The organism is Trichococcus alkaliphilus, assembly GCF_003008695.1.
Lineage (GTDB): Bacteria > Bacillota > Bacilli > Lactobacillales > Aerococcaceae > Trichococcus > Trichococcus alkaliphilus.
This window is the reverse complement of sequence record NZ_PXZT01000003.1, coordinates 175,977-233,647: the sequence shown is the minus strand read 5'-3', so window position 1 is coordinate 233,647 and position 57,671 is coordinate 175,977. Positions and strand designations below refer to the sequence as shown.

The 57,671-nt window shown below is 46.7% G+C and carries 56 protein-coding genes (2 of these 56 cut by a window edge); 50 read left to right on the top strand and 6 right to left on the bottom strand.

Features of this window, described 5'->3' with window-relative positions; all coding sequences use genetic code 11:
• On the top strand, positions 1-919 hold the 3' portion of the coding sequence (locus C7R73_RS04285; RefSeq protein ID WP_106449289.1) for a class I SAM-dependent rRNA methyltransferase. 266 nt of this gene lie to the left of the window's left edge; only the last 919 of its 1,185 coding nucleotides appear in the window; its start codon lies beyond the left edge, outside the window; the stop codon is at positions 917-919.
• Between the two features lie 88 nt (positions 920-1,007).
• Here the strand turns inward: C7R73_RS04285 and C7R73_RS04280 are convergent, their stop codons facing one another.
• Positions 1,008-2,273 (bottom strand): BaiN/RdsA family NAD(P)/FAD-dependent oxidoreductase, encoded by a 1,266-nt coding sequence (locus tag C7R73_RS04280; RefSeq protein ID WP_106449288.1) that lies wholly within the window; start codon positions 2,271-2,273, stop codon positions 1,008-1,010.
• A gap of 356 nt (positions 2,274-2,629) precedes the next feature.
• Between C7R73_RS04280 and C7R73_RS04275 the strand changes: the two genes are divergently transcribed.
• The 3 genes from C7R73_RS04275 (at position 2,630) to C7R73_RS04265 (ending at position 7,931) form a co-directional block, all read left to right on the top strand.
• Complete coding sequence (locus tag C7R73_RS04275) at positions 2,630-3,157, top strand: nitroreductase family protein (RefSeq protein ID WP_106449287.1); 528 nt, start codon at positions 2,630-2,632, stop codon at positions 3,155-3,157.
• Between the two features lie 232 nt (positions 3,158-3,389).
• Positions 3,390-4,091, top strand: coding sequence for an ABC transporter ATP-binding protein (locus C7R73_RS04270; RefSeq protein ID WP_086629329.1), 702 nt, complete (start codon positions 3,390-3,392; stop codon positions 4,089-4,091).
• A gap of 15 nt (positions 4,092-4,106) precedes the next feature.
• On the top strand, positions 4,107-7,931 hold the full coding sequence (locus tag C7R73_RS04265; RefSeq protein WP_106449286.1) for an ABC transporter permease: 3,825 nt from the start codon (positions 4,107-4,109) through the stop codon (positions 7,929-7,931).
• Between the two features lie 62 nt (positions 7,932-7,993).
• On the opposite strand, the gene C7R73_RS04260 is transcribed toward C7R73_RS04265, so the two are convergent.
• A complete protein-coding gene (locus tag C7R73_RS04260) occupies positions 7,994-8,500 on the bottom strand; it encodes an FUSC family protein (RefSeq protein WP_106449285.1) in 507 nt (168 codons plus the stop codon).
• Positions 8,501-8,904: 404 nt separating this feature from the next.
• Here C7R73_RS04260 and C7R73_RS04255 point away from each other — a divergent pair, with 404 nt between their 5' ends.
• From C7R73_RS04255 to C7R73_RS04205, 11 genes are all read left to right on the top strand, one after another.
• Entirely contained in the window at positions 8,905-10,050 is a 1,146-nt protein-coding gene (locus C7R73_RS04255) for an ABC transporter substrate-binding protein (protein ID WP_106449284.1), read from the top strand.
• A 224-nt stretch (positions 10,051-10,274) separates the two neighbouring features.
• Positions 10,275-11,153 (top strand): branched-chain amino acid ABC transporter permease, encoded by an 879-nt coding sequence (locus tag C7R73_RS04250; RefSeq protein WP_106449283.1) that lies wholly within the window; start codon positions 10,275-10,277, stop codon positions 11,151-11,153.
• A 9-nt stretch (positions 11,154-11,162) separates the two neighbouring features.
• Complete coding sequence (locus C7R73_RS04245; RefSeq protein WP_106449385.1) at positions 11,163-12,149, top strand: branched-chain amino acid ABC transporter permease; 987 nt, start codon at positions 11,163-11,165, stop codon at positions 12,147-12,149.
• Positions 12,149-12,922 carry an ABC transporter ATP-binding protein gene (locus C7R73_RS04240; protein ID WP_106449282.1) on the top strand — a complete coding sequence of 258 codons (774 nt, stop codon included), beginning with the start codon at positions 12,149-12,151 and terminating at the stop codon, positions 12,920-12,922. Before C7R73_RS04245 ends, C7R73_RS04240 begins: the two co-directional genes overlap by 1 nt.
• 37 nt (positions 12,923-12,959) lie before the next feature.
• Positions 12,960-13,628 (top strand): ABC transporter ATP-binding protein, encoded by a 669-nt coding sequence (locus C7R73_RS04235; protein WP_106449384.1) that lies wholly within the window; start codon positions 12,960-12,962, stop codon positions 13,626-13,628.
• A 3-nt stretch (positions 13,629-13,631) separates the two neighbouring features.
• Positions 13,632-14,285, top strand: coding sequence for a CBS domain-containing protein (locus C7R73_RS04230; protein WP_106449281.1), 654 nt, complete (start codon positions 13,632-13,634; stop codon positions 14,283-14,285).
• Between the two features lie 280 nt (positions 14,286-14,565).
• Positions 14,566-15,102, top strand: a complete 537-nt coding sequence (locus C7R73_RS04225; RefSeq protein ID WP_106449280.1) for a hypothetical protein — start codon at positions 14,566-14,568, stop codon at positions 15,100-15,102.
• 145 nt (positions 15,103-15,247) lie between these two features.
• Entirely contained in the window at positions 15,248-16,099 is an 852-nt protein-coding gene (locus C7R73_RS04220) for a M15 family metallopeptidase (protein WP_106449279.1), read from the top strand.
• A 37-nt stretch (positions 16,100-16,136) separates the two neighbouring features.
• On the top strand, positions 16,137-16,757 hold the full coding sequence (locus C7R73_RS04215) for a glycoside hydrolase family 73 protein (RefSeq protein ID WP_106449278.1): 621 nt from the start codon (positions 16,137-16,139) through the stop codon (positions 16,755-16,757).
• Positions 16,758-16,973: 216 nt separating this feature from the next.
• The gene (gene purK / locus C7R73_RS04210) at positions 16,974-18,104 is read left to right on the top strand and encodes a 5-(carboxyamino)imidazole ribonucleotide synthase (RefSeq protein WP_106449277.1); all 1,131 of its coding nucleotides are present in this window, start codon (positions 16,974-16,976) and stop codon (positions 18,102-18,104) included.
• A 45-nt stretch (positions 18,105-18,149) separates the two neighbouring features.
• Complete coding sequence (locus C7R73_RS04205) at positions 18,150-18,806, top strand: GntR family transcriptional regulator (protein ID WP_106449276.1); 657 nt, start codon at positions 18,150-18,152, stop codon at positions 18,804-18,806.
• A gap of 99 nt (positions 18,807-18,905) precedes the next feature.
• Here the strand turns inward: C7R73_RS04205 and C7R73_RS04200 are convergent, their stop codons facing one another.
• On the bottom strand, positions 18,906-19,136 hold the full coding sequence (locus C7R73_RS04200; protein WP_106449275.1) for a hypothetical protein: 231 nt from the start codon (positions 19,134-19,136) through the stop codon (positions 18,906-18,908).
• A 330-nt stretch (positions 19,137-19,466) separates the two neighbouring features.
• On the opposite strand from C7R73_RS04200, the gene pcrA reads away from it, so the two are divergent.
• From pcrA to C7R73_RS04155, 8 genes are all read left to right on the top strand, one after another.
• A complete protein-coding gene (gene pcrA, locus C7R73_RS04195; protein WP_192875238.1) occupies positions 19,467-21,749 on the top strand; it encodes a DNA helicase PcrA in 2,283 nt (760 codons plus the stop codon).
• Between the two features lie 19 nt (positions 21,750-21,768).
• Positions 21,769-23,799, top strand: a complete 2,031-nt coding sequence (gene ligA, locus C7R73_RS04190) for an NAD-dependent DNA ligase LigA (protein ID WP_106449273.1) — start codon at positions 21,769-21,771, stop codon at positions 23,797-23,799.
• Positions 23,792-24,925 (top strand): CamS family sex pheromone protein, encoded by a 1,134-nt coding sequence (locus C7R73_RS04185; RefSeq protein ID WP_106449272.1) that lies wholly within the window; start codon positions 23,792-23,794, stop codon positions 24,923-24,925. The genes ligA and C7R73_RS04185 overlap by 8 nt, the downstream gene beginning before the upstream one ends.
• 168 nt (positions 24,926-25,093) lie before the next feature.
• Positions 25,094-25,399 (top strand): Asp-tRNA(Asn)/Glu-tRNA(Gln) amidotransferase subunit GatC, encoded by a 306-nt coding sequence (gatC, locus tag C7R73_RS04180; protein WP_068620989.1) that lies wholly within the window; start codon positions 25,094-25,096, stop codon positions 25,397-25,399.
• Entirely contained in the window at positions 25,396-26,850 is a 1,455-nt protein-coding gene (gene gatA, locus C7R73_RS04175; RefSeq protein ID WP_106449271.1) for an Asp-tRNA(Asn)/Glu-tRNA(Gln) amidotransferase subunit GatA, read from the top strand. The genes gatC and gatA overlap by 4 nt, the downstream gene beginning before the upstream one ends.
• A 12-nt stretch (positions 26,851-26,862) precedes the next feature.
• On the top strand, positions 26,863-28,293 hold the full coding sequence (gene gatB / locus C7R73_RS04170; protein ID WP_106449270.1) for an Asp-tRNA(Asn)/Glu-tRNA(Gln) amidotransferase subunit GatB: 1,431 nt from the start codon (positions 26,863-26,865) through the stop codon (positions 28,291-28,293).
• A 590-nt stretch (positions 28,294-28,883) separates the two neighbouring features.
• Positions 28,884-29,915, top strand: a complete 1,032-nt coding sequence (locus C7R73_RS04160) for a diacylglycerol kinase (protein WP_106449268.1) — start codon at positions 28,884-28,886, stop codon at positions 29,913-29,915.
• Positions 29,916-30,025: 110 nt separating this feature from the next.
• On the top strand, positions 30,026-30,436 hold the full coding sequence (locus C7R73_RS04155; protein WP_106449267.1) for a thioredoxin family protein: 411 nt from the start codon (positions 30,026-30,028) through the stop codon (positions 30,434-30,436).
• 129 nt (positions 30,437-30,565) lie between these two features.
• On the opposite strand, the gene C7R73_RS04150 is transcribed toward C7R73_RS04155, so the two are convergent.
• Positions 30,566-30,964: a VOC family protein gene (locus C7R73_RS04150; protein ID WP_106449266.1), complete on the bottom strand. Its 399-nt coding sequence runs from the start codon at positions 30,962-30,964 to the stop codon at positions 30,566-30,568.
• A gap of 218 nt (positions 30,965-31,182) precedes the next feature.
• Between C7R73_RS04150 and rlmD the strand changes: the two genes are divergently transcribed.
• From rlmD to C7R73_RS04130, 3 genes are all read left to right on the top strand, one after another.
• Positions 31,183-32,565: a 23S rRNA (uracil(1939)-C(5))-methyltransferase RlmD gene (gene rlmD / locus C7R73_RS04145; RefSeq protein WP_106449265.1), complete on the top strand. Its 1,383-nt coding sequence runs from the start codon at positions 31,183-31,185 to the stop codon at positions 32,563-32,565.
• A gap of 391 nt (positions 32,566-32,956) precedes the next feature.
• Positions 32,957-33,712 (top strand): CPBP family intramembrane glutamic endopeptidase, encoded by a 756-nt coding sequence (locus C7R73_RS04135; protein WP_106449263.1) that lies wholly within the window; start codon positions 32,957-32,959, stop codon positions 33,710-33,712.
• A 128-nt stretch (positions 33,713-33,840) separates the two neighbouring features.
• On the top strand, positions 33,841-34,629 hold the full coding sequence (locus C7R73_RS04130; RefSeq protein ID WP_106449262.1) for an SDR family NAD(P)-dependent oxidoreductase: 789 nt from the start codon (positions 33,841-33,843) through the stop codon (positions 34,627-34,629).
• 358 nt (positions 34,630-34,987) lie between these two features.
• Here the strand turns inward: C7R73_RS04130 and C7R73_RS04125 are convergent, their stop codons facing one another.
• Positions 34,988-35,362: a nuclear transport factor 2 family protein gene (locus C7R73_RS04125; protein ID WP_106449261.1), complete on the bottom strand. Its 375-nt coding sequence runs from the start codon at positions 35,360-35,362 to the stop codon at positions 34,988-34,990.
• A 361-nt stretch (positions 35,363-35,723) separates the two neighbouring features.
• Between C7R73_RS04125 and C7R73_RS04120 the strand changes: the two genes are divergently transcribed.
• The 19 genes from C7R73_RS04120 (at position 35,724) to C7R73_RS04030 (ending at position 52,580) form a co-directional block, all read left to right on the top strand.
• Entirely contained in the window at positions 35,724-36,398 is a 675-nt protein-coding gene (locus tag C7R73_RS04120; RefSeq protein WP_106449260.1) for a hypothetical protein, read from the top strand.
• Positions 36,395-36,832, top strand: coding sequence for an SRPBCC family protein (locus tag C7R73_RS04115; protein ID WP_106449259.1), 438 nt, complete (start codon positions 36,395-36,397; stop codon positions 36,830-36,832). The genes C7R73_RS04120 and C7R73_RS04115 overlap by 4 nt, the downstream gene beginning before the upstream one ends.
• A gap of 104 nt (positions 36,833-36,936) precedes the next feature.
• Positions 36,937-37,815 (top strand): AraC family transcriptional regulator, encoded by an 879-nt coding sequence (locus C7R73_RS04110; RefSeq protein WP_106449258.1) that lies wholly within the window; start codon positions 36,937-36,939, stop codon positions 37,813-37,815.
• A gap of 314 nt (positions 37,816-38,129) precedes the next feature.
• Positions 38,130-38,600, top strand: a complete 471-nt coding sequence (locus C7R73_RS04105) for a hypothetical protein (protein ID WP_106449257.1) — start codon at positions 38,130-38,132, stop codon at positions 38,598-38,600.
• 34 nt (positions 38,601-38,634) lie between these two features.
• Positions 38,635-39,537: a type II CAAX endopeptidase family protein gene (locus C7R73_RS04100; protein WP_106449256.1), complete on the top strand. Its 903-nt coding sequence runs from the start codon at positions 38,635-38,637 to the stop codon at positions 39,535-39,537.
• A 111-nt stretch (positions 39,538-39,648) separates the two neighbouring features.
• Positions 39,649-40,470, top strand: coding sequence for a hypothetical protein (locus C7R73_RS04095; protein WP_106449255.1), 822 nt, complete (start codon positions 39,649-39,651; stop codon positions 40,468-40,470).
• A gap of 176 nt (positions 40,471-40,646) precedes the next feature.
• A complete protein-coding gene (locus C7R73_RS04090) occupies positions 40,647-41,975 on the top strand; it encodes an MATE family efflux transporter (protein WP_106449254.1) in 1,329 nt (442 codons plus the stop codon).
• Positions 41,959-42,333 (top strand): hypothetical protein, encoded by a 375-nt coding sequence (locus C7R73_RS04085; protein ID WP_106449253.1) that lies wholly within the window; start codon positions 41,959-41,961, stop codon positions 42,331-42,333. The genes C7R73_RS04090 and C7R73_RS04085 overlap by 17 nt, the downstream gene beginning before the upstream one ends.
• 251 nt (positions 42,334-42,584) lie before the next feature.
• Positions 42,585-43,139 carry a dihydrofolate reductase family protein gene (locus tag C7R73_RS04080; RefSeq protein WP_106449252.1) on the top strand — a complete coding sequence of 185 codons (555 nt, stop codon included), beginning with the start codon at positions 42,585-42,587 and terminating at the stop codon, positions 43,137-43,139.
• A 154-nt stretch (positions 43,140-43,293) separates the two neighbouring features.
• Positions 43,294-44,253: an alpha/beta hydrolase gene (locus tag C7R73_RS04075; RefSeq protein ID WP_106449251.1), complete on the top strand. Its 960-nt coding sequence runs from the start codon at positions 43,294-43,296 to the stop codon at positions 44,251-44,253.
• 51 nt (positions 44,254-44,304) lie between these two features.
• Positions 44,305-44,652 carry a cyclophilin-like fold protein gene (locus C7R73_RS04070; RefSeq protein ID WP_106449250.1) on the top strand — a complete coding sequence of 116 codons (348 nt, stop codon included), beginning with the start codon at positions 44,305-44,307 and terminating at the stop codon, positions 44,650-44,652.
• Positions 44,653-44,902: 250 nt separating this feature from the next.
• Entirely contained in the window at positions 44,903-45,361 is a 459-nt protein-coding gene (locus C7R73_RS04065) for a nuclear transport factor 2 family protein (RefSeq protein WP_106449383.1), read from the top strand.
• A gap of 5 nt (positions 45,362-45,366) precedes the next feature.
• Positions 45,367-46,329 (top strand): SDR family NAD(P)-dependent oxidoreductase, encoded by a 963-nt coding sequence (locus tag C7R73_RS04060; protein ID WP_106449249.1) that lies wholly within the window; start codon positions 45,367-45,369, stop codon positions 46,327-46,329.
• The gene (locus C7R73_RS04055; protein WP_106449248.1) at positions 46,322-47,926 is read left to right on the top strand and encodes a phytoene desaturase family protein; all 1,605 of its coding nucleotides are present in this window, start codon (positions 46,322-46,324) and stop codon (positions 47,924-47,926) included. Before C7R73_RS04060 ends, C7R73_RS04055 begins: the two co-directional genes overlap by 8 nt.
• 195 nt (positions 47,927-48,121) lie before the next feature.
• A complete protein-coding gene (gene rsgA / locus C7R73_RS04050; RefSeq protein WP_106449247.1) occupies positions 48,122-49,198 on the top strand; it encodes a ribosome small subunit-dependent GTPase A in 1,077 nt (358 codons plus the stop codon).
• Positions 49,199-49,216: 18 nt separating this feature from the next.
• The gene (locus C7R73_RS04045) at positions 49,217-49,537 is read left to right on the top strand and encodes a DsrE/DsrF/TusD sulfur relay family protein (protein ID WP_086985620.1); all 321 of its coding nucleotides are present in this window, start codon (positions 49,217-49,219) and stop codon (positions 49,535-49,537) included.
• Between the two features lie 288 nt (positions 49,538-49,825).
• Complete coding sequence (locus C7R73_RS04040; RefSeq protein ID WP_106449246.1) at positions 49,826-50,428, top strand: TMEM175 family protein; 603 nt, start codon at positions 49,826-49,828, stop codon at positions 50,426-50,428.
• Positions 50,429-50,701: 273 nt separating this feature from the next.
• A complete protein-coding gene (locus C7R73_RS04035; RefSeq protein WP_106449245.1) occupies positions 50,702-51,730 on the top strand; it encodes an RNA-guided endonuclease TnpB family protein in 1,029 nt (342 codons plus the stop codon).
• 244 nt (positions 51,731-51,974) lie between these two features.
• Complete coding sequence (locus tag C7R73_RS04030) at positions 51,975-52,580, top strand: hypothetical protein (protein WP_106449244.1); 606 nt, start codon at positions 51,975-51,977, stop codon at positions 52,578-52,580.
• On the opposite strand, the gene C7R73_RS04025 is transcribed toward C7R73_RS04030, so the two are convergent.
• A complete protein-coding gene (locus C7R73_RS04025) occupies positions 52,581-52,868 on the bottom strand; it encodes a hypothetical protein (RefSeq protein ID WP_192875237.1) in 288 nt (95 codons plus the stop codon).
• A 121-nt stretch (positions 52,869-52,989) separates the two neighbouring features.
• On the opposite strand from C7R73_RS04025, the gene C7R73_RS04020 reads away from it, so the two are divergent.
• The 5 genes from C7R73_RS04020 to C7R73_RS04000 all read left to right on the top strand — a co-directional run.
• Positions 52,990-53,829 (top strand): ADP-ribosylglycohydrolase family protein, encoded by an 840-nt coding sequence (locus tag C7R73_RS04020; RefSeq protein ID WP_106449243.1) that lies wholly within the window; start codon positions 52,990-52,992, stop codon positions 53,827-53,829.
• A gap of 214 nt (positions 53,830-54,043) precedes the next feature.
• On the top strand, positions 54,044-55,438 hold the full coding sequence (locus tag C7R73_RS04015) for an alkaline phosphatase (protein WP_205076460.1): 1,395 nt from the start codon (positions 54,044-54,046) through the stop codon (positions 55,436-55,438).
• A 255-nt stretch (positions 55,439-55,693) separates the two neighbouring features.
• Positions 55,694-56,446 carry an alpha/beta fold hydrolase gene (locus C7R73_RS04010; protein WP_106449242.1) on the top strand — a complete coding sequence of 251 codons (753 nt, stop codon included), beginning with the start codon at positions 55,694-55,696 and terminating at the stop codon, positions 56,444-56,446.
• A gap of 86 nt (positions 56,447-56,532) precedes the next feature.
• The gene (locus C7R73_RS04005) at positions 56,533-57,519 is read left to right on the top strand and encodes an ABC transporter substrate-binding protein (RefSeq protein ID WP_106449241.1); all 987 of its coding nucleotides are present in this window, start codon (positions 56,533-56,535) and stop codon (positions 57,517-57,519) included.
• Positions 57,520-57,532: 13 nt separating this feature from the next.
• Positions 57,533-57,671 carry the start of a hypothetical protein gene (locus tag C7R73_RS04000; RefSeq protein WP_106449240.1) on the top strand. It continues 143 nt past the right edge of the window, so the window shows 139 of its 282 coding nt (coding positions 1-139); it begins with the start codon at positions 57,533-57,535; its stop codon lies beyond the right edge, outside the window.

Sequence of the window (57,671 nt, the reverse complement as noted above, 5' to 3'; positions counted from 1 at the left end):
GGATCTGCAATCGGATCCGGAAACGACTACCTATCGGATTTTCAATGCGGAGGGTGACGGCATTCCTGGTGTCACCATCGACCATTATGACGGATTTGCGGTGGTATCCTGGTACAGCGGAGGCATCTTCCGCTACCAAACCGCCATCATCGCTGCTTTTCAAGCGGTCTTCCCGGAAACGAAGGGCATCTATGAAAAATTCCGTTACCAACGGAAAGACAGCCTGATCAGCCGCTTCGTCACGGGTGAAGCAGCCCCGACGCCTCTGATCGTGAAGGAGAACGGCATCAACTATGCGACTTATCTGGATGATGGACTGATGACGGGCATTTTCCTGGATCAGCGCGACGTACGCGGCGCTCTGACGGAGCGGTATGCGGCAGGTAAGCGGGTACTGAACACTTTCAGCTACACGGGTGCCTTCTCGGTGGCTGCTGCCATGGGCGGAGCAATCGAAACAACAAGTGTCGATGTTGCAAACCGCTCATTGGAACGCACCAAAGAACAATTCGCCGTCAACAACCTGGATGGCGAGGCGCAGAAAATCTATGTCATGGATGTCTTCGATTTCATCCGCTACGCCATCCGCAAGGAATTGCAGTACGACGTGACCATCATCGATCCGCCGAGCTTTGCTCGCACCAAAAAGCGGACTTTTTCAGTCACGAAGGATTACACCCAGTTGTTGGAGGAACTGATCCAGATCACCGCACCAGATGGTACGCTGATCGTTTCTTCCAACGCAGCCAACTACAAGGAAAAGAATTTCAAACAGGACATCGACCAAGCCTTCAAGAACAGCCATTGTGACTACCGTATCCTGGAAACCTTCCATCTGCCGAGCGACTTCGCTGTTCCGGCAGGCAGCAAGACCAGTGATTACCTGAAGGTCTTCATCATCAAAAAACTGACGAGATAGGCCCAGGCTACCCAAAAATCAAAAGAAAAAAGAGAACGGAGCTGCCTCAAAAATGAGGTGACTCCGTTCTCTTTGCGCATGGATGTTTTTATTCGTCCCGATCTGCAGCTGCATGCTGCCCAGCAGTGTGCCCTGTGACAAAGGCACCGGTGATGTTGTAGCCGCCTGTGTAGCCGTTGTAGTCGATCAGTTCGCCGCAGAAATAAAGACCCCGCGTCAGTTTGCTTTCCATCGTCTTCGGATTGATTTCCTTCGTGGAGACGCCGCCGCCGGTGACGAAGGCCTTATCCAATGGGTGCGTGCCGTTCACTTCAAAGGAGAAATTTTTGCAGAAGTCGGCGAAAGCTTTGATTTCCTTCGGCGTCAATTCCTTCAGGGATTTCTGCGGGTCGATAGCGGCCTGGCTGCAGCCGAAAAGCAGATAACGCTCCGGCATCAGGTCTTTCCAGCCGTTTTTGACGCTCTTTTCCGGTTGGTCCTTGATGAGCTTCTGCAACTGTTGCTCGACGGCACCCAATGAAAGTTCCGGCAGGACATCCAATGACATCGTGACGATGTCGGTTTTATCGCGCTTCATCGTCTGGTGGACAAACATCGAACAGCGCAAAGCTGCGGGGCCGGACACGCCGAAGTGGGTGAAAATCATGTCCATCTGATGGGACACGACAGTTTTGCCTTTTTTATTTTTAATGCTGAGGGCAACGTTGCGTAAGGAAAGTCCCTTCAGTTCGCTTGAACGGATGAAGTCCGCATCGGATGTGATCGGTGCTTCGGTCGGGTACAGTTCCGTGATGGTGTGTCCAGCTGCTTTGGCGAACTTGTAGCCATCGCCTTTGGATCCTGTGCGCGGAAGAGCCTTCCCACCGGTTGCCAGGATGATCCGATCGGCCGGGAGGATCTCGCCATCCTCCAAAAGGACACCGGTCACCTGTCCATTTTCGATCAGGATGCGTTCCACTTTTATGTTAGTCCGAATCTGGACCTGAAGCCGCTTCAGTTCCTCTATGAATGCTTCGAGGATAGTACGGGCTTTGTCCGTGACAGGGAACATCCGGCCGTGATCCTCTTCCTTCAGGGCGACTCCGCGTTCGATAAAGAAGGTCATAATGTCATATTGACTGAATTGGGTAAAGCTGCTGTGGAGGAATTTTCCGTTTCCGGGAATGTGCCGGATGATTTCCTCTTCGGGACGATTGTTGGTGACGTTGCAGCGTCCGCCGCCTGTCAGAAGCAATTTTTTCCCTAGACTTGGATTTTGTTCGAGGAGCGTCACTTCAGCCCCTGATTCGGCAGCAGTGCAAGCCGCCATCAGACCACTCGAACCTCCACCGACAATAATGATGCGTGTTTTCATAGTATATAGTTTCTCCGTTCTTTTGTTGCACTTACTTTATCATAGATATGTCCATCTGAAAATGGCTTTCTTCCCGGAATGGTCACGAAAAAGGATGCTTTCCTTCATTAAATATTCAAAAATCGCGGCTATACTGTATCTATACCCAAAGATAATAGTTTCTTTTTTCCTCTTCTGTACCCGCAGAAGAAACTCCTCCCTCTTGGACGGAAACGTGGCTTTGATTGCTGAACAGCTAAGCAGTGATCATGCAGAATGATTTTTTCTGTAAGCCTCGATTTCCGTTCATTTTTTGTGCCTGAAAGGGTATAATAGCCATATAGTATAGTTATTTTTTGAGAAGTGAGGGAAATGAAATGGATTTTATGAAAGTAATGCATACACGACAAACAACACGCAACTTCCAAACGTTCGGGCTATCCCGAGGACAAATCGAAATTATGCTGCAAGCTGGCCAAAATGCACCAATCAGCCGCGGTCGCTTTGAGGATTACCATATCACGGTCATAAAAAATTCGGAAATATTGGCAGCGATTACATATGCGGCTAAGGAAGTGACGGGCAACAAGGATAAGGACCCGTTGTACGGAGCACCTGCCTTTTTCGTTGTTTCCGCCAAGGAACCGGCTAAACCAGGCAGCATCGCCAGTGCGGCCGCAATCGTAGAAAATATGCACTTGCAGGCAACCGCAGAACTTTTGGGAAGTTGCTTCCTGATGGGACTGATGGCGAACGGCACATTGGATGCTGAAGGGATCCGCGAAAAAATGCAGATTCCCGAAGGTTTCACGCCTGTTGCCGGGATGGTGGCAGGTTATCCGCACGGCTATCTACATGACAGACCACGCACGTTGGAAAAAATCGCCAGCAATATCGTCGAATAGCACGATTCAGGCAATGAAAAACGACCTCAGGAGAAACGTTCAGGTTTCCCGGGTCGTTTTTTGCATACCCGTCTGAGAGTGGGCTTAACCAAAGATTAGGGCTCCGATTGCATTTCTGCGCGCGTTTGTATACGATTGTACTAATAAAACAGTTAACTATATTGCGGAATTGCGGATCATTTTTCCGGAAAGCTTCAGAATACAAATCAATCAAGAAATGAAGGGATACATGATGGCGTACATTTCCTTAAAGAATGTCAGTAAATTTTATCAGATGGGCGAGACACGCATCACAGCCAACGACAAAATCAGCTTCGACATCAACGAAGGAGAGTTTGTAGTGATATTGGGGCCCAGTGGAGCCGGGAAATCCACCGTTCTGAACATCCTTGGAGGAATGGATGATGCCGATGAAGGCCATATCAGCATCGATGGAGTGGACATCTCCCAGTTCACTTCAAAAGCCTTGACGACCTACAGAAGGCGGGATGTCGGTTTCGTCTTCCAATTCTATAATCTGGTGCCTAACCTGACGGCGAAGGAGAACGTGGAGCTTGCCTCGCAGATATCCCCGCATGCCCGCGACGCTGCCGAAGTCATGCGTGAGGTAGGCTTGGGCGAGCGCATGGACAACTTCCCAGCGCAGCTCTCGGGAGGCGAACAGCAGCGCGTCGCCATCGCCCGCGCTTTGGCGAAGCAGCCCAAGCTGTTGCTTTGCGACGAGCCGACCGGGGCACTGGATTACGAAACGGGCAAACAAGTGCTCAAATTGCTGCAGGATACGTGCCTCGATACCGGAACGACAGTCATCGTCATTACGCACAACCAAGCCATCGCAGCCATGGCGAACCGGATCATTGAAATCAACAATGCCAAAGTAAGGGCAGTCCATGAAAATCCGAATCCCAAACCAGTATCAGAAATCGAATGGTAGGAGGGGGAGACGACGATGAAGAAGAAGGCGCTATGGAAAGACATCTGGATAGAGATAGGCAAAAGTAAGGCGCGCTTCTTAGCGTTATTGGCTATCATTACGTTGGGCGTGGCTTTCTTTGCCGGCATCAAAGCGGCGGGTCCGGATATGCTGGATACCGCCAACCAATATTATGAAGAAAACAACCTGTATGACCTGAAGGTGCTGTCCACTTACGGATTGGAAGAAGCGGACATCGCCATTCTGGCGGAAACGTCCGATTTGACCGCCCATCCGATGCGTACGGTGGATATCGAAATGGACGGCAGCGACTTTCTCGTAAAAGTCTTCCCGTTGCAAAGCGGTGCGGATCCGGTCAATGAATATGAGCTCGTCGATGGCAGATTGCCGGAGACAAGCGGGGAAATCGCCTTGGATGCGAAACAGAATTTGATGAACACTTATCAGATTGGGGATACCATCATCTTCCGCCACGAGCCCGAAGAAGGGCTCAGTGAGGAGGAAAAGGAAAATCGCATTTCCTTGAAAGAGCAGGAATACACGGTCGTCGGTTTCGTCGACTCGCCGATGTACATCGAAACGATGATGCGTGGCTCTACGAACGTCGGGAAAGGCAGCCTGGATGCTTTCGTTGTCGTGCCCGTTTCGGACATACTCGGCAACATCTACACGGAGGCTTACCTGACGATCGCTCCCGAAGCAGCGGAAATTGGCTACACGGACAGCTATGACGATCAGGTGGACAGCCTGGCCGATGAAGTGGAGCTCGCCTTGAACGGGAGACCGTTGGAACGCATCAACGAAATCCGAGCAGAAGGTCAGCGGGAAATCAAAGATGCGGAGGATGAACTGCAGGAAGGGAAAGACAAGCTTGCGGAAGTCGAGCAGGAACTTCAGGATGCCCGGCAACAATTGGATGATGGCACAGCGACCCATGAAGAAAATCGCCAGTTGTTTCTGGATGAAATCGCAAAAGCCGAGAACACCTTAGCCGCCAGCCAAGCCGAAATCGACGCGGGCATGGCCGAATACCGCGCAGGCCTGGCAACCTACCTGGAAAACAAAGCGCTCTACGATGAGGCAAAAGTTGCCTGGGAGTCGCAGAAAGACTCCCTGCTAGGGAGCGGGTCGGATGCTTCAGCGGCGGCTTCATTGGAGGTGCTGCTGGCGAGCCTGCCCGACACACCGGAAGGACGCGAAATCGCTGATTTGGCGCAGTCTTTAATGGATGGGCAAGCCGAAGTTGAAGAGACCCAAGCCTCACTGGAGGCCAAAGGTGTGGAGCTGCAAGAACGGGCAACCGCATTAGCCACAAAAGGCGAACTGCTTTTGGTCGAGCAGACGAGTCTGGAGACCGATGCGGCAGCCTATCAGAACGAACTGACTATTTTCACTGCTGACATGACAGCCTTCCAAACGGAAAAAGCAACCAAACAAGCGGAGTTCTCCGCAAGGCAAGCCGCCATCGATGCTGAAAGGGACGCCTTGGCAGCTTTGGATCCAGAAACGGACCCCAGCGTTGCGGAACGCTGGGCAGCTGTCGCTGATCAACAAGCAGCTTTGGATGCGGAGCAGGCAGCTCTGGTTCAAGCCGAAGCGGATTTAGCTATCCGCCAAAGTGAGTTGGAGCAACAGGGCGCCTCCTTAACGAGCAGGCATGAAGCCTTAACCGGAGCTGCCGCGGCTTTCCAAACGGAACGGGCCAGTGAAGAGGCCGCTCTATTGGAAGAACAGCACCTCTTGGAGGAAGCCGGCGTCGAGCTGGCTGGCAGAGGAGAAGAATTGCTGAGGCAGCAACAACTGCTGGAAGAAAAAATTGCGGCATTCATGTCCGATGCCGATGCCCAAATTGCAGCCGCAGATGCTCAGTTCGCCGAACAAGGGACAGCATTGGAGAACGGCAGATTGGAATTGGCGTCTGCATTGACCCAGCTGGAGGACGGGCAGGCACAGATCAACAACGGCTGGGCCGAGTTGGAAAGCCAACGTGCGAGCGGTGAACAGGCCCTTGCTGAAGCTTGGCAGGAAATCCAGCAGGGCGAAGCAGAGTATCAAGAGGGCTTGGCCACGTTCAAAGCTCAGCGGGGCGATGCAGAAATCGAGATAGCCGATGGGGAACGGCAGGTCGAGGAAGCGAAACAAGCTTTGTCCGATCTGGTCGACCCTGTCTACTATGTGACGGATCGATCCGGCAATCCTGGTTATCAGGAATTTCGCGACAATGCCGACCGCATCTCGGCCATCGCAGAAATTTTTCCGGTGTTTTTCTTCCTGATTGCGGCCTTGGTGAGCTTCACGACGATGGCCCGGATGGTGGATGAACAGCGCCAACAGATGGGAACGCTGAAAGGCCTTGGCTACAGCGATTTCGACATCGCCAAAAAATATTTGATCTATGCAGCGATTGCTTGCATTGTGGGGACATCCCTCGGTTTGGTGGCCGGTTACAATATTTTCCCTGCGGTCATCTTTGATGCTTATGGGTCCATGTACAGCCTGCCTTCCGTGAAGATCACGTATTACCTGTCCTACGCACTGATTTCCATAGCTATTGCGCTGCTCTGCACCATCGGCCCGGCCGCATGGGCTGCCCATACGTCACTCCGGGAAAATCCAGCAGCGATGATGCGGCCGAAAGCGCCTAAGAACGGCAAACGTGTGCTTTTGGAACGACTGACGTTCGTTTGGGATCGTCTGAGCTTCAATTCAAAGATAACGGTACGGAACTTGCTGCGCTACAAAGCGCGCAATATGATGACGATTCTGGGTGTGGCCGGCTGTACCGCCTTGATTCTGACCGGATATGGCATCAAGAATTCCATCTCCGGCTTGGCGGACACGCAGTTCAATGAGGTGATGCGCTACAATGCAATCACGGCGATGCGTCCGGAAGCAAGCGAGGAAGACATCACTTCTTATGACGAACTGATCGCTGCGACTCCTGAAATTACGGACCATCTCAAAGTGGTCCAGGAGAGCTATAAACTCGATAAAAAAGGTGTGAACCTGCAGAACGTCACGGTTTTTTCTCCGTTGGGAACCGAAAATCTTTCGGATTTTGTCAGCCTGCGTGACCGCTCAACCCAAGAACCGATCGCGCTGACTGATGAGGGAGCCGTCATCTCGGAAAAATTGGCAAATTTGGCAGGCGTCGGACCGGGGGACAGCATCGAAATCCGCAACGATGAAATGCAGACCTATCAGGTGCCGATCAAGGCTGTCACCGAGAACTACGTCAACCACTATATTTACTTGACATCATCCCTTTATGAAGAGATTTTTATCCAAGCCGCGGAACCGACAACCGATCTTTTGCTGTTTGACGAACCGGAAAGTTGGGAACGGAGATTCGGATCCGAAGCGATGGGAGAACAGGCTGTGGCGCTGGTGACATTCATCAACTCCGTCGACCGCAGCTTCGCTGAAACCTTGGGGAGTCTTGATATCGTCACACTGGTATTGATCGTGTCCGCGGCTGCCTTGGCTTTCGTTGTCCTGTACAGTCTGACGAACATCAACGTATCGGAGCGAATCAGAGAACTGTCGACCATCAAAGTATTGGGGTTCTACGATGTGGAAGTGAGCTTGTACATCTACAGAGAGTCGTTGATCCTAACCTTGCTGGGCATTTTGTCCGGGTTTGTTCTCGGGAAAATTTTGAGCACAGTCGTTCTCAAAATGGTGGAAATCGACTTCATGATGTTCCCGCCGACCATCATGCCGATCAGTTACCTGTATTCAGGTCTGCTGTCGTTATTGTTCTCAAGCGTCGTCATGCTGATCATGCACCGCAAACTGAAACAAGTGGACATGATCGAAGCGCTCAAGTCAGTCGAATAAGCATAGAAAAAACGCGCAAGCGGCCAACCGATGGCAGCTTGCGCGTTTTATTCTGCAGATATTCAGTTTTCGGATGGTGCTTGAGGCGCGCCTGGCAGCAGGTAGTTGACCCCGATGGCGATGGAAGTGCCGATGACTGTGTCCAGTACCCTTTGGATGGCGTACGTGATCTTTTCGGTGTCGTCTATATTGTAGAAAACGACAAGGAAGGTCGCGGTCGCGCCGACGATAGCCGTCGACATGTCCAGGACATTGCAGACCGTAATCAGGATGATGACGGCGATGATCGTACCGAAGAAATCCACAGAAAAATCCAGTCCCAGAAAATCTTTGATGGCAATCAAGGCGACTCCGAGGATACCGGCGACAGAATTGCCTCCGACACGACGGATGCCATGATGGAGTGACTGCGAGCAATCTTCACGCAAAGCAAAGACTGCCGCCAAACCGGCCAACATAGGAGAACCTCGGTCCAACAGTTTGAACAGCAGGACACAAAACCCGACAGCAACGCCGGATTTGGTCGTACGCATGCCTACGCGGAACTTCTCCTTATCCAAATGGAACATAGTAAGTACTGCACTTCCTCTCGAAATGAAATAATATCTCAATCATAAGCATTTTTGAATTTTAATCAAGTCATTTTCGTATTATTGTGCAAATAATACACCTGAATTTGCGGTTTTGTTCAGTATGACTTTCCGGAAAATGAGAAAAAAGGAGCAGTTGTTTTTGGACGAAAAATGTCCGTTGTCAGGCAAGTCATTTGATTGGTTTTGTTGCAACGGAGCCTTTTTGAGGTAGGGTAAAAAAAGAACATTCGCTTTTTGCCAAAAAAGACCAAAATTGGGTTGCTTAAATTGTCAGAATATTCTATACTAATGACATTAAATTTTAAGGAGAAGGATGAGGGCCTTTTCTTTGGATTTGCAACGAATTATTAACATATAGTGAGATGGGGAGGATTATTTAGATGAAAAAGAAATTATTGATGGGCTTGGCATCTGTATTCGTACTTGCAGCATGCGGCAATGGCGCGACAGAAGAGAGCGATACAATCAAATTGGGTGGTAACTTCGAATTATCAGGCGGTGCGAGTGCATACGGCACGCTGATGGATCAAGGGATCAAAATGGCAGTTGCAGAACAGAACGCTGCAGATGGTTTATTGGGCAAACAGATTGAATACGTATCTTACGATAATAAATCTGAGCCTTCAGAATCCACATCGGTTGCGACTCGTTTAGCTACTGAAGATAATGTTGTCGCAATCCTGGGACCTGCTACAACGGGTGCAGCAAATGCGCAATCTCCAGCAGTCACAAGAGCAAAAGTACCAGCGATCCTTCCTGCTGCTACAGGTGATGCTGTAACTATGGATGGCGATTCCGTGTTGGAATACGTGTTCCGCGTATGTTTCCAAGATTCATTCCAAGGTAAAGCCTTGGCTGAATTCGCCCAAACAGATCTGCAAGCTACAAAAGCTGTCATCTTAGTGGATAACTCCACTGACTACGCAATCGGCTTGTCGGATGCATTCAAAGAAACATTTGAAGGAGAAATCGTAGCGGAAGAAAACTTCACAGCCGGCGATACCGACTTCAAAGCGATCTTAACAAACATTGCACAAATGGATTATGATGTCATCTTCTTGCCTGGGTACTATGAAGAAGGCGGACTGATCATCAAGCAAGCCCGCGAAATGGGAATCACGCAACCGATCCTAGGACCGGATGGCTTCGCTAACTCAACATTGGTTGAATTGGCAGGTGCCGACAACGTCGATAATGTATTCTACGCTAGCCACTTCACTCCGAATAGTGAAGACCCTAAAGTACAAGAATTCTTGGCTGCTTTTGAAGCAGAGTACGGCAAACCTGCAGATTCATTCGCAGCTTTGGCTTACGATGCTGCGCAATTAGTATTCGACGCAATCACGACTGCTGACAGCACAGAGCCTCAAGCAATTACAGACGCTTTAGCGGCAACTGAAGATTTCGAAGGCGTAACGGGTACATTCTCATTTGACGAGAACCACAACCCTATCAAATCCGCTTTCGTTATTGAATTACAAGATGGTGTAGAAGTCGGCAACTCTGTTGTGGAACCAGCTAAATAAAAATAGTCTGGCGCACAACATTGCGGCATTGAAACCTGAATAGACCGTTTGATTCTAAAGTAACACAATGAGGTGCTGGCAGAATTTGCTGAGCACCTTTCTTTATGTTTAACCTCTTCATTAGAGAATCCCTCATCGTGCGTGAATAATAGTAAACTATAGGCGAACAATACAGTATAATGAAAGAAAAACTTCTGCACAGCAGAAGAAAAGAGAGGTGTAAAATGGAAAATTTAGTTCAACAGCTGATAAACGGTATATCGTTGGGAAGTATCTACGCCTTGATTGCGCTAGGGTACACGATGGTATACGGTGTCATCAAATTGATTAACTTTGCCCACGGGGACATTTATATGGTGGGCGCGTACCTTGGATATGCTTTGATCCAAAACGTTGGCCTTGGTCTTTTCCCATCCATTCTGATTTCAATGATTTTTTGTGCCATTTTAGGGGTGGTCATCGAGAAGGTCGCCTACAAACCGTTGCGGGGCGCAACAAGGGTAGCGACGCTGATTACAGCCATCGGGGTTTCTTATTTATTGCAAAATGTCATGATTTATATAATGGGTCCGCAGGTGAAGGCCTTCCCGACAGCATTGATAGTCCGGAATTGGACATTCGGCGGTGTGACCATCAACTCGCAGCAGATCCTGATTTTCCTGACGACGGTCATTCTGATGATCGCTCTGCAGGTCATCGTGAAGTACACAAAGATGGGAAAAGCGATGCGGGCAGTCAGTACTGATCCTGAAGCAGCACAATTGATGGGGATCAACGTGGATAACGTCATTTCCTTTACGTTCGTTCTGGGCTCTTCCTTAGCCGGAGCGGCAGGTGTATTGGTCGGAATCTATTATAATTCGATCTCGCCATTGATGGGTGTGACACCAGGTCTGAAAGCCTTCGTTGCGGCAGTATTCGGCGGCATCGGCATCATCCCTGGAGCCATGGTCGGCGGTTATGTCATCGGAATCATCGAGACTTTGGTCAGCGCTTATGGCGGATCGATGTTCAAAGATGCAGTCGTGTACTTGATCCTGATCATCATCCTGATCGTTAAACCTTCCGGAATCTTCGGGAAAAATACAAAAGAGAAAGTGTAGGTGATAAAAATGAAACAATTCAATAAAACAAATCTAGGTTGGCTCATTCTTATCGCTGTGATGGCTGTCGTACTGTTCATCGGCGTCAGCACAAATATGATTTCTCCCTTCTACCAAATAACTTTAGTTACAATCTTGATAAACATCATCTTGGCGATCGGACTGAATCTGGTCATCGGATTTTCCGGCCAGTTCTCACTGGGACATGCCGGTTTTATGGCAATCGGTGCCTATAGTGGTGCCATAATCGGCGATTTGATAGAAGGCTTGGCGGGCTTCTTTGTCGGCTTGTTCGTGGGCATGATCATCTCCATCATCGTGGCTTTGATCGTCGGAATACCGACGCTCCGTCTGAAAGGCGACTACTTGGCGATTGCGACCTTGGGGGTAGCTGAAATCATCCGTATCCTGATTCTGAATATGGGTGAACTGACCAATGGTGCCCGCGGAATCAGCGGCATCTCTTTCCCTTTCGAATCGAATGCTGGTTTCATCATGGCTTTGTTCGTGATACTGATCGTATCGACCATCCTTACAGTCAACTACATCAACAGCAGCCCTGGCCGTGCGACTATTGCCATCCGCGAAGATGAAATTGCTGCCGAGTCGATGGGTGTCAACGCAACAACATACAAAGTCATCGCCTTCATGATCGGTGCGGCGACTGCCAGCATCGCCGGTTCCATGTACGGCACTTATTTCAGCGTAATCAATCCGGGCGATTTCACTTTCCAAAAATCGATCGACGTGCTGATCATCGTCGTGTTCGGCGGAATCGGCAGTGTAACCGGCACAGTCGTCGCAGCCGTTGTGTTGGGTGTCCTGAATACGTATCTGCAAGCGTTTGGCGAGCTGCGGATGATTTTCTACGCTCTGGCCATCATCGCCATCATGGTATTCCGTCCAGGCGGATTATTGGGCAACCGTGAATTTACGATGTCCGCTTTGATGAAGCGCTTTGGGAAAAAAGATTCTGCTAAGAAGGAGGTCCAATAATGAGCCTATTAGAAGTAAAAGAATTGACCAAAAACTTCGGCGGTTTGGCCGCTGTATCCAATGTCGATTTTGCGATCGAAGAAAATGAATTGGTCGGTCTGATCGGTCCAAATGGTGCTGGAAAAACGACCTTCTTCAACTTGCTGACCGGTGTTTACGTTCCGACAGAAGGCACGATTGAATTGGAGATCGACAACAAAAAAGTGTTGTTGAACGGAAAAGCGCCTTACAAAATTACGGATCTCGGCTTGGCGCGTACCTTCCAAAACATCCGCCTCTTCAAGGAATTGACGGTCATCGACAATGTACTGATCGCGATGCACAGCACTATGGGTGAGAATACTTTCCACAGCTTGTTGCGCACGCCGACTTATTACCGCAAGGAAGCAGAAATGCGTGAAAAAGCTTTGGAACTGTTGGCCATTTTCGAATTGGAAAAGAAATATGATGTATTGGCGAAAAATCTTCCTTACGGCGAGCAACGTCGTTTGGAAATCGTCCGAGCTTTGGCGACGAATCCGAAAATCCTATTCCTGGATGAGCCGGCAGCCGGCATGAATCCGCAAGAGACTGCGGAATTGACTGCTTTGATCCGCAAAATACAGAAAGATTTCAAAATCACAGTCGTCTTGATCGAGCATGATATGTCCTTGGTCATGAACGTGTGCGAAAGAATCTATGTGTTGGAATACGGCCGTCTGCTTGCCAAAGGAACGCCGGAAGAAATCCAAAAAAATCCAGCCGTAATCAAGGCTTATCTAGGAGGCGACTAACGTGCTGAAAGTAAAAAATCTATCTGTGCATTATGGCATGATCCAAGCCATCAAAGATATCAGCTTTGAAGTGAATGAAGGCGAAATCGTGACTTTGATCGGAGCCAACGGAGCAGGGAAGTCCACCATTTTGCGTACGATTTCCGGGTTGGTAAAACCGTCTTCAGGCGAAATCGAATATTTGGGGAAACCTATCCATAATGTGGCGACCAGAAAAATCGTTGAGCAAGGGATCGCCCAAGTTCCGGAAGGCCGCCATGTATTCAAAGGTTTGACCGTACAGGAAAACCTTGACCTGGGAAGCTTCACCCGCAAAGACAAACAGAACCTTGCCGGTGATCTGGAAGCGGTATTCGAACGTTTCCCGATTTTGCGCGAAAGAAAAAATCAGGATGCGGCCACTTTGTCCGGCGGGGAACAGCAGATGTTGGCGATGGGCCGCGCTTTGATGACGAAGCCGAAGCTGTTGCTTCTGGATGAGCCTTCGATGGGGCTGGCGCCAATCTTCATCAAGGAAATCTTCCATATCATCCAGGATATCCAGAAACAAGGCACGACGATCCTCTTGATCGAACAAAACGCCAACGTTGCGCTGAAAATCGCGAATCGCGGATATGTATTGGAGACGGGAAATATCGTATTGACCGGAACCGGGGAAGAATTATTAGCAAGTGACGAAGTTCAGAAAGCTTACTTAGGAGGCTAAACAATGGATGTACAAAGCTATATGTCAACGGATTTAGTAACGATTCAACCTTCAACAAAAATCATCGAAGCTTTGGATATGATGAAAGAGCACAAGATTCACCGTCTGCCGGTCGTTCAAGGCGAGACCATCGTGGGCTTGATCACGGAGGGCATCATCGAACGCAATACACCTTCCAGCATGACCAGCTTGGATATGCATGAAGTCAACTATCTGTTGAATAAAACGACAGTGGCCGACATCATGGAAAAACGCGTCGTGACGATCAACAAGGAAGCTCTTTTGGAAGAAGCTGCCGTAATGATGCGTGAGAATGGCATCAGCGTATTGCCGGTCGTCGAGGCAGGCAACCGCCTGATCGGCATCATCACCGAAAAGGATATCTTCTCTGCCTTCATCGATGTGCTGGGCTACTACACACCGGGCGTCCGCGTTGTCGTCAATATCCATGAAGACAAAAAAGGCGTTCTCGAAGACCTGACCGATATCTTCTCCGATGAGAACATCAACATCCAACAGATCGCGACTTACCGCAAAATGGGCTATGTCCAAGTCGTCATCCAGTTGGAAAGCAAAGACATCGACGGCATCCGTGCCAGACTGGAAGAACACGGCTACGAAATCGGATCGATCATCTACAAACCAGAAAGAGTATAGTGTGTGATGAATCCTGAGCTCAGAGTTTGAGCACTAACGAGGTTCAGGACTGCGCAGCCTGGGTTTGGCTGAGTGGGCATGAACAGCGTTAGGCGGAGAACTCTAGGATTCAGAACCGTTCTAAAAGGATCCAAATAATCCCGTTCACCAAGCAAAACCATACAAATAAGCAAGCCGCTCACTCCAACATAAACGGAGTGGGCGGTTTTTTTAAGCAAATTATTTCTTTTATCACGTAATAAGTGTATAATAAGAACATGATAGATTGGAGGTTACATAAATGAATAATGCACTTATAACAATTGTCTTGTATACGATCAAAGAGCAATATGTCAGTGAAAAAGCTTTTTATGCCAATCAACTAGGGATCTCGCCTCAGAGCTGGGATCGCTGGAAAAAAGGAGAGCATGGTTTAAAACCAGAGAACATGCAGATCATTTCAAAATTGTTCACCGATTATGAATGGATGCTTGTCCAGAAAGTTTGCCGAAATGCCGAAATTCTACCCGAAGTGGCAGATAACCCTGTAAGAGAATATCATTTCCTGAAATATCAAGTCGCCAAAAAATGGATAGCGACGGATTTGGCTGATTTCAAATGGTATACTACCGATGAGACAGTCCATGATTCAGAAATCCATAGACCGGCAATCACCACACTCCGGCTTGAGTGCAATTATGATTTCTGGAGTTACAAAGATATCATCGATCTGCGCTTGCCTAGCATCATCCGTCATCAGATCGATTCGGAAAAAATCAATCTGCTTGAATGGTTCAATGAAAATACACCTGATACCATCACAAAAATTACTGAATAACAGAATATAAACCGGAAAGCCGAGATGATACTATCTTGGCTTTTCGTTTGGATTTGAGCGTAGGCTTACTTTTTGGGTGTGGATTGGCGGGAGTTTGTGCTAAAATAGGCATAACAAAAAATTACAGACCAGAAGAGGGCAGAAGATGCAAACGAATAAAAAATACTCCAATACACCTGAGAGGTACGCACAAAGACTGCGTTTCCTAGCGGGGCTCTTGCTGGCGATGCTCTTTTTCACAGGGTGCACAACCGATGACGATGAACCGTCAAACAGTCAGCAGGATTCGACAACAAGCAATCATTCCGAAGAATCGCAAGCCTCTTCCGAAGCTGCAGTCGATGAAGCCGAGTCCAAAGTTATCGTGACACCGGCCGCTTCCTCAACTGATTGGAATCTGGTTTTGGTGAACAGGGAAAATCAGCTTGCTGCAGAAATCGCAATGGAGTTTTACCTGACCGAGAGCGGCTATCAGATCGACAGCAGGATAAAGGACCCATTCTTAGCGCTGTTGGAAGCCGGGAAAGCCGCCGGAATGGATTTCACGATGATTTCAGGTTACCGCTCCATCGAGCAACAGCAAGCAAACTATGACGTCAACTATCAAAATTATCTGGCCTCAGGTTTGTCTGAAGAAGAGGCACGCGCAAAGACGGAAGAATATATCGCCTTGCCTAATGCCAGCGAACACACAACCGGGCTCGCCGTGGATATCACATCGACTGCGTTAGCCAACCAAGAAGGCAATTCAGGCTTATTCCCGGATTTGGAAAACTATCCGGAAGGGCTGTGGCTGAAAGAAAATGCATCCAAATACGGTTTCGTTCTGCGCTATCCAAAATCGAAAGAAGCCATAACCGGCATCAATTTTGAACCGTGGCATTTTCGGTATGTAGGCGTAGAGAACGCTGTTTACATGACTGAACAGAATCTGACGTTGGAAGAATATGTTGCGATCCTTAAGCAAAATGAAGCACTCGGGAACAGTAAACAATAGCAGGTAAAGCAGCACAACCAAATAGATGGAGGAACATATGGCACGAAAGAGAAAGCGGACTCGAAAAAAACCGCAATCGGCATCCGCTCAAGCAATCAAGATTTTATTTTTCTTGTTGATCAGTTTTATGGCAAGTCTGTCGCTCATCGGCGATTTTTCTACAATTGTTCCGGTTATCCCGGAGTACGGCAGTAATCAGGGGAACGGCTTCATCGCCAATGTCGCCCCTGCCGCACAGCAGATGCAAGCAGCATATGGTGTCCACGCCAGCATCAGCATTGCGCAAGCGATCCTCGAATCGGATTGGGGAGAGAGCGAACTGTCTGCCGTCTACAACAATCTTTACGGCATGAAGGGTGATGATCCGGGAAATACGGTACTCTTGACAACCAATGAATACTACAACGGCCAGTGGGTAACCATTCAAGCGAACTTCAGAGTATACGACAGCTGGACGGAATCGGTCCAGGACCATGCGTTGCTGTTCGTCAACGGCACCTCTTGGAATCCGAGCCAATACGCACCGGTTCTGCAGGCAACAACCTATCAGGAAGCGGCCCAGGCTCTCCAGGATTGCGGCTATGCGACCGATCCGGATTATGCGGCCAAGCTGATAGCAGTCATTGAACAGCATGCACTTTATGAATATGATAGTTGAAGCATACAAACAGAAACGCGCGGACAGATTGGGCCTTTTGAGGAGGTAACCCACTGTCTGCGCGTTTTTTTGGCTCAACTACCTTTATTTCTCACGAAAATTCTACAAACAGGCAGTTTTTGCATGGCGACATTCGTCGAATATAGTGATAAAATGATTTGGTAAAGACTTTTTTAACAAAATTCTAATGAAAATCCAAGAGAGTAGTGTGATCACATGCCGAATCAAATTTTACCCGGGAAAACAATCGGTATTATTGGCGGAGGACATGTCGCCCGTATGATTGCTTTGGAGGCCAAAAAAATGGGCTACCAAATAGGCATCTTGGACGCCGATCCTGCCTGTCCGGCTGGGCAAATAGCTGATTGGCAGATAACCAAGAAATATACGGACTTCGATGCGCTGACGGATCTCGCGGCAAAATCGGATGTGCTGACCTTTGAATCCGAAGCCGTGGATACGATGTTGCTGACGCAAATCAATCCTTATATCGCTATACCGCAGGATCCGGATAGCCTTTCCATCACCCAAGACCGGTTGATCGAAAAAGCGTTTTTGGAATCCTTGAACATAAACGTAACGCCTTACGCGACGATAACGACCATCGAAGACATGGAAGAGGCCGTCAAAAGCATCGGCTTCCCATGTGTGCTGAAGCCAATCCGTGTGGAAGCGGCCACACCGGTCCAGCATCTTTTGTACAGCGAAGAGGATTTTGGCAGGGCGTCAGCCTTGCTGAAAAAAGGAACGTGCATTTTGGAGGCATGGATCCCATTCGAGATGGAGTTGACCATTACAGTAGCACAGGACGCGAACAATGTGTTCACGTCATTCCCCGTCACGGAGACGGTCTACCGGGAGCAAAAACTTGTGAAGACCATCACGCCTGCACGCGTAGGCGGAAATATCCAGAAAGAGATGGAGCATATCGGCAAACTGGCTGCGAAGGCCATGAATCTGACCGGAATTTTGACGGTCGAGACATTCATGACGTCGTCGGGTTCCCTCTATGTGAACCGTTTGGTCGTCCGTCCACACCATTCGTGCAATTATTCGTTGGACGGCTGCAGCATCTCTCAATATGAAGTCCTTGTCCGTTGCATCTGTGGATTGCCCATTCCGGAAATCCAGCTGTACGATACAAGCGTGACGTTCAACATCATGGAAGAAAAACTTGATGAAGCACTTATTCTGCTGCTGACCAAACCGGATTGGCACTTCCATTTTTACGGAAAAAAAGAACACCGCGCGAAACGGAAAATGGGTCACGTCACATTATTGGGTGACAACCCGGATATCCTCATCAATGAACTGGAAGAAAACGGCTTGTTAGAATCTACAGAGTAACGGAAACAGGTGTCCGCTCTCTTATATGAAGGAAGGAATCAATTCATGGAGGATAGACTATTCAATAAAGCGTACGACTACATAAAAGACAAAATCGACAGTAATTCTTGGCCTCCTGGAACCAAAATAACCGAACAACTCATTTCGGAAGCTTTGTTCATGAGCCGGACACCGATCCGCACAGCGCTGCTGTTGCTGGAGGAAGAAGGGTTAGTGAAATCCATCACTTACAAAGGCTATATCGTGGCCGAGAAGAAGATCTCCAACGAGGGCTTGTTGGAACGCCTGGAACTGATTGCAGGCCTTATCATGAACTACCTGCAGTATCTGAAGGAAAACGACATCGCCTTGGACTATAAAACTTTCGAAAATATCCTTGAAAAACAAGTGGAGTACTTGAATTATCGGGATGCGACTGGTTATTTCAAGAATGAATACAGACTCTTTGAGACGTTCATCGCCGAGAGCGATAACCAATTTATGAAAAAAGTGATCATGACGACTGCCCACGACATCCATAGCACTTATTCCAACAACAGTGATCTGATGGATGAAGATCGTTATCAAAACGAAGCCAAATTGCTCGCACTCTATCATGAAGTGAGCATCTGCATACGCGATAAGGATTACGACAAGATGGGCGAATACCTCATCTTCTTCTTCGAAACGTTGAAAGACACAAACGATATCCTAGCCCAATAGATCGACAAAGAAAGTCCTGCCGCTGAATCACGCAAATGATTCAGCGGCAGGACTTTTATTTTGGATGGCATGGCAGCCATAATGGGGACAGATGGAGGATCAGTTACGTCTCGGTGCACGGGGGGATATGACGCCTTCGCTAGTGCTGACAGGCGTAACGTAGACTTTGTTGCTTTCCGGATCCGTGACAAGCAATTTTTGTTCCTGGGAATCGCGGATACCTTGTGCGACTTCCCTTGAAAGAGCCTGCGAGTATGGGATTTGGAACGTCCAAATCATTAAGATGATAAACAAACTTACCAGATAAAACGCTAACCCTTTTTTCGTCATGAAATCCACCCCTTAGGCTAATATCAAACAGGTTCCTATCGGTATGCTGACTACTGTCTTCATTGTAACCCCTGACATACGGAAAAGGAAGTTCTTTTGCCATAAACAGCCAAAAGAATGGCATAATGGATTGAAAAGAAACTGAACCGACCTAGGGGAACAAGGGTTAAAAACTATTTAAAATATCCGGGGATTCATTGATAGCCACGCTCTAAAATGATAGACTAAACCATGATGCAAATCAGAAACGATAAGGCTGCACCATCGCCTTGAACCTATCAAAAAGAACGCACCCATACATACTCTGAAACAAAGGCAACAAAAGAAAGGATGGCAATTGTGCAACAAAAACACGACCTCATAAAAGGAATGAACCCAAGGCAAGCAGAAGCCGTTTTGGCGACGGAAGGGCCACTATTGATCATGGCGGGCGCAGGCAGCGGCAAAACACGTGTGCTGACCCATCGCATGGCCTATTTACTGGAAGAAAAATCAGTAAACCCTTGGAACATCTTAGCCATCACCTTTACGAATAAAGCGGCAAAAGAAATGAAAGAGCGGGTCATCCGCTTGGTCGGAACAGTCGGCAACGACATGTGGGTATCCACTTTCCACTCCATGTGCGTGCGGATCCTAAGAAGAGAAAGCGAACAGATCGGCTATGCGCGCTCCTTCACCATCTGCGACCAGAGCGAAACCGAAACATTGATGAAACGCATCATCCGCGAAAAGAATCTGGATTCGAAAAAATTCGATCACCGCATGATTCTGGGGCGGATCAGCCAAGCGAAAAATGAGCTGCAGACACCGAAGGAATTCGGCGATTTCGCCGGCGGATACATCGACAATATCGTCTTCGAGTGCTACAAGGATTACCAGAAAGCGCTCGAAAACAGCCAATCGATGGATTTCGACGACCTGATCATGTTGACTGTCAAACTGTTCCAGGAATACCCAGAAACATTGTCCTACTACCAAAATAAATTCCATTACATCCACGTGGACGAGTACCAGGATACCAACTTCGCCCAATATCAATTGGTGCAGCTGCTGGCCAGCAAATTCAAAAACATCTGCGTCGTCGGGGATGCGGACCAAAGTATCTACGGTTGGCGCGGGGCTGATATGGAAAACATCCTCAACTTCGAAAAGGATTATCCGGATGCAAAAGTGGTCTTGCTGGAACAGAACTACCGTTCCACAAAAAAAATCCTGCGCGCAGCCAATGACGTGATCCAAAACAACGTCAACCGGAAAGAAAAAGAGTTGTGGACAGACAATCCGGATGGCGAGAACATCGTTTACTACCGGGGCCAATCCGAACACGACGAAGCGCGCTATGTCATCTCGAAGATGCAGCAGGAAGTCCGCGAAAACAAACGCCAGTACGGGGATTTCGCAGTGCTCTACCGGACGAACGCCCAGTCGCGTGTCATCGAGGAGAACCTCCTGAAGTCGAACATCCCTTACAAGATGGTCGGCGGGCGCAAGTTCTACGACCGCAAAGAAATCAAAGACCTTTTGGCCTATCTGCGCCTGATCGTGAACCCATCCGATGACTTGAGTTTCGGCCGGATCGTGAATGTGCCGAAACGCGGAATCGGCGATGCCAGTGTCGAAAAACTGCGCGAATTCGCCAACATGCATGACCTGACCTTATTGCAGGCTGCCCATGATGTGGCAATGTCCAGCGTGTCCGGAAAAGCAGCGAAGGAATTGAAGAAATTCGCTACCATAATGGACAATCTGCATAAAATGCAGGAATTCCTGCCAATCACGGAATTGGTGCAGGAGTTGCTTTCCCAGACGACTTATCTGGAAGCCCTCGAAATGGAGAAGACCCTTGAATCGGAAGCACGGATTGAAAACATCAACGAATTCCTGTCGGTAACGCAGGAGTTCGATAAAATGAATCAAGAAGACTTTGATCTGACCTCCTTCCTGACCGATTTGGCGCTGGTTTCCGATTTGGATCAGATTGAGGAAGAACCGCAGAGCGAAGTGACGCTGATGACGATGCACGCAGCCAAAGGATTGGAATTCCCGATCGTCTTCATCATCGGGATGGAAGACGGCATTTTCCCGTCGTCCCGCTCCTTCCTGGATGAGGACCAGATGGAAGAAGAACGGCGCTTGGCCTATGTCGGCATCACGCGGGCGGAGCAAAGACTGTTCCTGACGAATGCCTATTCCCGCATGCTTTATGGACGTACGATGTCTAACCCGGCATCGCGTTTCCTTGATGAATTGGACGGATCCGTTTTGGACCGCGAGGACAGTTCGGGATCCACGTCAAGCATGTATTCTTCAAAACCGGCAAGCTCGGGCGGCCGCTGGAAAACAGCAAGCGATACCCGTCAGGAGAAAGCTTTCAGTCAGCCGTTTTCGGCCGGACCGCGTGAAAAAACGACGCAGTCCGTCAAGCAAACCGGAAGCAGTGGTGCGGCCAGCCTTGGCTGGGCTGTCGGGGACAAAGCCAGCCATAAGAAATGGGGCACAGGCATTGTCGTTCAGACGAGCGGAGAAGGCGATGGTTTGACATTGGATATCGCCTTCAAAGATATCGGCATCAAACGCCTGTTGGCATCCTTTGCACCGATCGAAAAAGCATAATTTAGGAGGGGAATCATTCATGGCGAAAGAAAGTCCGACCGAAGCCCAAGAGCGCATCGAGACGTTGAAGACGCTCCTCAACCGCTATAGTTACGAGTATTATGTACTGGATAAGCCCAGTATTTCAGATAAAGAATACGACCAGCAGTATCAAGAACTGGAAAAATTGGAAAAAACCCATCCTGAGCTGATCACCATGGACTCACCGACGCAGCGCATCGGCGGCACCATTCTGCCCGGCTTCAACAAAGTCCAGCACGATTCGCCGATGCTTAGTTTGGGGAATGCCTTCAATCAGGAGGAACTTCTGCAGTTCCATCAACGGATCAGCAAACTGACCGACCAACCCTTGCAGTACATGTGCGAGCTGAAGATCGACGGTTTGGCTGTGTCGTTGAAGTACGAAAACGGCTTGTTTATCCAAGGCGCGACGCGTGGGGACGGAACCACCGGCGAAGACATAACTCAGAACCTGCGGACAGTCAAAGCCATTCCGTTGCGTCTGAATGAACCGCTGACTTTCGAAGTCCGCGGGGAATGCTACATGCCGAAAGCTTCCTTTGTACAATTGAATGCGGACCGCGATGAGAAAGGCTTGGAGATTTTTGCGAATCCGCGCAACGCTGCTGCCGGCAGTCTGCGCCAACTGGATTCCAGCATTGCGGCCAGCCGCAACCTGAACATCTATCTTTACAGTGCCACCAATTTTGAACAATTGGCTGTGGAGACGCAGGATGCGCTGCTGAACCGATTGGCTCAGGTCGGTTTGCGGACCAATCCGGAACGCAGACTCTTCAATTCGATTGAAGAAGTCTGGGCATTCACAGAAGAGATTGCAGCGAAAAGAAAAGATTTGCCTTACGAAATCGACGGCATCGTCATCAAAGTCAATACCTTCGCTGCTCAAGAAGAAATCGGCTATACGGTTAAAGCGCCGCGATGGGCAATCGCCTACAAATTCAAAGCGGAAGAAGCCGAAACGATCGTGCGCGACATAGAGTGGACAGTGGGCCGTACCGGTGTCGTGACTCCGACTGCCGTAATGGATCCGGTATTTTTGGCCGGGTCCACCGTGCAGCGCGCCAGCCTGCATAACGTCGATCTCGTTCGCGAGAAGGATGTGCGCATCGGCGATACTGTCGTAATCCATAAGGCGGGTGACATCATCCCGGAAATCCAACATGTCCTTATCGACCGCAGAGGTCCGGAAAGTGAAACCTATGTCATTCCGGAAGCGTGCCCTGCCTGCGATAGCCACTTGGTGCATTTGGAGGATGAAGTAGCTTTGCGCTGCATCAATCCGAAGTGCCCTGCCCAAATCAAAGAGGGCCTTTCCCACTTCGTTTCGCGCAATGCGATGAACATCAGCGGTCTGGGTGTCCGCGTCGTCAGCCAAATGTTCGAAAAGGGTCTCGTCAAAGACGTAGCCGACCTGTATAAACTGACTGAAGAAGATCTTTACCAATTGGATAAAATCAAAGAAAAGTCTGCCCACAATATTGTGACCGCCATCGATCAGAGCCGGGGGAACTCATTTGAACGTCTGCTGTTCGGTTTGGGAATCCGCCATGTCGGATCGAAGGCTGCAGCCAGCCTAGCAGCGGAATTCGAAACCATCGAACGCCTGATGCAGGCGACAAAGGAAGAAATCATGGCCGTCGAAGGCATGGGTGACATCATCGCGGACAGCGTCGTGGCCTATTTCCAACTGCCTGAAGTGAAGGACCTGATCGAAGAATTCCGAGCGAACGGTGTGAATCTGACCTACCTGGGCAAGAAAAAGGCTGAGGTGGCCGCTGTAGATTCCATCTGGAACGGTAAAACAGTTGTATTGACGGGCAAACTGACACACTATAACCGAACCGAAGCGACGGAAATGATTGAAGCGCTCGGCGGAAAAGTGACAGGCAGTGTCTCCAAAAAAACCGACTTGATCGTCGCCGGAGAAGAAGCCGGCAGTAAATTGGCAAAAGCCCAATCTTTGGGCATCCCTGTCTGGACAGAAGAAGATATGGTGAAAAACTTGGAAAGAAGTGACAGCAGTGAATAAAGCGAAAAGCGTCATCCTTATGACTGTCTCCGGAGCAGCGATGTTCCTGTTGGCCAGTTGCGGACAGCTATCAGAGACGCAAACGACGGAGAATACAACCAATACCGGCCCTGAAAAAGTGACCGTCCAAACGACACAAAATCAGTTGTCGACCGATTATTACCCGGCCTTGATTGTGGACGGCAAGTACCAATTCAGCCAGAATCGTGGCGTCAGCCTTTCGCTGAACTCGACAGCCAACATCAAAGACTTTGAGGCGGATCTGTTGGATGTAGCAAAAAATATTTTCCCGACTGACCAATACTTTTTTCAGGAAGGCCAAGTCATCGATTACGATACGACAAGGTTGTGGTTGGGACGTTACAGCGACTCTAATCCGGACGGTTTGAATCCGACCGACAACGGTAGCACTGACGCGGCAACCAGAGAGCCGATTTATCTGGAGCAGATTTTGGAACAGGACTATATGATACAAAATGAGAATGGCTTCGAATTGGCCGGGATGGCCATCGGATTGGCTATGAATTCGGTCGACTATTACAAGGTGAACGATGTGCCGATGGAACAAGCCATTTCCCGCGATAAACTGGAAGAACAGGCAAAAGCCTATGCAAATACGATTATTACCCGTTTGCGCCAGACCGAGGGATTGGAAAGCATCCCGATTGTCATCGGCATATATGAGCAATCAGCACAGGACAGCCCGGTCGGCGGCTCTTATCTGTTCGAAGGCGTCTCCACGGAAGGGAATGCGATCGGCGAATGGATTACCCGCAATGAAAGCAAAGTGGTTTTCCCTTTGCAAAGCGGAACGCAGACGGAAGAATCTTCCAACTTTGACAACTTCAAAAATGAAGTGCAAAATTTCTTCCCGAATCTGAACGGTATCGTCGGTGAAGGCAAATACATCGATGGACAGTTGCTGTCGCTCGAGATCGACATCACGACGCAATTCTACGGGGAAACGGAAATCATCGCCTTCACCCAACACGTAACGGATGCGGCAGGGCGTTTCCTGCCCCAAAACATTCCCGTCGAAATCACGGTTGAATCGATCAACGGCATCGAATCGTTCCTGACTAGGGAAAACGACAGCCAGGGCTTCAGTTACCATATCTTCGATTAAGGCACAGTTTTCCTTAATCAGGGCTGAACGAACCCGTTCCGCTTTTTCTGTTTTCAGAAAGTGCTGGAAACGTGAGAAAACTCCCACAAACCGATGATTTTTATGCTAAAATGAACAGGTATGTAAAAAAACGATGACTACACAAAACGACAGAAAGAAGGGTATTACATGGCAATCACTGAAGAGCAAGTGCGTCACGTAGCAAAACTGGCCAAGCTGGAATTCGCTCCTCACGAAATAAAACATTTTACAGAACAATTGGGCGACATCATCGACATGGTGGAACAATTGGAAGCAGTCGATACAACGGATGTACCCGTGACTTCTCATGGCTATGCATTGAAGAATGTCATGCGTGAAGATGTAGCGGAACCAGGAACGGATCGCGACCTCTTATTCAAAAACGTCAAGACAGCCGAAGACGGCATGATCCAAGTGCCGGCAATTTTAGATAACGAGGTGGAAGGCGCATGAGTATTTTCAATGAAACGCTAACGAGCCTGCATGAAGGTTTAGTCAACAAAGAATTTTCTTCCGTGGAACTGACACAAGCAGCCTTCAAACGCATCGCTGAAACAGACGGAAAAGTGGAAGCATTCTTGGCTTTGAACGAAGAAGGAGCCTTGAAACAAGCGCAAGCTGCGGACGAAAAAGGCTACGCTGACGGCAATGTCCTGAACGGTATTCCTTTAGGGATCAAAGACAACATCGTTACTGAAGGCGTGACAACGACAGCCGCGAGCCGCATGTTGGGCGATTTTATGCCGATCTATGACGCAACAGTCGTCACGAAATTGAAGCAAGCCGGCGCCGTCAACGTCGGAAAACTGAACATGGACGAATTTGCCATGGGCGGAAGCACGGAAAACTCTTACTACAAAAAAACCAAAAATGCTTGGGACCTGACAAAAGTTCCCGGCGGTTCATCCGGTGGCTCTGCTGCTGCGGTTGCCAGCGGTGAAGTCGTCGCTTCATTGGGTTCCGACACAGGCGGAAGTATCCGTCAACCGGCCGCCTTCAACGGCATCGTCGGCATGAAACCGACATACGGCCGCGTATCCCGTTACGGCTTGATCGCTTTTGCGTCCAGCCTTGACCAAATCGGCCCGATGACACGCAACGTAACCGACAACGCTTTGTTGTTGGAAGCAATCAGCGGCTATGATGCCAAAGATTCGACAAGCATGAAGCTGGAAGTGCCTAAATTCAGCGCGAACCTGAACGGAAATGTCGCAGGCATGAAGATTGCTTTGCCGAAAGAATATTTCCAAGAGGGCGTATCCGCTGAAATCCAAGAGGCTGTAAGAAAAGCAGCTGCCCAATTCGAAGAAATGGGCGCTACCGTGGAAGAAGTCAGCATGCCGACTTTGGCATACGGAATCCCTGCTTACTACATCATCGCTTCTTCGGAAGCTTCATCCAACCTGCAACGTTTTGACGGTGTGCGTTATGGCTACCGCGCAGAAAATGTCAATTCATTGGATGAATTGTACATCAAGAGCCGTTCCCAAGGTTTCGGGATGGAAGTGAAACGCCGCATCATGTTGGGATCCTTCTCATTGAGCGCCGGTTTCTATGATGCTTACTTCAAGAAAGCTGGACAAGTCCGCACGCTGATCAAACGCGACTTTGCGAACATCTTCGCAGGCTATGATCTGATTCTGGGACCAACCACTACAACGACTGCTTTCGGAATCGGCGAAAAGAACGACGATCCATTGGCTATGTACATGGACGACTTGTTGACAGTAACGATCAACTTGGCGGGCGTTCCGGCCATTTCCGTTCCTGGCGGTTTCTCGGCTGACGGCATGCCAATCGGTATCCAATTGATCGGTAACTACTTCGAAGAAGCGAAGATCTATCAAGCCGCTTTTGCCTTGGAACAAGCAAACGACTATCTTGATCAACACCCAAACCTGTAGGAGGAAAACATTATGAATTATGAAACAGTCATCGGACTGGAAGTCCATGTGGAATTGAAAACTGAATCAAAAATGTTCTCCCCATCTCCAGCACACTTTGGGGCAGAACCGAACACAAACACAAACGTCATCGACTGGGGCTACCCGGGCGTCTTGCCTGTCATCAACAAAAGAGCTATCGAATTCTGCATGAAGGCTGCTTTGGCTTTGAACTGCGAAATCTCGACGGAAACGCACTTCGACCGCAAAAACTACTTCTACCCGGACAATCCGAAAGCTTACCAAATTTCCCAATTGGATAACCCAATCGGCCATGACGGCTGGGTCGAAATCGAAGTGGAAGGCATTAAGAAAAAAATCCGCATCGAACGCGTCCATCTTGAAGAAGATGCCGGCAAAAACATGCACGGATCGGACGGCTATTCCTATGTCGATTTGAACCGTCAAGGAACGCCATTGATCGAAATCGTATCAGAAGCGGATATGCGCTCCCCTGAAGAGGCGTATGCTTACCTGGATGCGGTTCGCCAAATCATCATGTACACAGACGTATCCGATGTGAAGATGGAAGAAGGCTCCATGCGTTGCGATGCCAACATCTCCATCCGCCCATTCGGCCAAGAAAAATTCGGCACGAAGACAGAATTGAAGAACCTGAACTCCTTCAACTTCGTCCGCAGAGGTTTGGCTCATGAAGAAAAACGCCAAGCGCAAGTATTGAACGCTGGCGGCGTCATCCAACAGGAAACACGCCGTTTCGATGAAACAAATGGCGAAACAATCCTGATGCGCGTCAAGGAAGGCGAAAGTGATTACCGTTACTTCCCTGAACCGGATCTGCCAGGCTTGACCGTTTCCCAGGAATGGATCGACCGTGTCAAAGCAAGCATTCCGGAAATGCCTGCAAAACGTCGCGAAAGATACATTTCGGAATACGACCTACCTGAGTACGATGCAATGGTATTGACACTTTCGAAAGAAATGTCCGACTTCTTCGAAGGCACTCTTGCTGCCGGTGCGGATGCCAAATTGGCTTCCAACTGGTTGATGGGTGAAGTATCAGCTTACCTGAACAGCGAAAAAGTGGAACTGGCCGACACCAAACTGACGCCAGCGAACCTTGCCGGCATGATCACCTTGATCGAAGACGGCACCATCAGCACGAAAATCGCCAAGAAAGTCTTCCGCCTGTTGGCAACAAAAGGCGGCGACGCAAAAGCAGTCGTCGAATCAGAAGGCCTGATCCAAATGAGCGATCCGTCGCAACTGTTGCCGATCATCAACGCCGTTTTGGACAACAGCCAACAATCCGTTGACGACTTCAAAGCCGGAAAAGACCGCGCCAAAGGCTTCCTAGTAGGCCAAATCATGAAACAAACCAAAGGCCAAGCCAACCCAGGCATGGTCAACCAACTACTAGCACAAGAACTAGAAAAAAGATAGAGCGTGATGAATCCCGCTTTAGGAATCGAGCACTAAGAGGAAAACCCCAACGCGACCCGGTTTTAGTCGCGATGGGGTTTTCAGCTTAGGCGGAGATTACTGGGATTCAGAACGCGTTTGCGTTGCACACATTCCAGCCAACTTCCTTCGGGAGGTTGGTTTTTTTCACTTCCAATCAAAATGGAGCTCGCCGGGAAATCGGCAAGAAATAGGCTTCGGATTCCCGGCGAGACAGTGTTCACCGGGAAATCGGGATACAAAATGCCCGCAATTCCCGGTGAGACAGTGTTCACCGGGAAATCGGGATGCGAAATGCCCGCAATTCCCGGCGAGACCAGCCACACCAGGAAATCGATCCTTTGTATCTGCTTGAGCTTCTGCGAAAAGTTTCCGGTTCAGTGCAAAACACAAAACAGGCTTTTTTTCTGAAATAATAAACTCTAAAAAAAATCGCAATAAACCTATCTTTTTCCAGTTCAACAATTAGTATTATTATGATTTAGGTGATATAATCATTAATTGAGTGGTTTGACAAGAAAAGATCAATTGTGACCTACATAACAGATGAGCCTAGAAAGATGAGGAAAAGAATGAGAGCAAGAGTAATTTACAATCCTACTTCCGGAAGAGAAATGCTGAAAAAAAGCATGATTGACATCCTTCAAATATTGGAAGAAGCAGGCTATGAGGCCAGTGCCTATGCCACGACACCAGAACCCCTTTCCGCAACAAAAGAAGCGGAACGTGCCGCTTTGGCCGGATTCGACCTGATTGTTGCAGCAGGCGGAGACGGTACCGTAAACGAAGTCGTCAACGGCATCGCCGGATTGGACCACAGACCGACAGTCGGCATCATACCTGCAGGGACCACAAATGACTATGCCCGTGCTTTGAAGATTCCGCGCTCGAACCTATTGGATGCAGCCCGCGTCATCGCTGACGGAAATGTCATCCCGATGGATATCGGTCAATCGAATGGCACTTATTTCATAAATATCGCAGCAGGCGGCTATCTGACGGATTTGACCTACGACGTCCCTGCGAAGCTGAAGACCATTTTTGGCTACCTTGCCTATCTGGTGAAAGGCGCCGAAAAAATCCCGCAGCTCAAACCGATGCACATGCGCATCGAGTATGAAGACGGCGTATACGACGGCATGGCTTCCATGTTTTTCGTAGCCTTGACCAACTCGGTAGGCGGCTTTGAGACGATCGATCCGAACATCGTTTTGGGGGATGGCAAGTTCACGCTTTTTGTCGTGAAGACAGCGAACATCTTCGAAATCCTGCAACTGTTGGCCCAAGTGTTGAACGGGGGCAGACATCTGGAAAATTCGAACGTCCTTTACACACATACCAGCTTTGTGAAAGCAGAATCCATGGATGGTTCGCGTTTGATGATCAACTTGGATGGTGAGTACGGCGGTGATGCACCGACTACATTCACGAACCACCAGCAGCACATCAAAATCATCGGCAACACTTCCGATTACGCTGATCCAATCGAAGAAGTCGATGAAGGCATTCTGGAAGGTGCCGGCACAGGCTTCATGAAGGAAGTTGAAACTTTGCACCCGGATGAAGTGAATGACAAACGTTTGCCATACGACGGCAAGAACTAAGGACTAAAAATAGAAAGAATGCCCGGTCTCTCGGTGTTATGACGAGAGCTATCGGGCATTTTTTGTTATACTGGAAAAAAGAAGCTTTCACACGAAAGGGGATCTGCCGTATGCCGAAAAAACAGAAGAGATTTTTGTCCTTATTATTTTTGAGCGGCCTGCTGATGCTGCTTGTGGCCTGCGGGAAAGAGGAGAGTTCACCTATCGTGGCTATCAACAATGAGACGGAATACGAAGAAGTGGTCGCGCAGGATGTGGCTTACCTCTATTTCGGCTTCGATAATTGCCCTTACTGCAAGGAATTCCGTCCGATACTGGAGGAAAAATTGACGGAAACTGGGCAGACCGCTTATTACTACAACACGAAAAAGCGCGTCAATGATGCCAACTATGACGAGGTGCTGGATACCTACGGCGTCCAGTTTGTTCCGCTCTTAATCAGGCTGGAGAATGGCAAAGCGGTCGGATCCGTCAATCTGGACACCGTAGCCGACTTGCCAGCGCTTTTAGCAGAAGAATAGCAGGCGAATCCGCCCGAGTTTGTCCAATAACTATAAAGAATCGGACAACCGGCAAGCGAGACCGCCCGAGTTAGTCCGATAATCAAAAAGAATGGGCTGCCCCCAAAAAACTGGAGCAGCCCATTCGTATTATTTCCAAACCAATTGCCAGGTGACGCCGAATTGGTCGGTCACCCAAGCTACCGCGCGTAATTCGCCGACCGCTTCAGGTCCCATCATCACAACGCCATCCGCGGATAACGAATCAAAGTAGTTGTCGAAGCTGGCTTCATCTTCGCAGTCCACGTAGAGGGAAACGGCCCAAGTCATATCCGGCAAGAAATCCTCTTCCATGTCCATCGCCATGACTTCCTGTCCATTCAAAACAAACTGCTCATTAATCACGCGGCCGCCTTCACCGTGTTCATCCTCATCGATTTTGGTGAGGGAGGTCACGCTGGAATTCGGGAAAATGGAAACATAAAAGTGCATCGCTGCTTCTGCAGTCCCCGGTAACGTCAAAAAGGGAATAATCCGTTGTCCGCTCATTTTGTCATCCTCGCTTTCTTCCTGTACCCGTCAGTAACTAGTCTATATACTTCTATTATACTGAATGCGAGCGAAACTTCCTATCGATAAGCCGCGCCGCATCAGGCGATATTATGAGAAAGTACTTATTTTTTCCAAACAAATGGGCTTGCTGTATCGAGTCGCCTTCTTTTTTGGTATAATGAACCGAATGAAAAATTATGAACTGAGGAGTACACATGAAAAAACAATATACGGTAGCACCGGTAATAAAAAATGAGAAGATGACTGTAACATTTGAGGACTTAACGTCAGAAGGTATGGGTGTCGCAAAAGTTGAGGGTTATCCATTATTTGTAGCGGATGGACTACCGGGTGAACGGGCCACCATCAAAGTGACGAAAGTCGGCAAATCTTTTGGATTCGCCCGCATTGAGGAAAGACTGAGCAGTTCTCCTGACCGTATTCCGACACGCGATGTTAAAGGAACACGCGTTGGTACGATGCCATTGCAGAATCTGCGTTACTCTGCCCAATTGGCTTTCAAAAAGAACAACGTCGAACAAGTGATGAAACGCATTGCCAAAATGCCTGAAGTCGAAGTCAAACCGACAATCGGAATGGAAAATCCATGGGGATACCGCAACAAAGCACAGATCCCAGTACGTCAAAAAGACGGAAAATTGGTTACCGGATTTTTCCGTACCAACACCCATGAACTGATCCCGATGGAAAACTTCCAGATCCAGGATCCAAAAATCGATGAAGCCATCGTAAAAGTCCGTGACATTCTGCAAGAATTCAATGTGAAAGCATACGACGAGAAGAAACATACCGGAAATATCCGTCACATCATGATCCGCCGCGGTTATTACACAGGCGAAATGATGGTAGTCCTGGTGACGCGTACGGCGAAACTGTTCCCGCAAAGTAAAATCATTCCAGCTATCTTGGAGGCTTTACCGGAAGTGGTCAGCATCGTCCAAAACGTGAACCCGAAACAAAACAATGTCATCCTGGGTGACGAAACCATCGTCCTGCACGGTGAAGACGTTTATCACGACAAACTGATGGGCCATACATTTGCCATCTCTTCGCGCTCATTCTATCAAGTGAACCCGATCCAAACGGAAAAACTTTATAAATTGGCAATCGAAGCTGCACAATTGACAGGCGAAGAAACCGTCATCGATGCTTATTGCGGAATCGGAACGATCTCCTTGTCATTGGCTGAAAAAGCGAAACACGTTTATGCGATGGAAGTCGTTCCCGATGCCGTGAAAATGGCCGAAATGAATGCAGCAGCAAACAACATCGAAAACATTACCTTCGAAACCGGCGCTGCCGAAGAAGTAATGCCGAAATGGGCTGCTGAAGGCGTCAAAGCAGATGTCTTGGTTGTCGATCCTCCACGCAAAGGCTTGGAACCGGCCTTCATCGAAGCTGCTTTGGAAATCGCTCCTAAGCGCATCGTCTACGTCAGCTGCAACCCAGCTACTATGGCACGCGATCTACAATTATTCCACGAAGGCGGCTACAGCGTAGGCAGCATCCAACCAGTGGATCTGTTCCCACAAACACTGCATGTGGAATCAGTCGTGGCGTTGACACGCAATAAATAAATAGAAAAAATTAGAAAGCCGCAAGGACTGTCATGAATGTGACGGGTCTTGCGGCTTTTTGTGCGTCCAAAAAGATGTCGCGCTTAGCGATGGCCATCCCAAGGGTCTATAATGATTGTGAAGGACCGAAATCGTTTATCAAAGCGGCTTTGGGCATAGCCCCTGATCGCATCGTGCAACCCAGCTACATTGGCACGCGACCTTCAGTTATTCCACGAAGGCGGATACAGCTTATGCAGCTTCCAGAGCCGATGGGCTTGTTCCCGCAGATACTGCACATTGAGACAGTAGTATTGATCTCTGCGGCTAAATTTTATTGCTTCCTATCGCCATCTGAGTGTATTGGGTGGTCATCTAAAGTCCAGGATGAAATAATAATGTGAGGTGACCTATGACAACTTATCAAAAAAATGTGCATAAAGAAATGAGTTTGCAAAAGATACTGTGCCTGATTTTTATTCCTTCTTCAATATTGACTGTTGTGTATATTGTCATAGGAGGTCTGAAGCCTGCCATTCCATCACTTTTACTTTTTTATATTTGTGCTACCTTCATTTTATTTCCATTTGAAATAGGTATAGTTTTAAATGCGAGTAAAAAAGAATACGGCAGGTATTCCTTAAGCAGTGCATTTACCAATTATAAGAAAATGAGTTGGTGGAAAATATTCCTATACGGATCTTTTTTGTTTGCTTTTGCAGGAATTATGTCTGTAACGGTAGCACCATTAGAAAACAGCTTGTTTGCTCCGATTTCAAATAAGCTTACACAAAGTATGCCTGTATATTTTGATTGGAATAATATTGAATCCTTTCAACAGTATCCAAGGGATATTTTGCTGTTGACCTGCGTCGGGTATTTTATTCTTAATGTTATCGTGGGTCCCATTGTAGAAGAACTGTTTTTTAGAGGCTTCCTTACTTCTAAAATAAGTAGATATGGCAATTTTGCACCGTTTATAATCACGATACTGTTTTCGTTATATCATTTTTGGCTTCCGTTCAACAACTTATTCAGAATTTCTATATTTTTTCCTGCTGCATGGATTGTATGGAAGAAGGAAAATATATACATATCCATTGTATTTCATTGTTTGTGTAATTTATTATCGACGGTTAGCTTTATTATTTCTGTGTATTCGGGTTAAGGTTATAAGCATCATACAAATATGATTAAGATGCCGTTTTATCTTCAACCCGATAGAAGACTTCCGCCTGAAGGAATGATCTGGTCTTAGCCCCATGAGTAGGTGGGAGATGAATAGGGAGGTTTTTTATGAGAAATATTGTGATAACGGGTAGTACTCGTGGCATTGGTTTTTCTATGGCAAACGAGTTTCTGCGTGCCGGGTGTAATGTTACGTTGTCCGGGAGAGGTGAAGCACTCACGGCAGCAATGCAAAGGGAACTGTCGCCGTTTGAGGGGAAGTACATCTATGTCTCATGCAATGTCCAAGAGAAAGCAAATCTGCAAAAACTTTGGGATGATTCTTTGGCACAATGGGGCGAGATAAATATATGGATCAATAACGCGGGGGAAAATACGCCTCACATATTTGCGTGGGAAACGGGCGAAACAGATACCGAAAATATTATCAAGACCAATCTTATTGGTATGATATACGGTTCACAGATTGCTGCAACGGGAATGCTAAAACAGGGGAAAGGCGCGATATATAGCATGGAGGGCCTTGGTTCAAACAACATGACCCAGAAAAAAACAATATTGTACGGCACTACCAAGCACGCATTAACGTATTTTATGAAAGGGATGGCCCTGGAACTGGAGGGTACGGATGTAATAGCAGGGAGGTTATCTCCGGGGATGGTGCTGACGGATTTTATCACAAAAATGCCTAACGGCCAGCAGTCTCAGGTCATCGCAGATGAGAAGTTCAGAAAGATATTCAATATATTGGCCGATAAACCGGGTACAGTCGCAACGTTTTTAATACCAAGAATACTCAGAAACACCAGGAATGACGCTCAAATCGCTTGGCTGACAAAAAGAAAGGCTACTTGGCGTTTTCTAACGGCCGGCTTTCGTAACAACAGGCTGATTTAAGGAACTACCCCCACTTCAACCGGAAATAAGGTACTGATTTGGATAGTGCTTTCCCTTTTGCTGGTTGATGAATCGATAGACTATTCTTTCCCATCAGGCCACACAACATCATAGGTTGCTACTAGAACGATAGTATTATCCCAGTGAAATTGTTGCAGGAAGAGTTTTTGGTTAATTAATGGGAACGCCGCATTTTTTTGGTCAATCCAAAGATTGCTACAAGGATTCAGACTGAAGAGGGACTAAAAAATGGGGAATTTGATACGTAAAGAATATAAACCCAAAAAGAAGAGGCGAGGACCGAAGTCCGAGCCTCTTCTTTTCCAGCTTGCCGTTCATTGAATTCCACTCTTGCCCCTCACTCCAGTATCTTCCAGAAAGAATCCTTGCGGATGATCTTTCCGCCAGCGAACTCGAGCAGATCAACCCCTCGCACCTCAAGCTGCTGCCCCGATTTAGTCGTACCCGTGAGAGTCCACTCCGATACTCCCAAATTGCCGCAGATCCAATGCTGATCCTTTCCGTAATGCACGTCCGGAATACCCTCGAATCGACTTGCCAGACCCGCTCTAACCTCCGTTTTTCCGACGTATCGATCACCTCGTGGCCGGGCGCCTCGTGGCATATAGAAGATGCAATCATCTGCGAAATAGCTCATGATGGAATCCAGGTCGTGACGATTGAATGCTTCCAGAAAGTCCTTCAATGTTTCAACGGTTACTTGCTCAGACATAAAATAACCTCCATGTATCATACTTTATTCGGAAGAGCCGGATAGCTATTGATCTGCAAGATTGAATAAGTGCCACCGTACGCTCCTTATTTCAGTCATGAGTTAGGTGGCACGGTCTTTCATACGGTTTTATCTTTGATATGTATCTGTATCAAGACGTATAATAATAAACAGAGGGGATGAACTTTTTTGTGAATGCCCTAATTAAATTATACGTTCCAAATTTCCATCAAGCAAATTGCAGATTTGAGAATAGAATTTGATAGCTTATGTGCGACATTTTCAAAGGGGATATTTAAACTGCATACGACCTGAAAGTGTTTTTTTCTTTTTTTGGTAGATCTAAAAGGGGGCAGATACAATGGAAAAGCGAAAATTCAAGTGGCGTCCTTTGCTGATTTCCTTACCTATTCTATTCTTCACCAGCTTTGGAGATCAGGCGGGAACTTTTTATACGTTGCAAATCCAGATATTCCTCATTTTGCTTATCAGCATACTATTGGGATTCAAAAAAAGAGCATCTGATTTTATGCTGGAGAATCCAGTATCAACAATGCTTTTTGTTTCTGGAATTCTAAATGTATTCGCGGCCCCGGGGACAATCGCAACAAATTTGCTGGCGTCAGATCCATTGGCTTTACTGGGGTCATTCTCTTTAAAGTTGCTGGTTTACGCAGTCTTCAGCCTTTTTAAAATTTTCACCGGAATTTACAAGGATTTGGACGAGGAGAACAATCCGAAAAAGGATAAAACGAAGAAATTTATATCGAACTTTGCGGTCATTGCTGTTTCCTATTTCGCGAATATCGGATTATATATTTTGATAAACAAAGGAGTAAGAATGGTAGTTACATCCGATTTCGATCTTTCGGCAACGGATCCGTCGTTGAGAGGAACCTTTGAGGATTTGAACATGTGGGGAAATTGGCACTATCAAGCCGATGTCTTCATGTTTGTAGGACTGATTTTCATTGCGTTGGCATTTGTTTCCATTCCGGTATATAAACTAGTTGTCGGTTATAGGAGTAAAACATGAAAAATATTCAATTTTCAATTGAAATAAATGCGGCTAAAGAAAGAGTGTGGGCAACGCTTTGGGATGATGCAACATTCCGTGACTGGGCAAGTATTATTGATGAAGGGACATACATGAAGGGAATCATGAAAGAGGGAAATGAAATCCAGTTCCTATCATCCATAAATGGTTACGGTGTGACCAGTCTGGTAGCGAAATTTAATTCGAATGAGTATGTATTATTCAGGCACAGTATGGACACGAAAGAAAATGGGCGGCACGAACGCGAAAAAGAGTGGACCGGGGGCACTGAGAGTTATTCTCTTTCCGAAAAAAATGGCGTAACCACATTAATTGTCAAAACCGATGTTCCCGAAGAACAAGAAGAGACATTCAGTATCCGGATTCCAGAAGCACTGGAGCGCATAAAAACGCTGGCGGAAAAAATAGGATAAACTCCGAAATCAACAATTAAAATAGAGTCGATTATATTGTGCACAGTTTGTCGGATGGATAAATAGTTCCTCTGATAGTATTGATGATGAAAGGAGGTCGTTTGATGGATTCTTTGAGCACTATGAATAATGCGTTAGCATACATTGAAGAGCATTTAACGGAGGAAATTGATTACAGGGAAGTGTCTAAAATTGCTTATTGTTCAGAATATCATTTCAAGCGGATGTTTTCCTTTTTGTCAGGAATCAGTTTATCGGAATATATTCGAAGAAGAAGGCTGACGCTGGCTGCGCTTGAGTTGAAGGATAATGATTTTAGAATAATCGATGCTGCAGTCAAATACGGGTATAAATCAGCTGATTCTTTCTCCCGTGCCTTCCATTCTATCCATGGCATTCTCCCTTCTGAAGCAAGAAGTGAGAACACTCAGCTAAAAGCATATCCGAGGTTGACCTTTCAATTATCAATCAGAGGAGGCAGTGAAATGAATTATCGCATTGTTGAAAAAGAATCCTTTACGCTGGTCGGATTCAAGAAGAGAGTTCCAATTGTTTTTGAAGGTGTCAATCCAGAGATTGAAAAAATAACGGCACTATTGACCACTGAGGTTATTCAACAACTTAAATCTCTCTCAAATGTAGAACCAACAGGGATTATCAGTGCTTCTGCTAATTTTTCAGAGGGAAGAATGGAAGAGAAAGGGGAGCTGGATCATTACCTCGGAGTAGCAACCACAAGTAATGAAACCGCAGAATTTGATGTGTTGGAAATTGCAGCCGGCAGCTGGGCAGTGTTCGAGGCGATTGGGCCATTCCCGGAAACACTTCAAAATGTGTGGGGCAGGATATACTCGGAGTGGTTCCCGGCTTCAGGATATGAGGCGGTTGAAGGTCCTGAAATTTTGTGGAATGAGAGCCCCGACACTGGCAATCAGAAGTATAGAAGCGAAATTTGGATTCCAGTAAAGAAGACAGACTATTAAGCATATCAATGATTACGATCAAGGGCACGCTAAATTGGAGTGGCCTTTTCGCAACTCCCAAGCCATATTGAAAGCATGGAGACATTGATACGCAATAAATGAAAAAAGCAGAAATCCGTAAGGACTGTCATGAATGGTGACCGTTCTTGCGGTTTTTTGCGCACTAATATAGACTGTAGCTATATGGGATTCGCTGAAGTTGGATATAGTATAAGCAATATCCTACCAACATCCCGAGTGAGCAGAATCGTTGTCAAAAAAGATAGAGCGTCATGCAGAAATACCTTTGATAGAAGTACAGGGGAGGAACATAGATGGGGCATTTTGGTTTTTCTTACGTTGGACTTGTCTTTATGATGATGCTGATTGTTCCCAATCTGATATGGACAAAGTATCAGCCCAGAGGATATGACTTTAAGGATGAAAATAAAGTACTGCTTGTTTTTGAAAGAGTCGGACAAGTTGTTGTTACTGGCGCAGCCCTTGTGTTTTCCGACTTCAATATTCAAGGGTGGTCGGTTTGGAGTTTCTGGCTGATTGCGGCATTTGTTCTCATGATTCTGTATGAATGCTGGTGGATACGCTATTTCAAAAGCAACAGGACGTGGAAGGACTTTTATAGTAGTTTTTATGGGATACCCGTCGCAGCTGCGACATTGCCGGTTGTTGCCTTCTTTTTTCTGGGATTATACGGAAGAGTGATCTGGCTGATGGTTTCCGTCATCATTTTCGGTATAGGTCATATTGGAATCCATTTGCAACATCGCAGAGAAATGCACTCGTGAATCCGATGTGAAAATCTGGAAGAGAGGGGAACCAATGAAAAACGAACTCAGCAAGAAGGAAACAAGGCATTTGTGGATTTTCTTTGCAGCGACAATTCTGTGGACATGGATAGTCGGGATGATACCGGTAATGCTTGGCATCAATAACACAACAATGGGTGATTATCTGTTTGTTTTCACCGCCGGCATTGCACCTTCTTGCGTCGGGATCATTATGGTTTTGAAAACGTATACGAAAGAAGCACGCAGAGATTATTTTGAGCGGTTTATACCGACATGGCTTGGAGCCTGGTTCGTACTCCTATACTTGACCTTATTTGTTTCGCTCATGACTGGCGCACTAAGTTTAGCTTTAGGCGAATATCCGGATTTTGAAACGCTCAAGAGCTTCATACAAAAACCGCTATCGGTACTAAGCTTCCTATTTTTTATGTACCTTTACGGACCATCCAATGAAGAATTTGGTTGGCGCGGTTATGCCCTCGACAAAATGCTGGTAAAGTATGGTTTTGTAAAAGGTTCTCTGATCCTCGGTTTTATATGGGGTATTTGGCACCTTCCGTGGATATTTTATGCTACCCAGTGGCAGAGTCAAGCTTTTGCACTGTCGCCGCTTTGGTTTGCTGTATTCATCCTGCAATGTATGCTGTCGAGCTTGATTATTTCAATCGGATACATCATTTCCAAACGCAATTATTTTACTGCAGCAACCCTACACGGCATTGGCAATGCATCACTGGGTTTGATCTACACAGTGGTTTCACTAGCAGGCAGTAACTTGGCACAGTGGGTCATCATTGCTCTGGGCTTGATGTTTGGTGCAGTGACACTTGGGGTTTTTGGCAAGCAATTTAATGCGAGAGTAGAGCGGGAAATTCAGGAAATATGCTTAAATAAAGAAAAACAGGGCATGACCGAAGTGTACAGAGATCAGTAAAGAGCTGATGCAGATGACAGGCGGAAGTGAATTTTTGTTCCATAATGAAGTTATCAAGCCGTGTGAACCAAAGTAAGATACCATAAATTGATAAATAAGTGAGGTGCGGTGGTGGTCGGGAAAACGAAATGTATACTCAAAATTCTTTTTGTGGGCGTGATGACAACCTTTTCTAGGATAATTGGACAGCTGTTGATTCCGCCTGGAGAACAGTCGGTTTTGCCCCCAAGTGTGTTTGTGATCAACGGTACGATGCCGATAGCTTTTTCTGTGTATGGTGTCATTGCCTATTCATTGATAGCAGCGATGTTTTTGCTGGTGTACAATCAGTTGTCGGGGAGCAGGGTAGTGCAAGGACTTAAATTTAGTGTTGCCTGCAGTCTGATTTGGATTGTGTATCTGCTCGAGCCGTTGCCGCACGCCGCACCGCTTGACAGAATCACGTATCCCCTGGCTGATACTTTTTCTCTGCTGGTCATGGGTGCTTTGGTAGGAGTCATGCTTGGAAGAAACGAGGCAAAAAAGAATAGTAAAGTACCATGGAACAGCAGTCTTCCGGCGATTGTTGCCATTACGGTGCTGTTTATTATCGGGCGGCTGATTCAGTACTATGTATTGGATATTTATTCGTCCTTTGCGGAAAAAACTTTGGAAACCATTATTTGGTGCGCAGTGACGGGACTTACCACTGCCTGTGTTTTGGCTTGGTTCAACAAATATGTTCAGCAGCGCAACAGGACCACAAATGCGCTGATTGTTGGAGGCATGTTGTTTGGCCTGAATCTGTTTCTGTTTAACTTCTTCATGCCGCTCGTGTTTGATGCTGATATGATTGACTTATTGTTAAGGACGTTTGTTGATATAGCGGCGGTTACGGTTGGTTGCCTATTTTTCAGTGTGAAAAAATTTGAAGTTAAGCCCAGGGCAAGTTGAACTGATGCCGCCGTTGACAATCCGCCCCTGAAAAATTATAATCAAATGATATTAACAAAATAGATAACCCTCTTTTTGCCACCGGGTAAAGAGTTCAAGGTGTTCAGAAACATTCCGTTAGGTCTTGGAAGGAATGTTTTCGGGACACCTTTTTTATTTTGGAAGGAGACAGCAGCATGGAAAAATCACTATTGAAGGATTTTTCGAAGTACGTCAGCCTGAATATTTTGGGCATGATCGGCGTATCGTTCTACATTTTGGCCGACACCTACTATATAGCCAAGGCATTGGGGGCCACCGGGATTGCGGCACTGAATTTCGCCATCCCGGTCTTTAGCATCATCCACGGCATCGGTTTGATGATCGGTATCGGCGGGGCAGCCCGTTTCGGTATCTTGAAATCTCAAAACAAACACAAAGAAGCCGAAGCGGTTTTCGCAGGAGCGCTTAAGCTAGGCACACTGGCAGGCCTGCTGGTCGCTGTTCTCGGACTGTTCGGTTCAAGGGCATTGTCATCGGTTTTGGGTGCCGATGCGGTCACATTGCCTTTGACACATGCCTACATGGCAACGATTATGGTGTTTGCGCCATTTTTCATCCTGAACAATACGGTTCTGGCTTTCGTCCGCAACGACAACAATCCCAGACTAGCCATGCTGGCGATGCTTGGCGGAAGTGTTTCGAATGTGATCCTGGACTACATTTTTCTGTTCCCGTTTAAAATGGGGATGTTCGGTGCCGCCTTTGCGACGAGCATTGCGCCGATTATCAGTTTGGGTATCCTCTCGATCCACTTCGCAAGAAAGAAATCCTGGCCTGCTATTTTGAAGTACAAGCTGACGCGTCCGGCAATCAAGGACATCCTCAATCTGGGATCTTCCACTTTCGTCATGGAAGTGTCCTCGGCGGTCGTGCTGACGACCTTCAACCTGTTGATTTTGGGGCTCGAGGGAAACAAAGGGGTTGCCGCCTACGGGATTGTCGCAAACATTGCCTTTGTCGCGGTCGCAATCTTTACCGGGCTGGGTCAAGGTGTGCAGCCGCTCATCAGCAAGTATTATGGGTTGAAGGACCGCAAGACGGTCCGGCGCGTGAACCGCTATGCATTGCTGACGGCAGGTTTCATCGCTGCCTTGATTTACCTAGGGACCTTCTTCAACTCGGAAGCGCTGATCGGTCTGTTCAACAACGAAAAAGATCCGGTGATACTAAAGTTGGCTGACAGCGGAATGAAAATCTATTTTCTTGGATTTTTCTTTGTCGGAATCAATATCGTGACGGCGATGATCCTCAGCGCAACCGAAAAGGCACGAGCCGCCTTTGTCCTTTCGATTCTGAGGGGACTGGCAGTAATTGTGCCGATGGCGATCCTATTAAGTAGCCTCTGGGGAATGACGGGCATTTGGTCAGCGTTTGTGCTTTCCGAGCTGATCGTTGCCGGATTTGCGCTCTATTTAGCGAACGCCACCGAAAAAGGAGCTGTTGCATATGGAAGCACTGACTGAAGCAGATAAAGCTGAATCACTGAAATCCTTCCAGTCGACCATCCGCAAATCCGAAAATGCATTGAGCAGCATGACCGACAAAGGCGCCAACACGACATTGGTGGCGAAACGGCTCCAGGCTCTCCGCATCGGCTTGGCTGTGCTGGAACAAGTTTGGGATGAAAAGCCCCATCCTTTCACCCAAGAAGACTTGGCGGACGCCCGCATCTTGCTTGCTGGCTTGCTTCCCTCGATTGAAGGCATCTATGCCAAGTCGAAACCGGGCAGTCCCCAGAAAACCCTTCTGGAAAGAAGAATTAAGTCATTGGAACTGGCTATTCAGACGATGGATGACAGCACAGATAAAGATTTCAGCTAATAAAATTTTCATAGAAAAAAATCCTCGAACAGTGTTTCGAGGATTTTTTTTGATATTCGCAAAAGTTCGCAAAACAAAAGATATGTGCGATAATCGTTACAAAGCTAAAGATATTTTGCATTTAACACCTGTTCACGGCTCACTATATCGAAATATATCTCCAAATTATCATCCTTGTTGAAAATAGACTGATTATTGTCTTTATAAGGATTATTAAAACCGACAAAATAAATTCAGATAGGAGAAAGCACATGGGAAAAGTTATTCTAGGCCTGACCATTTCTTTGGATGGATTTGCGGAGGATAGTAATGGCAGTGTCAATACGTTGTATGCAGATTTGGATTTGCTGAAGGAAACGGAAGTCATGAAGGAGTCGATTTTGACGACCGGGTCGGTTGTGATGTCCCAAAAGGAATATGGGATGGCGGAAGATCCTGATTGGTATGTCGAGTATGAATACCAAGTTCCGATATTTGTCTTTACCGATAAGGTTCCAGAAAAGCACCCAAAAGAATCAGACAAGGTAACTATTACTTTTGTAACAACTGGCGTCGCTGATGCAATCCTCCAAGCCAAAGCGGCAGCGGGTGAAAAAGATGTGAACATCATAGGCAGCGCACTGACCACACCGCTCTGTTTAAAAACCGGTTTAATAGATGAATTGCAAGTTGATATCGTGCCTTGGTTTTTACGGACCGGCTTTCGGCCATTCGAGGATCTTGAAAACAGTGATGTCAAGTTGGAGAGGGTTCAGTTGATTGGACTCCCGGCTGGAAGAACGCATATCAGTTACAAAATCATATAAAGCCATACTGCATTTCTATAGTTCCTATTTTCAACCTCCAAATTATTTATGAAAAAACATTTGACTTCACGTTAAGGTTAAGTCGTAGAATCAACTTAAGCTCACTGCTTAGAGATTAAACGAACATAATCATGAATAATTTGGAGGAAATGACATGACCGAGAATACGTACAGAACTTTCACACTCAGCGATAAGGTAACGGTTGAGCAGGTCACTTTCAAAAACCGCTACGGCATAACCGTCGCGGCGGACCTATATTTATCAAAAGACATCGACACATCCCAAAAATATCCTGCCATTATCGTCGGCACCCCATACGGTGGCGTAAAGGAACAAGGCGCAGGGATATATGCGCAGAATATGGCGGAACGCGGATTTGTGGCAATAGCGTTCGATGAATCCTATAACGGAGAGAGCAGCGGCGCGCCAAGGCATATATCGTCTCCGGATATCTTTGCCGAGGACTTCAGTGCGGCGGTGGATTACATCGGCACGCGTCCATTTGTGGACAGGGTTAAGATCGGCGTGATCGGAATCTGCGGCAGCGGCGGGTTTGCAGTGACAGCGGCGCAGGTCGACACGCGGATCAAAGCGGTTGCCACCGTCAGCATGTATGATATGAGCCGGGTGATGCGCTACGGCTGGGCAGACAGCATGAGGGATGAACAACGCACACAGCTGTTTGACCAACTAGGTGAACAACGCTGGAAAGATTTCGAGGGCGATGAACCGGAATTGACGCCAGCCTTCCCAAGCGAGCCGGTGTATGCTATCCCTGAAGGAATGGATCCGATCAGCAGTGAATTCTTCGGCTATTATGCGATGAAACGCGGCTTCCACCCGAACTCGATCGGTGCCTTCACGAAGACGAGCGCCATGGCTTTCATGAACTTCCCGTTGATGAACTACATCCAGACGATTTCTCCTAGACCGATTCTGTTCATTATCGGTGAGCATGCGCATTCGAGATATTTCAGTGAGGATGCCTACAAAATGGCTACCGAACCGAAAGAACTGTTTGAGGTTGCCGGCGCCGGCCACGTGGATCTGTACGACAGAACGGATCTGATTCCGTTCGATAAACTGGAGTCGTTCTTTACCGAGAATTTGTAAAGTTCGGCTCGTGCTTTTTCTGAATCAAATCCACTGGAAAGGGATGATACGATGCCATCAATGACAATCAAAATCGGAAACACCGGTTACCCTGTAGCTCTGTACGAAAATGCAACGGTGCAGGCGTTGACGGATAAACTGCCGATGACTCTCGAAATGGAAGAGCTGAACGGAAACGAAAAATACTATTATTTTCCGGACAGCCTGCCCTCGGAATCCAGAAGAGTGGGCAGCATCAAGGCTGGGGAATTGATGCTGTACGGTTCCGACTGCCTCGTGATTTTCTATAAGGGATTATTGACCCCATACAGCTACACTCCAATCGGTCGGATCGAAGACACGGTTGGACTTGCCCATGCGCTGGGACGTGGGAGTGTCGAGGTCACGTTCAGCAACTGATAATAGCGTCAAGCGAGAGATGGGATAAACCATTTCTCGCTTTTTTATATTGTTGTGAATGGTTGTGCATGATATAAAGATGTATGTTTGGAAAAGTGACCAAGAACCGCGATATAACGGTATTTTTAGCTGGTTTTTCTTTTATGGACTCTCAAAGTCGGGAAAACTTCGTCACTAGGGATGTCAGCAACGATATGCTAAAATAATAGAAAATAGGTGAATTCATAATATGCAGAAAGAGACGATGTATATGGAAGAATTTAAAATAGATAAAGAGTTCACACTAACACTGGAACTTGTAAAAGAACTTTGGACAAAAACCTATAATACCGATGGAAAGCCTGATTGGTCACACATCTTACCTTATTATGACGACAATATTTACTTTAGAGATACAATACAGGAGATCAGAGGTATTGCTGCATTCAAGGCAATGACTGATAGACTGACAGAGCGCTCAAAAGATTTAAATATGAAATTAGTTAAAGCTGTGCAACAGGGGAATGATATATTTATCGAATGGGAGATGACAATCAGCTATAAGAAATATCCTAGTTCCATATTATATGGTCTTTCAAGATTAACCATAAATGAGAATGGTAAAATTATTGAGCAACGAGATTATTATGATCTGTGGGGAGATATATTTGATAACATTCCGTCATTCGGTAAAAAGTACAGAAAATTCATGAAGAAAAAATTTGGGTGACAAACATGAAAAATAATGGGATAAAATTCGGGAAATATTTTAAAAAATATCGTCTGGCCAATGTGATGGCAATGATAAAAAACAACTCTAAAAGCCCACTGATTTGTTTGGATGATTGCAAGGGTAAGTTGGTTGTCATAACGGGTGCTACTTCTGGAATTGGTTATGCCGCTGCTAGAAAGTTTGCCTCAAAAGGTGCTGATTTGATTTGCATCAACAGAAACAAAGAGCGCTCAGAAGCTTTGAAGCATGAAATTGAGAGTGAGTATAAAGTAAATTGTGATTATATTTTGGCTGATTTTAGCATCATGGATGATACATATAAAGCTGCTTATAATTTGCTGGAAATTGAGAAACCAATTGATATAATTATTCATAATGCTGGCATTTATCTTACAAAACGACAAATCACTTCAAATGGAATCGAGAAAGTCTTTATGGTAAACTACCTTTCGTCTTTTATCATGAACTACATCTTAAAAGATAAACTAAAATCCCAGGGGAAATGTCGAATTATATTGGTAAACTCAGAAGGCCACAGATTTGCGGCTTGGGGGATGCGTTTTGATGATCTGGATTGGTCAAAAAGACGTTATTCCGGTTTGAAAAGCTACGGTACAGCCAAGCTCGCTGAACTCTTAGTAATGATAAAATTTGATGAGTATTTCCGAGGCTCGGGTGTAACCATTAATGCAATGCATCCTGGAGCTGTAAAAACAGCCACAGGACAGGATAATGGTCCGTTATACAAGTGGTTCAAGTGGAATGTATTGGACAAAGCTTTAAACCCTGTTTCGGTTGCAGCAGAAGCTCTATACTATTTAGGGGTTTCTGAAGATCTGGAAACAGTTAGTGGTGAATTTTTCAATCTTACAACTCTTGAAGAACCTGCTCCACCAGCGTTAGATGTTGAAAATGCAAGAGTTCTGTGGGAAATAAGTTTGAAAATGGGGAATTTGAATGGATAATGCGGAACAAAAAAGATATGATGCCATAATTGTAGGTGGAGGACTTGCCGGGCTTACATCTGCTGTGTTTCTTTCTCAATCAGGCAAGAAAATTTTGCTTATAGAAAAAAATGCCGAATTTGGTGGCTTGGTAAATTCATTTGAAATGGATGGTTTTGTTTTTGATGCTGGAGCCAGAGCAATTTTAGGAGTCGTTTTAGCTATGCTAAAAGACTTGAATCTTGATATTGATGTTGTCTCAAGCAAGGTTTCCCTTGGCGTTGAGGATAAAATCATCGGCATTGAAGACTCAAATTCTGTTGGCGAATATAGAGAGTTGTTGGTAAGCCTATATCCTGATAGCGTTGAGGATATCGATAAATTCATAGAAGTTATGATTAAAATAATGAAACTGATCGATATTATATATGGTATTGATAATCCATTATTTAAAGATATCAAGAGAGACAAAGAGTACTTCTTCAAAGAACTTTTGCCATGGTTACCGAAGTTTATGTTCGCAATGAACAGGATTGAAAGGCTTTCCAAACCTTGTGATGAGTATCTCAAAGAACTTATTAAAGATCCGTCACTTATAGATATCATTTCACAACATTTTTTTAAAGGCACACCAACATTTTTTGCATTGAGCTATTTCACGTTGTACAGCAGCTATGTATATCCAAAAGGTGGTACAGGAAAGCTTGCCGAAGCACTAGCGGAAAAAATACAAGAGTTCAAAGGTGAAATAATCACCAATACTGTTGTAAAAAAAATTTATGCCGACCAACAGTTTGTTGTCGATGAGAATAACAACGAATACTATTATAAAGACCTTGTTTGGGCTGCAGACCTAAAAACTTTTTACAATATTACTAGTCTGGGTAACTTGGCCCCAAAAATAAGGGGAAAGTTTGAAAAAACAAAAGAATTGATAGCTAAAGGCAGGCCTAGCGAATCTGTATTCTCGCTCTATTTGGAAGTTGATTTACCAGTGTCTTATTTTAAGAAATCTTTTAATGGACATCTATTTTACACACCATCAAGAAAAGGTTTGGGGAACATCAATAAAAGTGAGCTTAAGGGAATGTTGGAAAAATGGGGAGAGATAGATAAAGAAGAAGTTCTTTCCTGGCTGGATCGTTTTCTAAAATACAACACTTATGAAATAGCAATCCCGGCTATAAGAGATTCTAACCTAGCTCCAGAAGGTAAAACGGGTTTAATAGTCAGCCTGCTTATGGAGGCTGAATTGTTTTATAAAGTTAAAGAATCTGGCTGGTATGAAGAGTTTAGAGAGGAAATTGAAAATAAAGTAATAAGTGTGCTTTCTGAAAGTTTATGCCCTGAGTTAAAAGATAAAGTGGAGAAGCAATTTTCCTTTACACCTTTAAGTTTTGAAAAAAGAGTTGGGAGTACTGGCGGGGCTATAGTAGGATGGTCTTTTGAAGCTCCGATCCCGGTTGTTTATAAAATGCAGCAAGTAAACAAATCAATAAATACGCCTATTCCTAATATTTATCAAGTAGGTCAATGGGCATATAATCCAGCTGGAACACCTACATGCATTATTACAGGTAAATTAGCCGCTGACAGGATAACTAAAAAAAACAAGTAATAGACTATAAATCAGAGAAAAGCTGTCTAAATTGGACAGCTTTTTTTGCACCGCTTTACTCGTATCACACTGAGGGCCAGTCCCTGTATTCATTGGTGAAAGTGGAATGGATGAAATGCCTTCAAATGGTGTACACTAGTATCAGGGATTAAATCAAGTAAATAAAAAATTTACTGATAATGAGGTAGAGGGATCATGACTGATAGATTAATTAACTTAGGATTCACGGACAGGTTCGCGCAGGAGGCGACTCTTTATCCGGACCTGCATCCGGCAAGAGTCATCGCGCAATATAAGGAATTGTACCGAGTTGCGACCGCTGAATCGGAGGTGCTGGCGGAAATATCCGGGAAAATGCGCCATGCTGCAGTCGAAATGTCGGACTATCCGGCAGTCGGCGACTTTGTGATGATCGACCGGAATGTGGGAAGCCAGGATCATGCCATCATCCACCAGACACTGGCAAGGAAAAGCGTGTTTATCCGGAAAGCAGCCGGAAAAGCGCATGACGTCCAGGTTGTGGCGGCGAACATCGACATTGTCTTCATCTGCATGTCGCTCAACAATGATTTCAATCTGCGGAGATTAGAACGCTACCTTGCAATCGCGTGGGACAGCGGGGCAACACCGGTTATTGTGCTGACGAAAGCAGATCTGTGCGCGGATATCCCGGAAAAGCTGAATGAAATCGAGACGATCGCATTCGGGGTCGATGTGCTGGTTACGTCGAGCCTGAGCGAGGACGGATATACGGCTGTCCTGAAATACATCACCCCGAGCCAGACTGTCGTTTTCATAGGTTCATCCGGTGTGGGAAAGTCAACCTTGATCAACCGGATCCTTGGGGAAGCCTTGATTGAAACGCGGGAAATAAGAAGGGACGACAAAGGCCGGCATGCAACCACAAATCGGGAGCTGTTCCTCATTCCGACGGGCGGTTGCATCATCGACACGCCGGGCATGCGCGAACTCGGATTGGAGAGCGCGAACCTGGCGAGGACGTTCGTCGACATCGATAAGTTGGCGGAAAAATGCAGATTCAAGGATTGCAAGCACGAAAACGAACCGGGCTGCATGGTCAGGAAGGCGATCGAGGAGGGCACGCTGACCGAAGAGCGGCTGCAGAGCTACCTGAAGCTCAAGAAGGAAGCCAAGTACGAGGGCATGAATTCTAAACAGATCGAAAAGGAGAAAATCAGCACCATGTTTTCCGACTTCGGCGGCATCAAGAACGCCAAGAGGTACATCAAATCAAAAGATAAGGGCAAATAAAAAATTGGAGGAATCGCAATGAAATTAGGAATCATCATCGAAACAAAGGAATACGAAAAATCCTGGAACGCCATGAGGTTCGCCGTGACCGCGAAGAAGACCGGACATGAAGTGAAAGTCTTCCTGATGGGCGAAGCTGTCGAAATCGAAAATATGACCCATGAAAAATATGATGTGGCCGCGCAGGTACAAGCTTTCGACGAACTGGACGGCGAAATTTTGGCCTGCGGCACGTGCCTGAAGTCACGCAACATGGAAGGTTCGGAAGTTTGCCCGATCAGCACCATGATTGATTGCGTCCAGATGGTCGAATGGGCGGATAAGGTCGTTACTTTCTGAAAAATCAGTAGAATCCAAGTGATTCTGCACATTATGTAGGCTTAAATGTGCAGAATCTTATTCCTTAAGGCACAAAGAGTGCGGGGAGATACTGTGATTACTATATGGGCGGTCAAGTGGATGAGGAGTATGCCCACAAATGCGAAACCTATAGCATCAAAAGCAAGGACTTAAATATTTGCTAACAAAAGTGATAAAATAAAACTATAAGAATTTACAGCTCATAAGATGGGATATAGGTATCGACGAAATAATCATTACAGCAGGTTATACAGAAGGGGAATTGCTATGGGGAAAAATCGGCTAGAAGCTTTCAGCGATGGTGTGTTGGCAATCATCATCACTATCATGGTCCTGGAATTAAAGATTCCGGAAGGGCAAGGGATAGCGTCACTTTTGTTGATACTTCCAACGTTCTTGAGCTACATACTGAGCTTTATTTATGTCGGGATATATTGGAACAATCACCATCATCTGCTGCACACTCTTCAAAAGGTGACAGGTCCTGTGCTCTGGGCTAACCATCATCTGCTTTTTTGGTTGTCGCTGGTTCCTTTCGCATCTGGTTGGATGGGAGCAAACCCTGCTGCAACGGTGCCCGCAGCACTGTATGGCATAGTGTTGCTGATGGCTTCGATTGCCTATAATGTGCTGCAAAAACTGATCATCAATACTGAAGGGGTTAGTTCGACGCTAAAGCAGGCCATCGGAAATGACACAAAGGGTAAAATATCCATGCTGGCCTACATGATCGCTTCCGGTTTAGCAATCATTCAACCTTGGATTGCCCAGGCATTGTACGTGATTTTGGCATTGCTCTGGTTAATCCCTGACAGAAGAATTGAGCGCATGTTGTACAGCACCGAAAAAGATGGGAAATCAAGAAAATAAATGATAGTTTCAATTCATCAAGCTGGACGGTTCAGACGCGGCATTGTTTTAGTGAACAACTGAATCCAAGTGCAACAAAAAAGGACGCAACGACAATCTGAAATTCTGACTGTCCTTGCATCCTTTTTCTATATCATACTTACAGATTTTGAAGGTGAGAAAGCCCACCACGGTATGTCGAAACCGCCTTTAAAGGTGGGGTGATAGGATCTTTTTTTTTGCTTTACAGAACGTTAGTTCGTATAATGGAGGTATCTCAAGCAACGGAAAGAAGTGTCGCAAATGAAGACGGTCCAAATCAAACTAAAACCGACGAAGACACAAGCCACGGAACTGAAGCGGCTCTCGGTGGAATACATCCGGCAGGCAAATGCATTGATCCAACAGGCAATCCGTGAAGAAAATTTCCCTCGGGTCACTTCAAAACACATCGTATCGGACATCCCTTCGGTCCTAAAAAACGAACTGATTCGGTATGCCAAAAGCAAACACAAGCAGTTCGGAAAGTGTACCTTCAAGAAACCGATGCTTTCGTATAACAATCAGAATTTTTCGGTGGACGCAAACGCCATCCGTTTTCCAATCATGGCAGACGGAAAGGCGAAGAAAACGGCCATCAAGGCCGTCATTCCAGAAGAAATGTTCGCGTTGCTTTGCGGATCCAAAGTGGGATCTTTGCGGATCACGAAGAAAGGCTTCCATTGGATGGCGCAAATATCCGTCCCTACCGAAGACAAAGAATTTGTCGGCGAAGGGATTCTCGGCGTGGATCTGGGCATTCTTTGTCCGGCGGTAGGCGTTGTCGCTGCCGATGGCAAGACTCAGTTCTTCGGCAACGGCCGGCAAAACAAGCATCTACGCAGGAAGTACAAAGAACTCCGCCGCCAATTGGGCAAGCAGAAAAAGGTCAATGCCATCCGAACCATTAACGACAAGGAATCCAGAATCATGCGAGATATCAACCACAAGATTTCCAGACAGATAGTCACGTTTGCAGCGGAAAACAACTGCGGCACCATCCATCTGGAAAACCTTTCCGGCATCCGCCGGACCTCAAGGCTAAGAGGAAAAAACAAAGCGAATCTGCACAGCTGGACCTTTTACGAATTGTCTTCCTTTATTGGATACAAAGCCCGTGAATTCGGGATAAAAGTGGTCTACATCAAACCTGAATATACGTCCCAGACTTGCCCATCGTGCGGGGAGCGCAACAAGGTGAAGGACCGCAACTATCATTGCGATTGCGGGTATCACGCCCACCGCGACAGGGTCGGCGCCCTGAACATTGCCAAAACAATCTAACCGATGTGGTCATAGTATCGGTGCCCGTGGGTCTAAACGACCTGCCACGGGAGGGGTGATGGCACACCCTAAACTTGAGACTTGAACAAAACAGAAATGGCCTGCGTTCGGTAAAGTACTCAAGAATCCCACTGCTTTAGTGGTGGGAGTGTCAACTTTTTGTGCGTAATTTTATAACCTCAAAATTCGTGCTAGACTGATGATAAGAACAGCACAAATAAATCATTTTAAGGGGAAGAAAACCATGAGTATAGCCATGAAAGCAGAAGACTTTATCGCAGTTGGTTCCTTTATCGAAAACGTAACTATTGAAGGTGTTGAAGTGCTTAGGGTCATAAAAGATCTTAAAATCGAAGCGTTTGATGAGCCAACGTATGCTAGAGTGACCGGCAGCAACTTCAAGAACGGCACGATCGAAGTGAAAGTATTGAGCCGGCTTTTGCCGGACGCCCCTGAATTCGCCAGAGGGTTCCTCGGTATTGCGTTCCGCATCGATGAAAACAATGAGCGTTTTGAATCACTGTATATTCGCCCGACGAACGGCAGGAATGAAAATCAATTGAGAAGGAACCGATCCACACAATATTTCTCATACCCTGACTACAAATTCGACAGACTCAGAGCCGAAAGCCCAGGGGAGTATGAATCATACGCCGACATGGGTCTGGATGAATGGATCGATCTGAAGGTCAAGGTAGACGGCGAACATGCCGAATTGTACGTGAACAATTCGAAGCATCCCGTATTGTTGGTCAATGACCTGAAACACGGACCGGATAAGGAAGGTGCCATTGCACTATGGGTTGAAGAAGGGACGGAAGGGTTTTTCAAGGACTTGAAGGTCTATTGATCATTTTCCGTTGCGGTCGTGCCCTTTCATCATCATCGGCATCATCACAAACATCATGATCGGACAGATAAGCGGCGCGATGCTCAGCAAGATTCCTTGATAACCGATCAGCGGCAAGCCGAACAGTAGCAACAGCGGCAGTCCGCAGCACAAGGCCAAGTGGAGAAAGTGGTTTTTGTGGCTGTGCTTCGATGTTTTTGCGTCGTTGTGGTCATGGGTGTTCTGCTGATCGGCGGATTCTGTCGGGAGGTTCTTTTCTTCTCGGTTATTATTTTTGCAGCAATTCATAGGGTCATCTCCTTGTTAACTTTAATTAATATAGTTATACATCTTCAATGTGTGGATGATATGTAGATAGTGATTTTCTCAATTTTAATAAATGCACAGATTTTGAGAAGGAGGACTTCCTATGTTGGGCGCAATCATCGGGGATATCGTCGGTTCCCGCTTCGAATGGCATAACCATAAAGACAAGGAATTTGAACTGTTCACGGAAGATTGCCGGATGACGGACGACAGCATCATGACGATTGCGGTCGCCAAGGCACTGATGGAAACGGAGAAGGCACTGAAATCTGTGGCTAAAGGGCAGGAATGGAACAACGAATATTATATCTTGTTGGAGAAAATGAGCATCCAATATATGCAAGCGTTCGGGCGCCGCTACCCAGATTGCGGCTTCAGCCGGGCGTTCTTCCAGTGGATCATCAGCGATGATCCGCAGCCATACAACAGTTACGGTAACGGGGCGGCCATGCGGGTCAGCACGGTTGCGTATGTCGGCAGAACCCAAAAGGAGATTCAACATCTTTCCGAAACCGTAACGGGTGTGTCACACGATCATGCAGAAGGTCTGAAAGGTGCGGAAGCAACGGCAATAGCGATCTTTATGGCGCGCTCGGGCTCGTCGAAAGATGAAATCAGAAACAGGATTGCGGAAAATTACTACCCGCTGAACTTCACACTTGATGAAATCAGGGACGCCTACCGCTTCACTACGGATTGCCAAGCGACGGTTCCTCAAGCAATCATTGCCTTTCTTGAATCGACTTCGTTCGAGGATGCCATCCGCAACGCGGTATCGATTGGCGGAGACAGCGATACACTGGCCGCCATTGCTGGTGCGATCGCGGAAGCTTTTTATGGCATTCCTGAACAGATCAAAGAGCGTGCATTGGGCTACTTCGATACGGAAATGCTCTCGGTGTATGAGGAATGGTTTCGGTTTATAAAAACCAAAAATCAGTAACCAAAAGGAAAGCCTGTGGATCAATTGCTGATCTGCAGGCTTTCCTTTTTGCGTCCACCTGATTCGATATTTTAATTAACTATTTTTTCACAAAGTTTACAGAAAACATAAATACTGTTAACAAGAAAATGACATTCGAGGAGTACACTGAAATGGAAAGCGAAAGAAACAAGTAGGCTATTTTTGGGTATGCGATATGAGGAGGAATTGGAAAATGGTAAACAAAAGAATCAGAAGATCAATTACGGCAGCTTTGGTGGCAGGGGTTATGAGCACAGCGACGGTTGTTCCGGTTATGGCTGCCTCAAACAATAATGCGAATTTGACCGGCAACGGCAAAGATGTCAAGAATGTCATTCTGATGATTTCCGATGGCTGGGGATACAACCAAATTTTAGCGACGGATTACTATACCGAAGGGAAAGCAGGCACACAAGTCTACGAAAACTTCCCGACACAATTGGCTTTGAGCACTTATTCGCTGGGAGATTTGACGACGGAAGACAATGCTGATGGTGTGTATGATCCAGCTACTGCTTGGGAAAATTTCAACACGTTGATGAACAACCCGACTGACTCTGCCGCTGCGGGTACAGCGATGTCAACTGGCGTGAAAACCTATGATGCCGCAATCGGTGTCGATGAGCAGCCCGAAGATTTGACGCATATGACACAAGATTTTGAAGATCAAGGCAAGGCGACTGGTGTGGTCAGTTCTGTGGAATTCAGCCATGCGACGCCAGCGAGTTTCGTGGCGCATCACGAGAGCCGCAATGATTACAGTATTTTGGCGAATGAAATGATCAAGGATAGCGCGACCGACGTCATCATGGGTGCCGGAAATCCACTTTACAACGATAATGGTGATAGTGTAGCTGCACCGAACTACAAATATGTGGGTGGAGCAGCTACGTGGAACGGATTGGTTGACGGATCATTGGACGTTACCGATGCGGACGGCGACGGGATTGATGATGCTTGGACACTGATCCAAAGCAAAGAGGAGTTCGAAGCGCTTCAAACCGGTGAAACAGCAAGCCGCGTCATCGGAGTGCCGGAAGTCTATACGACTCTGCAGCAGGCCAGAGGTGGAGATGCTAAAGCCGATGCTTACGCAGTGGAGCAAAACAGCAACGTACCTGGCCTTGATGTTATGGCGACAGGCGCTTTGAATGTTCTGGATAATGACGAAGACGGCTTCTTCCTGATGGTCGAAGGCGGAGCGATCGACTGGGCAGGGCATGCCAATCAGAGCGGACGCCTGGTCGAAGAACAAGCAGCCTTCAATGACTCCGTAGAAGCTGTATACGAATGGGTAGAGGAAAACAGCAACTGGGGTGAAACGCTACTGATCGTTACCGGCGACCATGAAACCGGCTATCTGACGGGAACGGCAGGTGTGTATGATGAAGTGGTGAGCAACGGAACAGGCGTGATGCCGACGATGGCATGGAATTCCGGGAACCATACCAACCAACTGGTTCCATTTTTTGCGAAGGGTGCAGGCGCTGAAATCTTCAAGAAAGTTGCCGACGAAACGGATCCTGTAAGAGGCGCTTACTTGGATAACACGGAAATTTCCGAAGTCATCCGCACGTTGATTGACTAACACATAGTAGCTGAGGACTTTTCGAAATATCAAAAAAGACTGCGGATCACCGGATCCCAGTTTTTTTTGTGGGGTGGATTAAGGCAAGAAAGCGACTTTGCTCATCAAATATAGTAAGGTATCAGAAGTCTAGCTGAATACATAAAGTGGTATAATAATCTTGTAAAGAATGAGCCTTATTTTTTTTTAGTCTAGAGCTTCTGTGCAAAAAGAGTACCTTCCTTGCGTAAACCGATTATGAGGAGAGTCTTTGTCATGAAATTTCACGAGTTCGGGAACAAAAATCAAACGACGGTCATGCTTATCCACAGCCTTGGGACTACATGGGACAAGAGTTTCAGCAAAGTGATTCCCTTGCTGACGTCTCATTATTATGTCGTTGCTGTCGGGCTCGATGGGCATAATCCAGAAGAAAAATCGGATTATATCAATGGGGAAAAAGAAGCCGAGCAGGTCGAAAAATATATTCAAAACAACCTTGGTGGAAAAGTAGACGTGATTTATGCGTCCTCTTTGGGCTGTATCACCGCACTTTTAACGGCCTATCGCCGGAACGTGACAGTCAGTAATATTATTTTGGACGGTACAGCTGATATGTCGCTTGGTCTATTCAACAAACCAACGTCAAATATAGCCGGCTGGTTTGGAGAAAAAATTTTAACAGGCAGGATGAATGGATTTCTGAAACTTGGAGGTATCACTCCTGAGATGCTTCAAACATTTCTGTATCCCGGCATCTCCAGAAAGACTCTGAAAAATGCTTTCTACGACGCAGCCTCCATGTTCAAGCAGATCGATAAAATGGAGCCCTATCAAGCGGTCAGAGTATCCTGTTGGTATGGCAGCAAGGAAAAGTTGGCTGCGCGAGGTGCCAAAAAAATCAGAAAAGCATTCCTGAACGGCAAGGACACGCTCTTTGAAGGCTTTGGACATGGTGAAATCCTGCTTCATCCAGAGCAATTCTGCAAAGAAATGCAACGTTTTTTGAATCCATGCATGGGCCCTTAACATAGCATTCAAACCACCTTTTTTTGAAAGTAAGCGTTTAATAAATAGTGGCAGTAAGCAACAGTTGCAGAAAGGAAGGAACAGCAATGAAACAGAGACTGATCATTGGGTTATTGTTTACGATCTTAGTGTTGGGTGGATGCAATGCATGGGATAAAGCATATGAAGAAGCAGGCTCAGCTAGTTTCACAGTTGCATCGATTACTGGTCCTGCTGCATTGGGATTCATCAAGGCGATGGAGCCTAGTATCGATCCTCAAGTGAGGTTGGGGGACACGGTGTACTACTCTTTCGAGGAGGATGAGGGAGCGCTCTACGCACAACTTTTGGAAGGTAAAGCTGATATGGCGGTTGTACCTACAGAAATTGCCGCGAAGCTCTATAGTGAGGGTGCAGGATACCAATTGGCGGCAGTTAATACAGGCGGATACCTCTATCTGTTGTCAGCTGATGAGTCAATCAGTGAAGTTTCTGACCTCAGAGGAAAAGCTATAACAATTGTAGGGGAGAAATCGGTTGCTGACGTTGTTTTCAGACAGTTGTTGATGCAAAATGGCATCGATCCGAATAATGATTTGACGCTAACCTATGCTGAAAGTGCAGAGACAGCGATGGGAAACGTCGCAAATAGTGACCTCATCCTGTTATCTGAGCCATGGGTGACCGATTTGTTGGATGAAAACAGTGACTTCAGCATCGCTTTGGATATTCAGGAAGAATGGATGGGGATTAACGAGAATGAGATGCCATTGCCTTTGACATGCTTGATCGTTAAGAAAGAAATCCCTATTGATAGAGCAGAAGAATGGGATTTGTTTGTGGCTGATTATAAGGATTCCATCGACTGGATCAATAGCAAACCAGCTGAAACGGCGAAACTGTTGGATAAACATGAAGTAGGGATAACGAAAGAACAGGCAGAGGGAGTGATTTCCCGCAGCAATCTGGACCATTGGGATGCAGTAAATTCCAAACAAGCAGTAGAAAAATACTTGAGCCTATTTTTAGAAGCGGAAGCTGATGGAACCGAAGTAAGCCTACCTGATGCAGCATTCTATCTATCGGAAGAATAAGGAGGAAGTAATCATGAAAATGCAGTTTTGGTCCAAAACGACGACCGGGAAATGGGCAGCGGGTTTGACTTTGGCTTTCATCGTGTTGATGGCTTTAAAAATGGTTGGGCTTGGGGCCGCAATCAGGCTCCCGTTACCGTCCCCCGGGCTTG

Excerpts from the sequence above, each read along its gene's own strand:
- C7R73_RS04280 (WP_106449288.1), bottom strand. The coding sequence starts at position 2,273 with ATGAAAACACGCATCATTATTGTCGGTGGAGGTTCGAGTGGTCTGATG.
- C7R73_RS04275 (WP_106449287.1), top strand. The coding sequence starts at position 2,630 with ATGGATTTTATGAAAGTAATGCATACACGACAAACAACACGCAACTTC.
- C7R73_RS04270 (WP_086629329.1), top strand. The coding sequence starts at position 3,390 with ATGGCGTACATTTCCTTAAAGAATGTCAGTAAATTTTATCAGATGGGC.
- C7R73_RS04265 (WP_106449286.1), top strand. The coding sequence starts at position 4,107 with ATGAAGAAGAAGGCGCTATGGAAAGACATCTGGATAGAGATAGGCAAA.
- C7R73_RS04260 (WP_106449285.1), bottom strand. The coding sequence starts at position 8,500 with ATGTTCCATTTGGATAAGGAGAAGTTCCGCGTAGGCATGCGTACGACC.
- C7R73_RS04255 (WP_106449284.1), top strand. The coding sequence starts at position 8,905 with ATGAAAAAGAAATTATTGATGGGCTTGGCATCTGTATTCGTACTTGCA.
- C7R73_RS04250 (WP_106449283.1), top strand. The coding sequence starts at position 10,275 with ATGGAAAATTTAGTTCAACAGCTGATAAACGGTATATCGTTGGGAAGT.
- C7R73_RS04245 (WP_106449385.1), top strand. The coding sequence starts at position 11,163 with ATGAAACAATTCAATAAAACAAATCTAGGTTGGCTCATTCTTATCGCT.
- C7R73_RS04240 (WP_106449282.1), top strand. The coding sequence starts at position 12,149 with ATGAGCCTATTAGAAGTAAAAGAATTGACCAAAAACTTCGGCGGTTTG.
- C7R73_RS04235 (WP_106449384.1), top strand. The coding sequence starts at position 12,960 with ATGATCCAAGCCATCAAAGATATCAGCTTTGAAGTGAATGAAGGCGAA.
- C7R73_RS04230 (WP_106449281.1), top strand. The coding sequence starts at position 13,632 with ATGGATGTACAAAGCTATATGTCAACGGATTTAGTAACGATTCAACCT.
- C7R73_RS04225 (WP_106449280.1), top strand. The coding sequence starts at position 14,566 with ATGAATAATGCACTTATAACAATTGTCTTGTATACGATCAAAGAGCAA.
- C7R73_RS04220 (WP_106449279.1), top strand. The coding sequence starts at position 15,248 with ATGCAAACGAATAAAAAATACTCCAATACACCTGAGAGGTACGCACAA.
- C7R73_RS04215 (WP_106449278.1), top strand. The coding sequence starts at position 16,137 with ATGGCACGAAAGAGAAAGCGGACTCGAAAAAAACCGCAATCGGCATCC.
- purK (WP_106449277.1), top strand. The coding sequence starts at position 16,974 with ATGCCGAATCAAATTTTACCCGGGAAAACAATCGGTATTATTGGCGGA.
- C7R73_RS04205 (WP_106449276.1), top strand. The coding sequence starts at position 18,150 with ATGGAGGATAGACTATTCAATAAAGCGTACGACTACATAAAAGACAAA.
- C7R73_RS04200 (WP_106449275.1), bottom strand. The coding sequence starts at position 19,136 with ATGACGAAAAAAGGGTTAGCGTTTTATCTGGTAAGTTTGTTTATCATC.
- pcrA (WP_192875238.1), top strand. The coding sequence starts at position 19,467 with ATGGCAATTGTGCAACAAAAACACGACCTCATAAAAGGAATGAACCCA.
- ligA (WP_106449273.1), top strand. The coding sequence starts at position 21,769 with ATGGCGAAAGAAAGTCCGACCGAAGCCCAAGAGCGCATCGAGACGTTG.
- gatC (WP_068620989.1), top strand. The coding sequence starts at position 25,094 with ATGGCAATCACTGAAGAGCAAGTGCGTCACGTAGCAAAACTGGCCAAG.
- gatA (WP_106449271.1), top strand. The coding sequence starts at position 25,396 with ATGAGTATTTTCAATGAAACGCTAACGAGCCTGCATGAAGGTTTAGTC.
- gatB (WP_106449270.1), top strand. The coding sequence starts at position 26,863 with ATGAATTATGAAACAGTCATCGGACTGGAAGTCCATGTGGAATTGAAA.
- C7R73_RS04160 (WP_106449268.1), top strand. The coding sequence starts at position 28,884 with ATGAGAGCAAGAGTAATTTACAATCCTACTTCCGGAAGAGAAATGCTG.
- C7R73_RS04155 (WP_106449267.1), top strand. The coding sequence starts at position 30,026 with ATGCCGAAAAAACAGAAGAGATTTTTGTCCTTATTATTTTTGAGCGGC.
- C7R73_RS04150 (WP_106449266.1), bottom strand. The coding sequence starts at position 30,964 with ATGAGCGGACAACGGATTATTCCCTTTTTGACGTTACCGGGGACTGCA.
- rlmD (WP_106449265.1), top strand. The coding sequence starts at position 31,183 with ATGAAAAAACAATATACGGTAGCACCGGTAATAAAAAATGAGAAGATG.
- C7R73_RS04135 (WP_106449263.1), top strand. The coding sequence starts at position 32,957 with ATGACAACTTATCAAAAAAATGTGCATAAAGAAATGAGTTTGCAAAAG.
- C7R73_RS04130 (WP_106449262.1), top strand. The coding sequence starts at position 33,841 with ATGAGAAATATTGTGATAACGGGTAGTACTCGTGGCATTGGTTTTTCT.
- C7R73_RS04125 (WP_106449261.1), bottom strand. The coding sequence starts at position 35,362 with ATGTCTGAGCAAGTAACCGTTGAAACATTGAAGGACTTTCTGGAAGCA.
- C7R73_RS04120 (WP_106449260.1), top strand. The coding sequence starts at position 35,724 with ATGGAAAAGCGAAAATTCAAGTGGCGTCCTTTGCTGATTTCCTTACCT.
- C7R73_RS04115 (WP_106449259.1), top strand. The coding sequence starts at position 36,395 with ATGAAAAATATTCAATTTTCAATTGAAATAAATGCGGCTAAAGAAAGA.
- C7R73_RS04110 (WP_106449258.1), top strand. The coding sequence starts at position 36,937 with ATGGATTCTTTGAGCACTATGAATAATGCGTTAGCATACATTGAAGAG.
- C7R73_RS04105 (WP_106449257.1), top strand. The coding sequence starts at position 38,130 with ATGGGGCATTTTGGTTTTTCTTACGTTGGACTTGTCTTTATGATGATG.
- C7R73_RS04100 (WP_106449256.1), top strand. The coding sequence starts at position 38,635 with ATGAAAAACGAACTCAGCAAGAAGGAAACAAGGCATTTGTGGATTTTC.
- C7R73_RS04090 (WP_106449254.1), top strand. The coding sequence starts at position 40,647 with ATGGAAAAATCACTATTGAAGGATTTTTCGAAGTACGTCAGCCTGAAT.
- C7R73_RS04085 (WP_106449253.1), top strand. The coding sequence starts at position 41,959 with ATGGAAGCACTGACTGAAGCAGATAAAGCTGAATCACTGAAATCCTTC.
- C7R73_RS04080 (WP_106449252.1), top strand. The coding sequence starts at position 42,585 with ATGGGAAAAGTTATTCTAGGCCTGACCATTTCTTTGGATGGATTTGCG.
- C7R73_RS04075 (WP_106449251.1), top strand. The coding sequence starts at position 43,294 with ATGACCGAGAATACGTACAGAACTTTCACACTCAGCGATAAGGTAACG.
- C7R73_RS04070 (WP_106449250.1), top strand. The coding sequence starts at position 44,305 with ATGCCATCAATGACAATCAAAATCGGAAACACCGGTTACCCTGTAGCT.
- C7R73_RS04065 (WP_106449383.1), top strand. The coding sequence starts at position 44,903 with ATGGAAGAATTTAAAATAGATAAAGAGTTCACACTAACACTGGAACTT.
- C7R73_RS04060 (WP_106449249.1), top strand. The coding sequence starts at position 45,367 with ATGAAAAATAATGGGATAAAATTCGGGAAATATTTTAAAAAATATCGT.
- C7R73_RS04055 (WP_106449248.1), top strand. The coding sequence starts at position 46,322 with ATGGATAATGCGGAACAAAAAAGATATGATGCCATAATTGTAGGTGGA.
- rsgA (WP_106449247.1), top strand. The coding sequence starts at position 48,122 with ATGACTGATAGATTAATTAACTTAGGATTCACGGACAGGTTCGCGCAG.
- C7R73_RS04045 (WP_086985620.1), top strand. The coding sequence starts at position 49,217 with ATGAAATTAGGAATCATCATCGAAACAAAGGAATACGAAAAATCCTGG.
- C7R73_RS04040 (WP_106449246.1), top strand. The coding sequence starts at position 49,826 with ATGGGGAAAAATCGGCTAGAAGCTTTCAGCGATGGTGTGTTGGCAATC.
- C7R73_RS04030 (WP_106449244.1), top strand. The coding sequence starts at position 51,975 with ATGAGTATAGCCATGAAAGCAGAAGACTTTATCGCAGTTGGTTCCTTT.
- C7R73_RS04025 (WP_192875237.1), bottom strand. The coding sequence starts at position 52,868 with ATGAATTGCTGCAAAAATAATAACCGAGAAGAAAAGAACCTCCCGACA.
- C7R73_RS04020 (WP_106449243.1), top strand. The coding sequence starts at position 52,990 with ATGTTGGGCGCAATCATCGGGGATATCGTCGGTTCCCGCTTCGAATGG.
- C7R73_RS04015 (WP_205076460.1), top strand. The coding sequence starts at position 54,044 with ATGGTAAACAAAAGAATCAGAAGATCAATTACGGCAGCTTTGGTGGCA.
- C7R73_RS04010 (WP_106449242.1), top strand. The coding sequence starts at position 55,694 with ATGAAATTTCACGAGTTCGGGAACAAAAATCAAACGACGGTCATGCTT.
- C7R73_RS04005 (WP_106449241.1), top strand. The coding sequence starts at position 56,533 with ATGAAACAGAGACTGATCATTGGGTTATTGTTTACGATCTTAGTGTTG.